Annotated in this window: 57 protein-coding genes (2 of these 57 running past the window's edge); 31 read left to right on the forward strand and 26 right to left on the reverse strand. The window is 46.4% G+C overall.

The genetic code is table 11. The features are described from left to right. The 3 genes from gldG to UNH61_RS31825 form a co-directional block, all read right to left on the reverse strand. On the reverse strand, nt 1-1257 hold the 5' portion of the coding sequence (gldG, locus tag UNH61_RS31815) for a gliding motility-associated ABC transporter substrate-binding protein GldG (protein WP_339071601.1). It extends 465 nt beyond the left edge of the window; only the first 1257 of its 1722 coding nucleotides appear in the window; the start codon lies at nt 1255-1257; its stop codon lies off the left edge, out of view. 5 nt (nt 1258-1262) lie between these two features. Next, entirely contained in the window at nt 1263-2003 is a 741-nt protein-coding gene (gene gldF / locus UNH61_RS31820; RefSeq protein ID WP_326996067.1) for a gliding motility-associated ABC transporter permease subunit GldF, read from the reverse strand. Between the two features lie 73 nt (nt 2004-2076). Next, nucleotides 2077-3273, reverse strand: a complete 1197-nt coding sequence (locus UNH61_RS31825; protein WP_326996068.1) for an IscS subfamily cysteine desulfurase — start codon at nt 3271-3273, stop codon at nt 2077-2079. 124 nt (nt 3274-3397) lie between these two features. Here UNH61_RS31825 and mce point away from each other — a divergent pair, with 124 nt between their 5' ends. Beyond that, nucleotides 3398-3799 (forward strand): methylmalonyl-CoA epimerase, encoded by a 402-nt coding sequence (gene mce, locus UNH61_RS31830; protein ID WP_326996069.1) that lies wholly within the window; start codon nt 3398-3400, stop codon nt 3797-3799. Between the two features lie 621 nt (nt 3800-4420). Here the strand turns inward: mce and UNH61_RS31835 are convergent. Together UNH61_RS31835 and murF are read right to left on the reverse strand one after the other, a co-directional pair. Continuing rightward, a complete protein-coding gene (locus UNH61_RS31835; RefSeq protein WP_326996070.1) occupies nt 4421-7753 on the reverse strand; it encodes a carboxypeptidase regulatory-like domain-containing protein in 3333 nt (1110 codons plus the stop codon). 118 nt (nt 7754-7871) lie between these two features. Further along, a complete protein-coding gene (murF, locus tag UNH61_RS31840) occupies nt 7872-9152 on the reverse strand; it encodes a UDP-N-acetylmuramoyl-tripeptide--D-alanyl-D-alanine ligase (protein ID WP_326996071.1) in 1281 nt (426 codons plus the stop codon). Between the two features lie 124 nt (nt 9153-9276). Between murF and UNH61_RS31845 the strand changes: the two genes are divergently transcribed. From UNH61_RS31845 to apaG, 5 genes are all read left to right on the forward strand, one after another. Next, nucleotides 9277-9648 (forward strand): hypothetical protein, encoded by a 372-nt coding sequence (locus tag UNH61_RS31845; RefSeq protein WP_326996072.1) that lies wholly within the window; start codon nt 9277-9279, stop codon nt 9646-9648. A 17-nt stretch (nt 9649-9665) separates the two neighbouring features. Then, on the forward strand, nt 9666-10208 hold the full coding sequence (locus UNH61_RS31850) for a YceI family protein (RefSeq protein WP_326996073.1): 543 nt from the start codon (nt 9666-9668) through the stop codon (nt 10206-10208). Between the two features lie 8 nt (nt 10209-10216). Beyond that, nucleotides 10217-11155, forward strand: a complete 939-nt coding sequence (locus UNH61_RS31855) for a DUF5777 family beta-barrel protein (protein WP_326996074.1) — start codon at nt 10217-10219, stop codon at nt 11153-11155. Between the two features lie 50 nt (nt 11156-11205). Continuing rightward, on the forward strand, nt 11206-11469 hold the full coding sequence (locus UNH61_RS31860) for a DUF4157 domain-containing protein (RefSeq protein ID WP_326996075.1): 264 nt from the start codon (nt 11206-11208) through the stop codon (nt 11467-11469). An 83-nt stretch (nt 11470-11552) separates the two neighbouring features. Next, on the forward strand, nt 11553-11939 hold the full coding sequence (apaG, locus tag UNH61_RS31865) for a Co2+/Mg2+ efflux protein ApaG (protein WP_079469727.1): 387 nt from the start codon (nt 11553-11555) through the stop codon (nt 11937-11939). Nucleotides 11940-11966: 27 nt separating this feature from the next. On the opposite strand, the gene UNH61_RS31870 is transcribed toward apaG, so the two are convergent. Further along, the gene (locus UNH61_RS31870) at nt 11967-12971 is read right to left on the reverse strand and encodes a hypothetical protein (protein WP_326996076.1); all 1005 of its coding nucleotides are present in this window, start codon (nt 12969-12971) and stop codon (nt 11967-11969) included. 106 nt (nt 12972-13077) lie between these two features. On the opposite strand from UNH61_RS31870, the gene UNH61_RS31875 reads away from it, so the two are divergent. The 6 genes from UNH61_RS31875 (at nt 13078) to UNH61_RS31900 (ending at nt 19424) form a co-directional block, all read left to right on the forward strand. Continuing rightward, nucleotides 13078-13761 (forward strand): porin family protein, encoded by a 684-nt coding sequence (locus tag UNH61_RS31875; RefSeq protein WP_326996077.1) that lies wholly within the window; start codon nt 13078-13080, stop codon nt 13759-13761. A gap of 60 nt (nt 13762-13821) precedes the next feature. Next, entirely contained in the window at nt 13822-15489 is a 1668-nt protein-coding gene (locus UNH61_RS31880; RefSeq protein ID WP_326996078.1) for an NAD+ synthase, read from the forward strand. Nucleotides 15490-15546: 57 nt separating this feature from the next. Continuing rightward, nucleotides 15547-16815 carry a serine--tRNA ligase gene (serS, locus tag UNH61_RS31885; protein WP_326996079.1) on the forward strand — a complete coding sequence of 423 codons (1269 nt, stop codon included), beginning with the start codon at nt 15547-15549 and terminating at the stop codon, nt 16813-16815. 152 nt (nt 16816-16967) lie between these two features. After that, entirely contained in the window at nt 16968-17516 is a 549-nt protein-coding gene (locus tag UNH61_RS31890; RefSeq protein WP_326996080.1) for a GNAT family protein, read from the forward strand. Nucleotides 17517-17592: 76 nt separating this feature from the next. Next, a complete protein-coding gene (locus UNH61_RS31895; protein WP_326996081.1) occupies nt 17593-18678 on the forward strand; it encodes a HesA/MoeB/ThiF family protein in 1086 nt (361 codons plus the stop codon). 2 nt (nt 18679-18680) lie between these two features. Next, nucleotides 18681-19424 carry a sulfite exporter TauE/SafE family protein gene (locus UNH61_RS31900; protein WP_326996082.1) on the forward strand — a complete coding sequence of 248 codons (744 nt, stop codon included), beginning with the start codon at nt 18681-18683 and terminating at the stop codon, nt 19422-19424. 3 nt (nt 19425-19427) lie between these two features. On the opposite strand, the gene moaA is transcribed toward UNH61_RS31900, so the two are convergent. Continuing rightward, nucleotides 19428-20396, reverse strand: a complete 969-nt coding sequence (moaA, locus tag UNH61_RS31905) for a GTP 3',8-cyclase MoaA (protein ID WP_326996083.1) — start codon at nt 20394-20396, stop codon at nt 19428-19430. Nucleotides 20397-20402: 6 nt separating this feature from the next. Continuing rightward, nucleotides 20403-20774, reverse strand: a complete 372-nt coding sequence (locus tag UNH61_RS31910; RefSeq protein WP_326996084.1) for a hypothetical protein — start codon at nt 20772-20774, stop codon at nt 20403-20405. 76 nt (nt 20775-20850) lie between these two features. On the opposite strand from UNH61_RS31910, the gene UNH61_RS31915 reads away from it, so the two are divergent. Both UNH61_RS31915 and UNH61_RS31920 read left to right on the forward strand, forming a co-directional pair. Further along, entirely contained in the window at nt 20851-21084 is a 234-nt protein-coding gene (locus UNH61_RS31915; protein WP_326996085.1) for a MoaD/ThiS family protein, read from the forward strand. A gap of 8 nt (nt 21085-21092) precedes the next feature. Beyond that, nucleotides 21093-21509 (forward strand): molybdenum cofactor biosynthesis protein MoaE, encoded by a 417-nt coding sequence (locus UNH61_RS31920; protein WP_326996086.1) that lies wholly within the window; start codon nt 21093-21095, stop codon nt 21507-21509. Between the two features lie 11 nt (nt 21510-21520). Here the strand turns inward: UNH61_RS31920 and UNH61_RS31925 are convergent, their stop codons facing one another. Together UNH61_RS31925 and moaC are read right to left on the reverse strand one after the other, a co-directional pair. Then, the gene (locus UNH61_RS31925) at nt 21521-22129 is read right to left on the reverse strand and encodes an NTP transferase domain-containing protein (protein WP_326996087.1); all 609 of its coding nucleotides are present in this window, start codon (nt 22127-22129) and stop codon (nt 21521-21523) included. Further along, nucleotides 22113-22598 (reverse strand): cyclic pyranopterin monophosphate synthase MoaC, encoded by a 486-nt coding sequence (gene moaC / locus UNH61_RS31930; protein WP_326996088.1) that lies wholly within the window; start codon nt 22596-22598, stop codon nt 22113-22115. The genes UNH61_RS31925 and moaC overlap by 17 nt, the downstream gene beginning before the upstream one ends. Before the next feature lie 47 nt (nt 22599-22645). Between moaC and UNH61_RS31935 the strand changes: the two genes are divergently transcribed. The 3 genes from UNH61_RS31935 to UNH61_RS31945 all read left to right on the forward strand — a co-directional run bounded on the left by UNH61_RS31935 (nt 22646) and on the right by UNH61_RS31945 (nt 26680). After that, nucleotides 22646-23854: a molybdopterin molybdotransferase MoeA gene (locus UNH61_RS31935; protein WP_326996089.1), complete on the forward strand. Its 1209-nt coding sequence runs from the start codon at nt 22646-22648 to the stop codon at nt 23852-23854. A 117-nt stretch (nt 23855-23971) separates the two neighbouring features. Beyond that, nucleotides 23972-25420 carry a DUF1800 domain-containing protein gene (locus UNH61_RS31940; RefSeq protein WP_326996090.1) on the forward strand — a complete coding sequence of 483 codons (1449 nt, stop codon included), beginning with the start codon at nt 23972-23974 and terminating at the stop codon, nt 25418-25420. Between the two features lie 57 nt (nt 25421-25477). Continuing rightward, entirely contained in the window at nt 25478-26680 is a 1203-nt protein-coding gene (locus tag UNH61_RS31945) for a DUF1501 domain-containing protein (protein WP_326996091.1), read from the forward strand. Nucleotides 26681-26793: 113 nt separating this feature from the next. Here the strand turns inward: UNH61_RS31945 and UNH61_RS31950 are convergent, their stop codons facing one another. The 4 genes from UNH61_RS31950 to UNH61_RS31965 form a co-directional block, all read right to left on the reverse strand. Continuing rightward, nucleotides 26794-28011, reverse strand: coding sequence for an IS4 family transposase (locus UNH61_RS31950; RefSeq protein ID WP_326992991.1), 1218 nt, complete (start codon nt 28009-28011; stop codon nt 26794-26796). Nucleotides 28012-28224: 213 nt separating this feature from the next. Beyond that, a complete protein-coding gene (locus UNH61_RS31955; RefSeq protein ID WP_326996092.1) occupies nt 28225-28728 on the reverse strand; it encodes a hypothetical protein in 504 nt (167 codons plus the stop codon). A gap of 114 nt (nt 28729-28842) precedes the next feature. Beyond that, a complete protein-coding gene (locus UNH61_RS31960; protein ID WP_326996093.1) occupies nt 28843-30891 on the reverse strand; it encodes an OPT/YSL family transporter in 2049 nt (682 codons plus the stop codon). 145 nt (nt 30892-31036) lie between these two features. Continuing rightward, on the reverse strand, nt 31037-32752 hold the full coding sequence (locus UNH61_RS31965; protein WP_326996094.1) for a peptide MFS transporter: 1716 nt from the start codon (nt 32750-32752) through the stop codon (nt 31037-31039). A 172-nt stretch (nt 32753-32924) separates the two neighbouring features. On the opposite strand from UNH61_RS31965, the gene purD reads away from it, so the two are divergent. The 9 genes from purD (at nt 32925) to UNH61_RS32010 (ending at nt 42210) form a co-directional block, all read left to right on the forward strand. Beyond that, nucleotides 32925-34205 carry a phosphoribosylamine--glycine ligase gene (gene purD / locus UNH61_RS31970; RefSeq protein ID WP_326996095.1) on the forward strand — a complete coding sequence of 427 codons (1281 nt, stop codon included), beginning with the start codon at nt 32925-32927 and terminating at the stop codon, nt 34203-34205. A 153-nt stretch (nt 34206-34358) separates the two neighbouring features. After that, nucleotides 34359-35381: a rod shape-determining protein gene (locus tag UNH61_RS31975; RefSeq protein ID WP_106527013.1), complete on the forward strand. Its 1023-nt coding sequence runs from the start codon at nt 34359-34361 to the stop codon at nt 35379-35381. An 81-nt stretch (nt 35382-35462) separates the two neighbouring features. After that, the gene (gene mreC, locus UNH61_RS31980) at nt 35463-36350 is read left to right on the forward strand and encodes a rod shape-determining protein MreC (RefSeq protein ID WP_326996096.1); all 888 of its coding nucleotides are present in this window, start codon (nt 35463-35465) and stop codon (nt 36348-36350) included. Next, nucleotides 36347-36856 carry a rod shape-determining protein MreD gene (gene mreD / locus UNH61_RS31985; protein WP_326996097.1) on the forward strand — a complete coding sequence of 170 codons (510 nt, stop codon included), beginning with the start codon at nt 36347-36349 and terminating at the stop codon, nt 36854-36856. The genes mreC and mreD overlap by 4 nt, the downstream gene beginning before the upstream one ends. 62 nt (nt 36857-36918) lie before the next feature. Then, nucleotides 36919-38856: a penicillin-binding protein 2 gene (gene mrdA / locus UNH61_RS31990; protein ID WP_326996098.1), complete on the forward strand. Its 1938-nt coding sequence runs from the start codon at nt 36919-36921 to the stop codon at nt 38854-38856. A gap of 30 nt (nt 38857-38886) precedes the next feature. Further along, nucleotides 38887-40173 carry a rod shape-determining protein RodA gene (gene rodA, locus UNH61_RS31995; protein WP_326996099.1) on the forward strand — a complete coding sequence of 429 codons (1287 nt, stop codon included), beginning with the start codon at nt 38887-38889 and terminating at the stop codon, nt 40171-40173. A 27-nt stretch (nt 40174-40200) separates the two neighbouring features. Beyond that, nucleotides 40201-40947 carry an MBL fold metallo-hydrolase gene (locus UNH61_RS32000; RefSeq protein ID WP_326996100.1) on the forward strand — a complete coding sequence of 249 codons (747 nt, stop codon included), beginning with the start codon at nt 40201-40203 and terminating at the stop codon, nt 40945-40947. A gap of 20 nt (nt 40948-40967) precedes the next feature. Further along, on the forward strand, nt 40968-41804 hold the full coding sequence (locus tag UNH61_RS32005; protein ID WP_326996101.1) for an AraC family transcriptional regulator: 837 nt from the start codon (nt 40968-40970) through the stop codon (nt 41802-41804). 58 nt (nt 41805-41862) lie between these two features. Continuing rightward, nucleotides 41863-42210 carry a nuclear transport factor 2 family protein gene (locus tag UNH61_RS32010; protein ID WP_326996102.1) on the forward strand — a complete coding sequence of 116 codons (348 nt, stop codon included), beginning with the start codon at nt 41863-41865 and terminating at the stop codon, nt 42208-42210. Between the two features lie 125 nt (nt 42211-42335). On the opposite strand, the gene UNH61_RS32015 is transcribed toward UNH61_RS32010, so the two are convergent. From UNH61_RS32015 to UNH61_RS32050, 8 genes are all read right to left on the reverse strand, one after another. After that, nucleotides 42336-42830, reverse strand: a complete 495-nt coding sequence (locus UNH61_RS32015) for a hypothetical protein (RefSeq protein WP_326996103.1) — start codon at nt 42828-42830, stop codon at nt 42336-42338. After that, nucleotides 42827-43552, reverse strand: coding sequence for a hypothetical protein (locus UNH61_RS32020; protein WP_326996104.1), 726 nt, complete (start codon nt 43550-43552; stop codon nt 42827-42829). Before UNH61_RS32020 ends, UNH61_RS32015 begins: the two co-directional genes overlap by 4 nt. Before the next feature lie 105 nt (nt 43553-43657). Next, complete coding sequence (locus UNH61_RS32025) at nt 43658-44209, reverse strand: sigma-70 family RNA polymerase sigma factor (protein WP_326996105.1); 552 nt, start codon at nt 44207-44209, stop codon at nt 43658-43660. Nucleotides 44210-44397: 188 nt separating this feature from the next. Next, nucleotides 44398-45363 carry a transketolase C-terminal domain-containing protein gene (locus tag UNH61_RS32030; protein ID WP_326996106.1) on the reverse strand — a complete coding sequence of 322 codons (966 nt, stop codon included), beginning with the start codon at nt 45361-45363 and terminating at the stop codon, nt 44398-44400. Between the two features lie 51 nt (nt 45364-45414). Beyond that, nucleotides 45415-46443, reverse strand: a complete 1029-nt coding sequence (galE, locus tag UNH61_RS32035; protein ID WP_326996107.1) for a UDP-glucose 4-epimerase GalE — start codon at nt 46441-46443, stop codon at nt 45415-45417. A gap of 30 nt (nt 46444-46473) precedes the next feature. Beyond that, nucleotides 46474-47355, reverse strand: a complete 882-nt coding sequence (rfbA, locus tag UNH61_RS32040) for a glucose-1-phosphate thymidylyltransferase RfbA (protein ID WP_326996180.1) — start codon at nt 47353-47355, stop codon at nt 46474-46476. Nucleotides 47356-47516: 161 nt separating this feature from the next. Then, on the reverse strand, nt 47517-48521 hold the full coding sequence (locus tag UNH61_RS32045; protein WP_326996108.1) for an inorganic phosphate transporter: 1005 nt from the start codon (nt 48519-48521) through the stop codon (nt 47517-47519). A 43-nt stretch (nt 48522-48564) separates the two neighbouring features. After that, a complete protein-coding gene (locus tag UNH61_RS32050; RefSeq protein WP_326996109.1) occupies nt 48565-49215 on the reverse strand; it encodes a DUF47 family protein in 651 nt (216 codons plus the stop codon). Between the two features lie 179 nt (nt 49216-49394). On the opposite strand from UNH61_RS32050, the gene UNH61_RS32055 reads away from it, so the two are divergent. Together UNH61_RS32055 and UNH61_RS32060 are read left to right on the forward strand one after the other, a co-directional pair. After that, the gene (locus UNH61_RS32055; RefSeq protein WP_326996110.1) at nt 49395-50225 is read left to right on the forward strand and encodes a UDP-2,3-diacylglucosamine diphosphatase; all 831 of its coding nucleotides are present in this window, start codon (nt 49395-49397) and stop codon (nt 50223-50225) included. Between the two features lie 269 nt (nt 50226-50494). Then, the gene (locus UNH61_RS32060; RefSeq protein ID WP_326996111.1) at nt 50495-50896 is read left to right on the forward strand and encodes a hypothetical protein; all 402 of its coding nucleotides are present in this window, start codon (nt 50495-50497) and stop codon (nt 50894-50896) included. Between the two features lie 282 nt (nt 50897-51178). Here the strand turns inward: UNH61_RS32060 and UNH61_RS32065 are convergent, their stop codons facing one another. The 4 genes from UNH61_RS32065 to UNH61_RS32080 all read right to left on the reverse strand — a co-directional run bounded on the left by UNH61_RS32065 (nt 51179) and on the right by UNH61_RS32080 (nt 55181). Beyond that, on the reverse strand, nt 51179-51466 hold the full coding sequence (locus UNH61_RS32065) for a YHS domain-containing protein (RefSeq protein ID WP_326996112.1): 288 nt from the start codon (nt 51464-51466) through the stop codon (nt 51179-51181). Between the two features lie 151 nt (nt 51467-51617). Next, nucleotides 51618-52421: an IS3 family transposase gene (locus UNH61_RS32070; protein ID WP_326990558.1), complete on the reverse strand. Its 804-nt coding sequence runs from the start codon at nt 52419-52421 to the stop codon at nt 51618-51620. 14 nt (nt 52422-52435) lie between these two features. Beyond that, nucleotides 52436-52990: a helix-turn-helix domain-containing protein gene (locus tag UNH61_RS32075; RefSeq protein WP_326990557.1), complete on the reverse strand. Its 555-nt coding sequence runs from the start codon at nt 52988-52990 to the stop codon at nt 52436-52438. Between the two features lie 100 nt (nt 52991-53090). Next, nucleotides 53091-55181 (reverse strand): M13 family metallopeptidase, encoded by a 2091-nt coding sequence (locus UNH61_RS32080; protein WP_326996113.1) that lies wholly within the window; start codon nt 55179-55181, stop codon nt 53091-53093. 344 nt (nt 55182-55525) lie between these two features. Between UNH61_RS32080 and UNH61_RS32085 the strand changes: the two genes are divergently transcribed. The 3 genes in view from UNH61_RS32085 to UNH61_RS32095 are tightly spaced (at most 12 nt apart) and all read left to right on the forward strand, a layout consistent with a single transcriptional unit that may run on beyond the window. After that, complete coding sequence (locus tag UNH61_RS32085) at nt 55526-55837, forward strand: hypothetical protein (protein ID WP_326996114.1); 312 nt, start codon at nt 55526-55528, stop codon at nt 55835-55837. A 9-nt stretch (nt 55838-55846) separates the two neighbouring features. Beyond that, the gene (locus UNH61_RS32090) at nt 55847-56281 is read left to right on the forward strand and encodes a group III truncated hemoglobin (protein ID WP_326996115.1); all 435 of its coding nucleotides are present in this window, start codon (nt 55847-55849) and stop codon (nt 56279-56281) included. Between the two features lie 12 nt (nt 56282-56293). Next, nucleotides 56294-56871 carry the 5' end (the start) of a replication-associated recombination protein A gene (locus UNH61_RS32095; RefSeq protein WP_326996116.1) on the forward strand. Its footprint extends 679 nt past the window's final position, so the window shows 578 of its 1257 coding nt (coding positions 1-578); the start codon lies at nt 56294-56296; the stop codon falls past the right edge of the window.

Below are 56871 nucleotides of genomic sequence, written 5' to 3' on the forward strand. Positions count from 1 at the left end.
CTGGCGGTATTCGCGCGGATTAGGCTGGGTTTTCACCACATCCCATCCGATCTGGGCCGGCAGGCGGGTGGTACGGCTGTTGCGGGAAGATGTAAGGAGTATGGTTTTTCTTACAGATTCACTCTTGATGGTATCTATGGAGCTGACAAAGTGCGACAGTACCATATCCAGATTTTTCACGATGGGGTGTGCTTTGGTAGGCATCAGCAACGGGAAATAAGGAAACGGCATCATCTGTATCTGCGGGCGGTTACCGGTATTGCCCACCACCAGCGGCACACCATCGCATTGCATGTCCATCACCAGATCCTGGTTGATGCGCACGCCATAGCGGAACAGCAGATCTTCCAGGTTAAGTCCGCGGTCCATCGCAAACATTTCCGCGCCATGATGCAGACTGTCCATACTGGCAGTGGATTCATCAATGAACCACAGCACTTTACCTCCATTCATGACGTATTGGTCTATCTTCAGTTTGTCGGCATCACTGAAGGCGGAAGATGGTTTGGCGAAAAGGATCACCTCAAAATCGTGAGGGATATAAGCAGATGCCTGAAGCGTGAGCGTATCCAGTCCATAATTATTCTGCAGGGTAGTGAGTGCATCATATACTTCAGCTCCCAGCGTTTCGCCGTGGCCGAGCATATAACCCACCAGTGGTTTTTCTTTTTCCCGCAACTTACTGATGGCATTGGCGAACTGATATTCCAGCAGCGCCTCTGAGTTGTTCATGGTTTGCATGGGATCCTGGCTTCCCAGGTTTTTCAGCAGGTTCACACCAATGGTTTTACCCTTATAATGTACGAGCGCACCCGGAAATATCAGTTGTCCTTCGTAACCTTCATTGGCTTCTCTTTGTACTTTCAGGTTGAATGGCATGATGCCCTGTTTGGTCAGTTCCTGCATCAGCTGCATACGGGCAGAATCAGATTTACCCTGGGTAGGACTTACAAAGGTGAAATGAAAATTCTGTTTTCCGTATTCCCTGAATTCTTCCAATAGCTCACTGGTGGCCTGTGCCAGCTGGCGAAAGCTGGCAGGATAATCGCCTTTCAGGTATACTTCTACATCTACCGGCCCATCGAGGTGCTGTAGCATCTGGCGGGTATTGGCTGTGAGCGTATATCGCTTTTCCGCTGTCAGATCCCATCTCCCGTGAAAATAAGCGGCAGCAATATTAATACCGGTAAGTACCAGTATCACGGTTATTGCACGTTGTATGTATTTTTTTCGTGTAGCCATGTTGTTTAGATGCATACGGATTACCCGTTTTGCCAGAGTTTTCTTTGGAGGGATAGTTTAGTAAGATAGAGCATCAGGCCTATGACACTGATGAAGTAGATCACATCACGACTGTCGACCACTCCGCGGCTGATGGAAGTATAATGGAATTTTATACCGGCCATTTGCAGGTAGTAATCGGCGCCACCGCTGAATGCGGGGATTTTACTGAGTGCATCAAATCCGTTATAGAAAATAAAGCAGGTGAATAAAGCGATGAGAAACGCAATCATGGCGTTGCTGGTAAGGGAAGACGACCATATGCCGGTGGCTGTGAACACTGCTCCCAGCAATAATAATCCTATGTAAGAACCTATGATGCCACCGGTATCGAGTTGCTGATTATCCAGGCTCAACTGTTTCACTGCGAAGTAATAAATGATGGTAGGTAACAGGGAGATGACTACAATCAGCATACTGCCCCAGAATTTGCCCATCACCACCTGCCATCCGGTAAGCGGTTTGGTACTGAGTAACTCCATGGTACCGGTTTTAAACTCATCTGCAAAACAGCGCATGGTGATGGCGGGTATCAGCAGCAGATAAATAAGCGGAGCCAGGTTGAACAGCGGATCCAGATTGGCGTAGCCGGTATCCAGTAAACTGGTGTCAGGAAAAACGAAAAGCATTAATCCGTTTGCCAGCAGGAACAGGATAATGGCCACATAGCCGGTTACACTGCTGAAAAACTGGTTGATCTCTTTCTTAAAGATGGCTAGCATGAACAGTTCGTAAGGATTAGGATACAAATATAGCTTTTAGCAGTTAGCTTTTATGTGGTAAGAAGACAAAAGATTAAAGGCTGTTGTCTTTATAGAGTTCCCATACAGGGCTGGTTCTTCTCAGGTTATTTACCGCATCGGTAACGGTATCGATGGCAAAGTCGATTTGTTCGGCGGTTGTAAAGCGTCCCAGTCCGAACCGAAGGGAGGCGTGTGCCTGGTCATCGTCGAGTCCCATCGCCTTCAATACGTAGCTGGGTTCCATGGAGGCAGAAGTACATGCTGATCCGGTGGATACGGCTATTTTTTTATTGAAGCTGAGGAGGAGGGCTTCTCCTTCCAGGTATTTGAAGGAGAGGTTACACGTATGTGGCAGGCGATGTATTACGGAGCCGTTAAGATAGGATTGCTCCAGTTCCAGCAGTGCATTTTGCAACCGGTTCCGCAGCGGCAAAATGCGTGCGGTATCTGTTGCCATTTCGTTCATGCAAAGTTCGCAGGCTTTTCCGAGTCCAACGATGCCGGGTACATTGAGGGTGCCTGAGCGCAGGCCTTTTTCGTGGCCCCCGCCGTCGATCTGAGCGCTGAGCTTCACGCGGGGCGAGCGTCTGCGCACATAAAGCGCGCCTGTACCTTTAGGGCCGTACATTTTATGGGCGCTGAGCGTCAGCAGGTCGATGCCGTCCGTTTCCACGTTCACCGGGATCTTGCCTGCTGCCTGCGTGGCATCTGTCATGAAAATTACGCCATGGCTGCGGGCGATATCGCTGATGGTTTTTATCGGATTGATCACGCCTGTTTCGTTATTGGCGTACATCAGGGTGATCAGGATGGTTTGAGGAGTGATGGCGGTTGCTAATTCAGCAGGATCTATCAGTCCTTCATGATTGACCGGCAACCAGGTGATACGGGCGCCCAGCTTCTCCAGGTGTTTGCAGGTATCGATCACTGCTTTGTGTTCAGTAACTGCTGTAATAATATGATTCCCTTTCCCTGCGTATGTTTCGTACACGCCTTTGATCGCCAGGTTAACGGCCTCGGTGGCGCCGGAGGTAAATATCACTTCTTTGGTCTCAGCTCCGATCAGCTTAGCCACCTGTTCCCGCGCAGATTCTACAGCCTCTTCCGCCGCCCAGCCGTATGGGTGGCTGCGACTGGCAGCATTGCCATAGATCTCCGTAAAGTACGGTAACATAGCGGCTACCACCCTCGGGTCGCAGGGGGTGGTGGCGTTATTGTCCAGGTAAACAGGCAGCTGTAACATATCCATCTTTCCGTTTATAAATATCCAACCTCCCAAAATTACGACATATGTTCTATTTTTACCGGGTTGGCGCCCTCTGCAAAAGCCATAAAGGATAAGGAGCGCCGCGGGTTTATCAAAAATTCAGTACATGCGTAAAGTAGAACATATAGGCGTTGCCGTGAAGTCGTTATCAGTTTCCGTTCCTTTGTTCGAGAAGCTCCTGAATACTGTTTGTTACAAGCAGGAAGCGGTGGACAGTGAACAGGTCATGACCGCTTTTTTCCGGACCGGGGAAACCAAGATAGAGCTGCTGGAAGCCACCGGCCCCGAAAGCGCTATCGCGAAATTCCTGGAAAAAAAAGGAGAAGGTATGCATCATATCGCATTCGATGTGGAAGATATTCACGCGGAAATGAAAAGATTACAGAAAGAAGGGTTCGTGTTATTGAACGAAACACCCAAACAAGGGGCAGATAATAAACTGGTCTGTTTCCTGCATCCTAAGTACAGTAACGGGATTTTGGTGGAAATTTGTCAGGATATCAAGTAAGCATTTACTTATATATTTCGAAATTAAATAATAATAAATTTTTTAAACTTTTTTTCCAATTTAGCAATCCAAGAGAAATTTACATCCGTAAGTAATTATGTAACACCCCGGAAAAAGTGCAGGAGGACGTGAAAACCAAAATTTTTTATAAATTTTTGAACAAATAGATTTTCCAGTACGTTATCACTATAAACGCAAATAAAATATTATCAATACTCAAAATATTACAAAACTTAAGCGTTATTAACTATTAACAGTTTAAGTTTTAATGATTACTCTAAAGTTGGCATAGGTTATGAACACCTGCGGGTTTTTTAGCTTGCAGGTCTTTTTTTTAGGTGTTGGCCTCTAGTCTTTAGTTTTCTTTCTGTTTGCGGGTTATTTCCTGAATTAGGATAGTACAAATATTTCCGGAGCAAGGTTTTCCGGCGATATGGTATTATATGCTTTTATCTGATATCTATGCTCTAAAACGCATGATAAATGGAAAAATTGCGCACATTCCCAATAAAATTGAAATAAAAAAAAGCGCCGGAATTCTAATCCGGCGCTTTTTTTATTTCAATTCTACTCACTTCTTATTCGCTTTTCACTCGCTCTCTCATAGCTAAAAGCTAACAACTAGTTGAAGATATACCTGATCCCCAACTGACCCTGCCAGCGGGAAATCGTATTGGTATTATCTCTCCAGGAATTGGTCAGCGGAATCTGGTTGTTTGCATCCAGATAAGGGAATGAGTATGCCGGTGCTGCGGTAGCATTACCGGAAGCATCTCTGAGCTGGCCTTCATACTTCAGGAAAGAAGTTTGGTTAGGCAGTTTGGAAATACCCCAGCGTTTGTTCAGCAGGTTACCGAAGTTGATGATATCAAGACTTACACGCAGCGTGTGTTTGGTCTTCTTGTCTTTACCACTGAATACGAATATATCCTGGGTAATGTTCAGATCCATACGTTTTGCAAAAGGCAGCGTTACTGCGTTGCGTTCTGCATATTCGCCACGGTGACCGCTCAGGTAATTGTCCTGTTTGATGAAATTGTCCAGCTGGTTCCAGATAATATCAGCGCTGCGTTTATCTGCATTGGTTTGCGGGTTGTAGCCTTTATCGCCATAACCTACCGGTACCAGTTTGATATCATTTTTACTTCTTGGAATGTAGATCAGGTCGTTGTTACCGCCGGAGCCATCGTTATTCACATCTCCGCTATAAGTATACGAAGTAGCGCTGTACAGGCCGTTCACGCTTGGTGCTGCTTCGAAGATGGCGCCAATGGAGGTAGCAAAATGCTTAGCCCATGTAAAACGATAGGTAGCTGCTGCCACAATGCGGTGAGGCATGTAATAGTTGGAATAGCCCAGCACAGCAGCGTTAGGGTCGCCTGAAACAGGGCGGTCGCGCCAGTTGCTTTGTGCAATGGTTCCTCCATCGTTCACACTGCGGGATTTGCTATAAGTATAAGCCACGCTCATATACAGGTTCGGCAGGTTCTTCTGCAGCTGGATGGTAGCGAAGTAAGAATATCCTTTATTGGTATTACGCATCAGGATAGCGTCGCTGATGTTCGGATTACTCAGGCTGTTACCTGCATAAATTTTCGGTGAGCTGTAACGCAGGCGGTGATCAGGCGTGCTGTCGAGCTGGAAGCCGGTTGCAGGCAGGTTCACGTTCTGGAAATATACTGCGTTGATATCTTTGGAATAGTTAAACTCCAATGTTCCGATAATACCACCGGGCAGCTGACGATCCACTGCAATGGTAGCTTTCAGCACCTGGGGATATTTGAAATTCCTGTCGGCAACGGCAATGTTATACTGGTAAGGCAGTACTCCTTCCAATCCTTTTTTATAAGTAGTAGGATCGGGATTGAAGGCAAACGGAATGGTAGGCACTGTGGAGCTGGTCTGTGCTACGAATGACCCGAATTGCACACCGTTGTTACCAGCCTGGTTGCTCAGCCATACTGCCGGAGGCGGACCTGCAAACAATCCGGCTCCACCACGGATCTGGGTTTTACCATCGCCGGTTACATCCCAGTTAAATCCGACTCTCGGAGAAAGTAAAGGCGTGGTTTTGGGTGCACGGCCTACGTCGATTTTTGTGCCATCCCTGAAAGTAAGTGCTGCCAGGGAATCGTTTTTGTCGAAGGTGCTTCCTATAACTGGTACGTCTACACGTAATCCGTAAGTCAGTGTGAATTTATTGGTCACGCTCCATTTATCCTGCAGGAAAACTCCCAGTTCCAGCATATTGATTTTTGCAAACGGGAAGGTTTTATCTTTCGTAGCAACATACGACAGGGTATACCGGGAGGCGGTAAGCGCGCCGGTATTGGCACTGGCGTAGAAGTCGGTCAGGCTGTTGAAACGGTAGTTACCGTTATAGTTAGGTGCAAAACCGTTCACAAAGGTCTTATAGTAGTTCTGTGTTCCGATAGTGATCTCATGTTTACCACGATACATGGTATAGATATCAGACAGCTGGTATACGTTGGTATTGAGCTTGTTGTTATACGTGAACGGCTCGTAACCGAACGCAGTATAGCTGGCGCCTTGTCCGTTCAGGATATCTACCAGCGGGAAGTTGCCCTGCGACAGTGATCCGCGGAAATCGCGCATGGCAGAGAAGCCTACCTGCAATTTGTTGGACGCTCTGTTGCTGATACGGGTATTCAGCTCAGCGATGAAGATGTTGAAGTTGTTATTGATAATATAGCCGCTACCGCTGAAAGGAAGACCTGTATTACTGGGCTGGCGGCCGCTTCCGGGAGCACCACTGTTGGAGGCCGGAATATCCTTGAATGATTTGAGGTAGTTGTATTTGAAGGTAAACGTATTGTGATCGTTTACGTTCCAGTCGATTTTAACGGTGATCTTATCGCTCTGGGTGCGGTAAGTATAGTTCTGATAATCGCCGGGGTTATAACCGTATTTGCTCATCAGGAACTGCTTAAGGGCATCCAGGGTATCCGCAACGGCCTGGGATACGTTGCCTCCGGCAACGCCGCCGGGCTTGTTGGCCACCAGGCTGGTAGCAGGCGCCTTGATTCTTTCCTGTTCAGCACTCACGAAGAAGAACAGTTTGTTGGGAACAAAAGCTCCGCCCACATTGAAACCACGCAGGTTATAGTTGAAATCGGGTTTGGGTACGGTTACATTTCCCACCTTGGTACCCTGCAGACCCGGAGTCTGGATATAGGTATATACAGTTCCTTTGAATGTGTTGGTACCGCTCTTCGTAACGCTGTTGATACCGGCGCCGGAAAATCCACCCTGTTTTACATCGTAGGGAGAAACATTCACCTGTATCTGTTCCAGCGCTTCGAGGCTGATCGGCTGAGAGGCGGTCTGCGAGCCAAGTGTAGGCTGCAACCCGAATGAGTTGTTAAAGTTGGCTCCATCCACTGTGATGTTATTCAGCTGATTGCTTCTGCCGCCGATGTTCAATCCATTTGCAGAAGGAGTCAGCCTGGTGAAGTCCTGCATGGAACGGCTGATGGTTGGCAAACGGTCCATCTGCGAACGGGTGATCACTTCCTGGCTACCGGTACGGGCCTTGTTGATCACTTTGTTTTGCACCGCTGAAGTGACTACTATCTCAGTAAGTGTACTGGTGCTGGTTTGGAGGTTGACATCTGCTTTATATTCCTGACCCAGCGACAGGAATATGTTTTCTCTTTTTTCGTCTTTGAAGCCGATATAAGAAACAGACAGGGTATACGGGCCGCCTATACGAAGATTCGGAAGGTTATAGCGGCCATCCTTCCTTGAAACGGTGTTGTAACGGGTACCACTTGGTACGTGAATGGCTACGATACTTGCGCCGGGCACCGGCCCTTCTTTACTGTTAATGGTTCCTGCTATATCAGCAGTTGTTTCCTGGGCAAACAGCGTAAATGGGATTAATAGTACGCAGCAAAGCATACCAATGAGGTTACGCCAGAGTTTTTTGTGCATGCAATTCAGATTTTGGTAAAGTTCAAATGACAGATTGATGTATTAAAAATAATACAATTATGAAATCGTTAACATTTTTTCTGAACTATACTTATCAGGTGCCGCACTATGGCTCAATTCAGGCGAGCACTTTCTCCATACCCGTGCTTCTGGAGCCTTTTATCAGTATATGTGTATCCTGGAAATGCTGTTGCTGCAACCATTTGGCCGATTCGGCTGCATTGTCGAAATAGATATAAGGGTGTGCTACGTGTTTAAAGTCGCCGCCCACTAATACCACCGCATCCCAGGGAGTGCGTTCCAGCAGCTGTACCAGGTGCTGGTGTTCTTTCACGCTATCTGTTCCCAATTCCATCATGGCTCCCAGCATCAACACTTTTTTGGAGGCCTGTAATCCGGCAAAGTTTTCAATGGCTGCTTTCATGCTGGAAGGATTGGCATTATAGGCATCCATGATAATCGTATTGCCATTGTGTTTTATCACCTGAGAGCGGTTGTTGGAGGGGGAATAAGCGGCAATGGCCGGAGCTATACTCTTTTCCGGTACGCCAAAGTGGCTGGCAACGGCTACTGCAGCCATCACATTAGGGAAATTATAAGCGCCCACGAGTTGGGTTTGTATGAAGCCTACGTGGCTGTTGCCTTTCACCTGTACGGCCAGGAATGCTTCTCCTGCGATGGCTTCACCTGTATAGTTGCCCTGGCGGCTGCCATAGGTAACGATGTGCGGAATGCCGGCAGCCATTTCCAGGAGATAGCTGTAATCGTCGCAAACAAACACGGTTCCGTTGTTGGCACGTAAATAATCATATAATTCTCCCTTTGCCTTTTTAACGCCTTCTTCGCTGCCAAAGCCTTCCAGGTGGGCTTTCCCGATATTGGTGATGATGCCGTGTGTAGGCAGGGCTATTTCACAATAGGAAGCTATTTCCTGCTGATGGCTGGCTCCCATTTCTATCACGGCTATTTCCACGCCCGGCAGGATGCTCAGGATCGACAACGGTACGCCAATATGGTTGTTCAGGTTACCCACGGTGGCGAAAGTTTTCTTGCTGGCGGCCAGTGCTGCATTCACCAGCTCTTTCGTAGTAGTTTTTCCGTTAGTACCGGTGATGGCAAGAAACGGAATATTCAGCTGCCGGCGATGATGAAGTGCCAATAATTGTAAGGCTTTCAGGGCATCGTCTGCCAGCATCATCTTTTCCGGTACGGTGAAATAAGCTGCTTCATCCACCACGGCAAAAGATGCTCCCATTTCCAGTGCCCGGGCCGCAAATTCGTTACCATTAAAGTTGTCGCCTTTCAGTGCAAAGAAAATATCACCCGGTTTCAGTTTACGGGTATCGGTTTGCACGGAGCGGTGCTGCGTATAAATGTTGTATAATTGATCGATATTCACGGCCAGAACTTGTTTGGTGCAAAAATAAGTGGTATCATGTAATATAGAAGAATTTTATCCTTTGAAAGCAACCTTATTTCATCACCTCCCGTATAATGCTATCAGCAATCAAATTGAAAGACCTATGACCAGAGCCAAATTATTTCTTCTGGCCTGTATACTCTTAGGTGCCTGTAAAAACGAGCAGGCGCCGGCTCCCGTAAGCGGGGGAGTCAATTGTGGTACAGGTGGTATTAAAACCAGCTACGTATCAGCGGCCATATCGGCTAATTGCACCAGCCGTGGTTGCCATCCGGGAGGGAATTCACCTGCGGTGGCTGATTTTTCCACGCCCGACAGATTAAAGGCCTATATCAATGCGCACCGGGTCGTTTTTGAACTGCGGGTGACAGGGCCACAGGCCGATATGCCGCAATCGCAGTCGTTTCCGCCACTCACGCAGGGTATGAAAGATTCAATTGCCTGCTGGCTTGCGAATGGTATGCCGGATCAGTAACCAAAAAGAAAATGTTCATGAAATACTTACTACTCCTGGTGATGCTGGCTGGTTTCAGTGCTTACGGGCAAGATGCTTATACCTGCAGGAATACCCGCCTCAGCTTTTTTTCTTCCGCTCCCCTGGAAGATATTGAAGCCAGAACAGACCGGGGCGCGTCTATCATCAACATAAAAACAGGTGAAGTGTTTTTCAAAGTACCCATTACTTCTTTCCGGTTCAGGAAAAAGCTGATGGAGGAACATTTCAACGAAAACTACCTGGAAAGCGACAAATATCCTTTTGCTGAATTCAAAGGCCGGATCAACGAAATCCCGGCGCTGGATAAGGACGGCACCTACCCGGTAACGGTAACGGGCACACTGAATATACATGGTGTAGAAAAAAGCTACACGGCAAAAGGCACTATTATCCGGCAGGGGGATACCCTTACCGCAAACTCCACTTTCCAGGTACGTATAGCCGACCACGGTATAAAGGTGCCCACGCTGGTGGTAAAAAACATCGCAGAAGTAGTAGCCGTAACGGTGAATGCTATTTATACACCCTACAGTAAATGACATCATTCATGAAGATCGTATCAATTATACTGCTGTGCTGCACCATTGGTGTGGCAGCCCGGGCGCAGCAAATCGACCAGCTGCTCGACTCTACCGGTCATGTAAAAGTAATAGACACTTATAAATCGACCCGCATTATCCAGGGCCAGTCTACCGAAATGCTGCGCCGGCACGAGCTCGATTTCCGCGTGGCGCATCGCTTCGGGGACGCAGCCGGCGAATTCGGCGGCACCAAAACCTTTTTCGGCACCGATAATTCCACCGACATACGCATTGCGTTCGAATACGGGATCACCGATAATCTGATGGTGGGTGTCAGCAGAAGTAAGGGCAGCGGCGAACTCCGGCAGTTGTATGAAGGTCTCGTCAAATACCGTTTCCTGCAGCAGACTAAAGATGATCATATCCCTGTATCTGTGGCTGTTTTTGGCAACATGGTGATCAGCGGTATGCCTTCTGATGCAGATGTTACCGCTACATCCCATTTTGCGGACGGATCCGACCGGCTCATGTATGTTGCCCAGGCGCTGGTATCCAGGAAATTCGGTGAGCGGTTGTCGCTGACACTGGCTCCTACTTATGTACACCGGAACCGGGTAGGTTATATGGATATGAATAATATGTTTGCCCTGGGAGGTGCCGGCCGGCTAAAGCTGAGCAAGCGATTGGGCCTGCTGGCGGAATATTATTATCCATTCCGCAACCAGGAAAGTAAGGATTACTTCAAATCTTCCAAAAATATCACTTTTTATAACCCATTAGGGGTAGGACTCGAAATCGAAACCGGCGGGCATGTGTTCAGCATTACCTTTACGAACTCCACAGCCATACTGGAGAATCAATTTATCCCGGAAACAACCTCCTCCTGGTTACAAGGCCAATTCCGCTGGGGATTCAATATTTCCCGTAGATTTACGTTATTCGGGAGAAAAGATTGGAAAAAATAAGATGCCGCATACGGGAAAATTCATGGTTAGCCAGAATCGCCGCCCGCTTTATGAGGGTGCATTCAGTGGCCATGGTTCTCGGACGCACGATACATCTGTATGGGGCGTCCCGGGAGCGTTTTTTATCTGATATCTCCTGGATGCGGCACGAGGCTTGCCATGTTAAACAGTACCAGCAACTGGGATATTGGGGTTTTTTATGGAAGTATCTGGCCGAATACCTGCGCAGAGGCTATTACAACAACACGCTGGAGGTGGCAGCCAGGGCTTCCGAAGAAGATCCGGCAATACTGGACGATATAGAAATAGTCTAAAGATTCGTTAAAACAAGGTTAAAGGGAGATTTTTTCCAGTCTCTGGTTTTATTTTTCTTATTTTTACGTTAAAGGTTGATTTTATGGTTAAGAAGGTAACAGAGGGAATCACCATCAGCGTGGAAACATTCTACCAGCCGGATTACTCAAATCCTATTGGGAGCGAATTCATGTTTGCCTACCGTATTACCATTGAGAACAATAACATTTTCCCTATCAAGCTGCTCCGCCGGCACTGGTACATCATTGATTCCAATGGTACCCACCGCGAAGTAGAAGGAGAAGGAGTGGTAGGCGTTCAACCATTGCTGGCTCCCGGCGAAACTTATCAATATGTCTCGGGTTCTAACCTGCGGACGGAGATAGGTAAAATGTATGGTACTTACCAGATGGAAAACCAGTTGGATAAGAAAATACTGGAAGTCAAGATCCCTGAATTTCAGATGGTAGTCCCTTTCAAATTAAATTAGTACCTGTCTTCGTTTTAACCTGTACTCCTATCGGGGCCTGTATTTCGCGGCCTTAAACATTTCTGTCACATCTTTGGTTTCCATCAGCTGCTGCAGGGTTACGTCCTTGTGTTCGCTCATGTATTTCCTGACGATCTGCCAGCCTGTAAAGTTGGCGATCTTTCCGGGAGCTCCTTCAGGCATGCCCTGCGTAGAAGGACCGTCGCCCACAAAATGAGAGATCTGCTGCCAGTCGCTGGTATAAACGAGGTTATTCTGTACAAAGAATTGCCAGATCATCTGCTCGTTTGCCCGGCACCAGTCGAGCTGCGCTTTGGTATAACCCAGTTTGATCGTATCCGGCGTCTGCGGCAATACCTTATCCAGGAAATACTGCTGTTTGCCGGCTTCCATCATCTGTTCCAGCAAATTAGCGCTTTTACGTGCAGGCGGGTACATCTGTTGTTGTAAGACCTGCATACAATTGGTAGCGATATATTCAGGGGCAAACCGGCGGATCATGTAATCCGGATAATCAGGTATTTGTGCATACGGCGGGAAATCAGCGCCCATGTACATATCCAGCCCGATGCCAAGTATACTGTCGACTGTGATGGCGCCATAGTTGGCAATACCGGAAATGAAAGTAACTACTTTAGGAGCCCGGAACGACGGGAAATAATATTTAGTATACCGGAAACATTGCGCCAGCTCGTTTTTCAGCTGTTCACCGTTTCCGTATTTATCAGTCACTGCTTTTTCGAGCTGTCTGAAATCGGCGTTGGTGAGAAACAGGTGCAGTTGTTGCTGTACTGTTTGGTTGCTATCGGAATAAGCGCCCATATTCATAATATCAGTCACATACAAAGGCATGAATACGGGATAGGCTGCATGTAGCTGCTGTAGCCCTTTCTGTACCTGATTGGTATCGATCGTAAACAACGCAGAGTCGAAACGCAACAGGCTAACGGTCATGGGTATATTACTGATATCAGGTGCTTTATTGCTGTTATTACAGGCAAAAATGCACGATAGCGCGAGAAATCCGCTCAAAAACAGGGTGTATTTATTAGTGTAACTTTGCATCGCTCTTAAAACTCATCTAAGGTAAAATTATTATTTACCTTGTATTATAAAAAATCAGGAATTAGCATCATCTATGAAGAAGATCATTTTATTACTGGCAGTATTGGGAGTCGTAAAGACAGGCATGGCACAGGATGGCTATTACAATTTCAGGAGCCGGGTGAAACTGGGATTTACCGTAAATCCGCTTATTTCCACGCTGAAACCGCAGGAATCGGGTGTTACCCGTAACAGCTCGAAAGCAGGACTCGATTTCGGCCTGATGGCTGATTTTTCACTGAATGAGAGGGGGACTTATGCCCTGTCGTCGGGATTCCAGGTATTACTTGCCGGCAGCAAGCTCAAATACGACGCAGGCAAGGGATTGAGTGATTACAGCGCCAATCCTGCTGAATATAACATGAAACTGACTTATATTGAAATCCCTGTAGCGTTGAAGCTGAAAACGGCGCCAGACGGCGGCATTGGCTGGTGGGGCCAGTTTGGTACCTACCTGGATTTTCCGGTCAGTGGCCGCGCTGATGTAGTGTCTATGAACCAGCGGTTCGACCGGGTGAATGTCCTGCCGGAAATGAACCGGATCAATATAGGCATGTTGCTGGGCGCAGGTATCGAATACCCGCTGGGAGGCAACCTGACCGGTATGGCAGGTATCACTTACCAGAATGGTTTCGTAGACGTAACACGCAATGCGAAATGGCACGATGGAAGAGTAAATATGAATAACTTTGCGCTGCGGCTGGGTGTATTTTTTTAGTGGCCGGCGATGAATGATCCCGGGCTTATATTATCTTTTTAGAACAGATCTTTTTGTTATATGAATATTATACTGGCACAGCAGAATTATCATATTGGAAATTTTGAAAAAAATACTGCAAAGATTATCGAAGGCATACAGGCCGCAAAGGCCAAAGGCGCCGACCTGGTAGTGTTTTCTGAATTATGTGTATGCGGATACCCTCCCCGGGATTTCCTGGAGTTTGAAGATTTTATCGCGCAAAGTCATCATGCGATAGACCAGATCAAGGCACATACGAAAGATATTGCCGTACTGGTAGGTGCTCCGGCCCGCAATCCGCAGAAAGAGGGCAAGGATCTGTTCAACGCAGCCTGGTTCCTTTACGAAGGAGAAGTAAAGCAGGTAGTATATAAAACATTGCTGCCCACCTACGATGTATTTGACGAGTACCGTTATTTTGAGCCTTCTTACGAATGGAATATTATTCCGTTTAAAGGAAAGAAGCTGGCGGTTACCATTTGTGAAGATATCTGGAACCTGGGAGATAACCCACTGTACCGCATTTGCCCGATGGATCAGCTGATCGCGCAACAACCGGATGTGATGATCAATATTTCTGCTTCACCGTTTGATTATGATCATGATGAAGACAGGAAAGAGATCATACTGGCCAACGTGTTGAAATACAGGATCCCCATGTATTACTGTAATACAGTGGGATCACAGACGGAGATTGTATTTGATGGTGGTTCTCTCATCTATGATGCCAGGGGAAATGTAGTGAAGGAATTACCGTATTTTGAAGAAGCGATGGATGGTATGGAGCTGGAAAAGCTTACCGGCAGCCAGTTGCCGGAGGTGAAGACCGGCAATTTCACGCCGCTTACCGAACTGATATTTGATCATAATATCGACCGCATTTATGATGCATTGGTGTTGGGCATCCGTGATTACTTTGGTAAGATGGGCTTTACGAAGGCGATCCTGGGCTCTTCCGGCGGTATCGACAGTGCAGTGACCCTGGCCATTGCCTGCGACGCATTGGGCAAGGATAATGTGAGAGCGATACTGATGCCGTCTCCGTATTCCACCAGCCATTCTGTAGATGATGCGGTGGCATTGTCTGAAAATCTTGGCAACCCGTACGATATCATACGTATCAATAATATCTATGAAGCCTTCCTGGCCACGCTGGAGCCTTATTTCAAAGGACTGCCGTTCAATGTGGCAGAGGAAAATACGCAGTCACGTATCCGGGGAAACCTGCTGATGGGTTTATCCAATAAGTTTGGTTATATCCTGTTGAATACTTCCAATAAAAGTGAATTATCAACCGGCTATGGTACCTTGTATGGTGATATGGCCGGAGGATTAAGTGTTTTGGGAGATGTATACAAGATGCAGGTGTATTCCCTTGCCAGGTACATTAACAGGCATCAGGAAATCATTCCGGTGAATATCATTGAAAAGGCGCCATCAGCGGAGCTGAGGCCTGATCAGAAAGACAGCGACAGTTTGCCTGATTATGCCATCCTCGACAAGATCCTTTACCAGTACATAGAACGCCGTCAGGGGCCTAAAGAGATAGTAGCTCAGGGATTTGACTCCGCGTTGGTTTCGCGGACCTTAAAGATGGTAAATACGAACGAATACAAGCGGAATCAATTTTGTCCGATTATCCGCGTATCCTCCAAAGCATTTGGAGTAGGCCGTAGAGTGCCTATAGTAGGGAAGTACCTGAGTTAGCTTTTAGCTAAAGGCTAACAGCTGTTTCTTATATTTGCAAAAATCTGATTTAAAAACATGTTACAAGTACCGTTTATACGTCAAAATAAAGAGTTTGTACTCGAGCGGCTGGCGTTCAAGAACTTCAGGGAACTGGAAGTAGTGGATGAAGTGTTGGCGCTGGACGACAAACGCAGGAAATTAACACAGGAATACGATGACATTCAGGCGCAGGTAAATAGCCTGTCAAAGGAGATCGGGAAACTGATGGGACAGGGAAAGAAAGAGGAAGGAGAAGCGCAGCGCGCTGCGGTGGCTGCGTTGAAAGAGCGTCTGGGACCGGTGAATGAAGAGCTGAATGCAACAGAAAAAGCACTGCATGATGCACTGGTGAAGCTGCCCAACCTGCCTGCAGCGATTGTACCTCCCGGTAAATCTCCGGAAGACAACGTAGAAGTACGCAGAGGCGGTAAAATTCCTGAATTATACGATGCCGCTGTTCCCCATTGGGATCTTGCTAAACAATACGACCTCATAGACTTTGAACTGGGGAATAAGATCACTGGTAGTGGCTTTCCTGTATTCAAAAACAGGGGCGCCAGGTTACAGCGGGCGCTGATCCAGTATTTCCTGGACTATAATACCAGCGCCGGTTATACGGAATATGCACCGCCTTACATGGTGAATGAAGCATCCGCCTATGGCACCGGTCAGTTGCCGGATAAAGAAGGCCAGATGTACCACGCAAGGGATGATAACTATTATCTGATCCCAACGGCGGAAGTACCTGTTACCAATATTTACCGCGATGAGATCCTGAAAGATACAGACCTGCCCATCAAAATGACGGCTTACACGCCTTGTTTCCGCCGTGAGGCCGGTTCTTATGGTAAAGATGTGCGTGGCCTGAACCGTGTTCACCAGTTTGATAAGGTAGAAATTGTGCAGCTGGTACATCCCGACAAATCATTTGAAGCGCTGGATGAAATGGTGGCGCATGTAGAAACACTGCTGAATCAGCTGGAGCTGCCTTATCGCATCCTGCGTTTATGCGGTGGCGATATGGGCTTTACTTCTGCCATCACCTATGACTTCGAAGTATATAGCGGTGCACAGCAGAAATGGCTGGAAGTGAGCTCTGTGAGCAACTTTGAGGCATATCAGACTAACCGTATGAAGATACGCTTCAAGGAAAGCAACGGAAAGCCACAGCTGGTACACTCACTGAATGGCAGTTCCCTGGCCCTGCCACGCATTATTGCATGCCTGCTGGAGAATAACCAGACGGTAGAAGGGATAAGAATTCCTACCGCATTACAGAGCTATTTCGGTAGCCATGTGATTTGATAGAATTACGAATTAAGAATTACGAATTACGGATCAGAGCGAAGATCTTAGCGAATAATGATAATAATGATATTTATCATCCGCTAAGATCTTCGCTCTGATCCGTAATTCGTAATTCTTAATTCGTAATTTACCTCGTGTAACTTTTTCTCATGAAACATTTTCTTCCCAGCGGAGATGAATTAACCATACGTCCGGCAGAACTGAGTGATGCTGCGGGTTTGCTGCAAAATTTCCAGCGTGCGACAGCAGAAACAGACTTCCTGTTGTTCACCCCCGGAGAGTCACTGGAACTGGATCTGCACTCCGAGGAAGATTATATCAGCACTTATCTCGACAATCCCCGGCAAATCCTTTTACTGGCCATTGTAAATGGCCGCATTATAGGTTCACTGAATGTAAACCATACCGGGTTTCGTAAAAAAGCACATACAGCAGAAATGGGCATTTCTGTGGAAAAGGCCTGGAATAATATGGGTATAGGAAGACGGCTGATGACAGCGATGCTGCGTTGGGCCGAAGCCCAGCCATGGTTACTCAGCATTACCCTGCAGGTGTTTTCCAATAACGAAAAGGCAATGCAGCTGTACCGGAACTTCGGATTTATGGAATGCGGGCGGATCCCGCAGGCAATCCTTCAAAAGAACGGCGGGTATACCGACCTGGTGACTATGTATCTCCCTATAAAACCCATCGGGTAATATTACAATCCCGTTAGAATCCCGGTCTATAATTTCTCCGGAATACGATTAATTTTAGTCTCTAAATAAAGACGGCATGGACAGATATGACAGGCAGACCAGGCTGGAAGGGTTTGGAAAAGAAAAACAGGCATTGCTGCAACAGGCGAAAGTGCTGGTGATAGGCGCTGGCGGCCTCGGAGTGCCGGTGTTGCAATACCTGACAGGTATGGGCGTAGGTTGTATCGGCATTGTAGAGCATGATACAGTGGATGTTACCAATCTGCAGCGACAGGTATTGTATACCACTGCCGACCAGGGCAAACCGAAGATACAACAGGCGGTACTGCGGCTGCAACAACTGAACCCTGCAGTGAAACACGTGATTCATGATACCTGGCTGACGGTAGATAACGCTTTGGAGCTTTTCCGGGAGTACGATGTGATTGTAGATGGATCAGATAATTTTGGAACACGTTACCTGGTGAATGATGCCTGTGTAATTACCGGCAAACCATTGGTTTACGGGGCTATTTATAAATACGAAGGACAGCTGAGTGTATTTAACTACCAGGGCGGCGCCACTTACCGCTGCATCTTTCCGGAAGCGCCGGAAAGCGGAGAAATGCTGAACTGTAACGACATTGGTGTATTGGGTGTACTACCGGGCATTATCGGGTGCTATATGGCCAACGAAACGGTGAAAGTGATCACTGGTATCGGCACACCTTTGCGCAATCAGCTGCTGACCATCAATACGCTTCATAATACCCATTTGTTATTTAACATCACCCCGGTGGAAGCCAACCGGCAGATAAAAACGCTGCAGGCCGACTATCAGCAAAGCGTTTGTGAGGTGGCGGGTGTGCAATCATTGTCGGTGCAGCAACTGCACGACTGGATCAATAAGCAAACCCGTTTTATGTTGTTGGATGTGAGGGAAGAAGATGAATGGGAAATATGTCATATCCCGGAATCTGTGCATATCTCTATGGGCCTCGTTTTGCAACGGCTGGATGCTATACCTGCCGATATGCCGGTTGCGGTGTTATGCCATCACGGCATGAGAAGCCGGGCCGTGGCGCAACGTTTGAATGAGCTGGGCTTCAGTCGCATGTATAATGTGGAAGGCGGCATTCATGCATGGGCCAGTGTGATTGATCATCAAATGCAAACCTACTAACCGTGATAACAGAGCTTTGTATCTTTTTCTTTATCATCGCCCTGGTATATTCAGCCGCCGGTTTCGGTGGCGGTTCCAGCTACCTGGCGCTGATGGCCTTATGGGGCGTGGATTTCCAGCTGATGAAATCCACTGCGCTATTATGTAATGTGGCAGTAGTGATCGGCGGTGTTTATCATTTTTATAAAGAGGGGCATCTGCCGATGAAGAAGGCATGGCAGCTTTCATTGATCAGTGTGCCGCTTAGTTTTGTGGGCAGTTACCTGCCACTGAAACAGGCTACGTTTTTCCTGTTGCTGGGAATTGCACTGACACTGGCTGCATTGCTGATGTGCTACCGGTTGTTTTTTGAAAAAGATGAACCTGTTATCCCGGAAAACCGCGGCAATGCTACCGCGTACGGCGCCATAGGCGGCGCTATCGGCCTGTTATCGGGGATGACAGGGATAGGTGGAGGAATTTATCTTTCCCCCGTACTGAGGTTGGGAAAATACGATACCGCCAAAAATATAGCAGGCCTCAGCAGCTTTTTTATACTGGTGAATTCCATCGCCGGTTTGTGCGGACAAGCCGCCAAACATGCTATTGTATTTGATATGAAATTTGCCGGCCCATTGTTGCTGGCTGTAATTGCCGGCGGGCAGATAGGCGCCCGGGTGAGCGCCAAAGTAATGAAACCCCGATGGGTAGCGGGTGCTACGGCATTGCTGATATTGTATGCGGGCGTGAAGATGTTAATAAAATAAACCTCAGCCGCCTATGACAGACATGCTCTCCATCAGCCTGCCGGTATGATGATCCTCTGCTTCAAATCCATTTGCAAACCGTGCATGAATAGCCGATTGTATAGCTGGTAATACCGGCTGGCCGCTTCTTAGCAGGTCTCTGACATTGAGTACATCATTTCCATAAAGACAGGTTTTCACACTACCGGTAGCGGATATACGAAGCCGGTTACAGGTGCCGCAAAAGGTGCGGCTGTAAGCCGGTATTACGCCGATGTTTCCTGCGTGCCCGGGAATGCTGTAATTCAGCGAGGTAGATGCCGGAACGTCCGTGGTTTTTAAAAGCGTGTAGGCGTTGCTGATAGTATCCAGGATTTTTTGATAATTCCAGTTGATGCCAGAAAACGTATGTCCCTGACCGTTAAATGGCATTTCTTCGATGAACCGCACTGATAACGGTGAATGCCGCGTCAGTTCTGTGAAAGCCGTTAGTTCATCTGTATTCACATTTTCCATGACCACCACATTCAGCTTTACTTTCAGCTGCTGTTGCAGCAATGCCTGCAGCGTTTGCATTACTTCCGGGAAATTATCGCGGCGGGTGATTTGCAGAAAACGATCGCGTTGAAGTGTATCGAGGCTGAGATTGATATGCTGTATGCCCAGTTGGGCCAGCTCCGGGATAAAGGGAGCCGTCAGCACGCCATTAGTGGTGATAGCGATATCGGTAATACCCGGGATTTCCTTTATAGCGGCCAGCAGCGCCATCAGGCCGGGGCGCAGGAATGGCTCGCCTCCGGTGATCCTCACTTTGGATACGCCTGCGGCAGCCAATATCTGCAGTAACTGAAGTATTTCCTCATCGGTAAGCAGCTCCCTGCGATGCACGAAATGCATGTTTTCGGGCATACAGTAAGTACAGCGCAGATTGCACCGGTCTGTTACTGATATTCTTACGTAGTCAATGGTTCGGTGATGAGCATCTGTCAACATCTTCTCTCAGCATTTGGTGCCGGCCATCGGGTTATCGAAAGCTTGGCTGTCGTCTTCATCTCTGTTTGTAAGACACTTAAAATCTTTTTCCACCAGTATGGCAAGGGTGGAGCCATCGTCATTGGGCAGGCTAAGCTCGAAACCCACCTGGTCGGGTGCGTACCAGCTTTCGAGGCGGGAAAATGGCAGCAGGAGATGAACGCCGTCGTGTTCCATTTTAATGACAGGATCAGTAATATCTTTTCCCCGTACGCAGAAGTGAAGCGTACCGGCGCCTATATGCGTGATAGACTCTACTTTTCCGGTGCTTTCCAACAGTTCCATATCCGTTTTATCGAGCCGGTATCGTATGCTGTTACCCCTGATCCGTATTTTCATATACAATGATTTGCCGGTATTAAAATTACTACTTTATCGGGGCTATATTGTAGTTTTAAGTAACAATTTAATGAGTATGGGCATATTATTGTTTGGTGCGGCAAAGGATATAGCGGGGGCGCCTGTGGTAGAAAAACCTGAGCATATTTCCGACGTAGCGGCACTGAAAGTGTGGCTGTATGAAACCTACCCGGCCCTGCATCAGCTGAAATCATTGATGATAGCGGTGAACCGGAGTTATGCAGCCGATTCGCAACCCGTAAACAGTACTGATGAAATAGCCGTTATTCCGCCGGTAAGCGGAGGATGAATTTACAGATGGAAGTTTTAATAGATATCAGACCAGTGGTGACGGTACAGGAAGCGCTGGATTTTATACAATCGCCTCAAAGCGGCGGCCAGGTGCTGTTTTCGGGCAATGTACGCAATCATACCCGGCAGCGGGAAGTACTGAAATTAGTGTATGAATGTTACGAACCGATGGCCATTATGGAGATGCAGAAAATAGCCACGGCTGTAGCGGCCAGATGGGAGGTGCACAGGCTGGCTGTTATACACGCCATGGGCGAGAAATATCCCGGTGATATAGCGGTAGTGATTGCTGTAGCGGCAGCGCATCGAGGGGTAGCTTTTGATGCCTGCGAGTATGTGATTGATACCCTGAAAGAAACGGTGCCTATCTGGAAGAAAGAATATTTTGCAGATGGGGAGGTATTGTATGGAGACAGGCCCTGAAAGGCTTTTCTTTACTTTGTTCCCAGCCGCAGCTCGCGCTGGGCGGTTAGTTTTTCTTCCGGCGTATTGGCATTGAATTGTTCAGCAGCGAAGGGATTATGTAACGTTTTAATGCTGGCATTCAGCATGGTTTTACGTGGACAGTTGGTGCCGGCCAGCACGTTACTTTCCAGGGCGCCGAGCCCGGATGGTTCCCAGATGGCGATAAGCGGTTCCGGCAGTTGATTGACGGGGCTGATGAAAGTGGTGGCGTTTTTCCCTGCATCCCTTGAGTTAATCAGCAGTTCCAGGCTTTGCCGGCTTAGCAATGGCAGATCGCAGGCCAATATCAGCCAGGCAGTTTCGGGCTGTAGCGCGTGAGCGCTGAGTAATCCTGCCGAAGGGCCTCCCTGCGTTACAGTATCCGGGATCAGCAGCGAATAGCCTGAAAAATCGGCCAGCTGCTCCCGCCGGCAGGAAATATATACCTCCGGAAGAAATTCCTGCAGCAGTGATACCAGGTACTGCCACTGGGGCATGCCGTGATATACGATGTTACTCTTGTTTTCCTGCATCCGGGTGCTCCATCCACCACAAAGGACAAGGCCTTTGAGCGGAGCCTGCTTATCTTGCATAGTCATGTTTACCACCTGTTTTGCTGATCAGTTTTGTTTCCCTGATGATCATATCCTGTGTAAGTGCTTTGCACATATCATAAATAGTTAATGCAGCTACACTGGCGCCAGTGAGCGCTTCCATTTCCACGCCGGTTTTCCCGTTTGTTTTAACAGTACAGCGGATAACTGCCTCCTCACCTTCCAGCCCTATTTCCACATTACAGCCATCCAGTAACAGGGTGTGGCAAAGTGGTATCAGTTCCGGTGTTTTCTTTGCTGCCATGATACCAGCGATGATAGCCGTCTGGAATACGCCTCCCTTGCGGGTTTGGATGTCGTGTCCCTGAAACTGCTCCCGCACCGCCTGCGGCAGGAAAATACGGCTTTCGGCAACGGCTACACGGTAAGTATCCTGTTTGCCGCTAATATCGACCATAGCAGGTTGTCCGCTGCTGCTCAGATGTGAGAAAGCATTACTTGATTCATTGGACATAAAAGCATAAATTTAGAGGAGTTCACCAGATACAAATGTAATTCAAAATGATGTTGACAGTAGCTGCTGCTTTTAAGGCTGTAATGGAAACCGTACGCGACCTGGGTACGGAAATGGTGCCTTTTAGCGCTGCTACCGGCCGTATTTTGAGGGAACCGGTGCTGGCCGACCGGCCTTTCCCGCCGTTCGACAGGGTCATGATGGATGGCATCGCTATCAACTACGACAGCTATGCCAGGGGGCAGCATATTTTTGGCGTAGAAGATTTACAGGCTGCCGGTACGCCGCAGTTGCAGCTATCCAATACTGCGAACTGTATCGAGGTGATGACCGGAGCCATACTCCCGGATATGACAGACACGGTAGTACCCTACGAACACCTTACGCCCTCTGAGCATGAGGGATTCCGACGGTTTACCATTCACACAGTGACAAAAAAAGGGCAATTTATTCATCGTATAGGATCGGATGTGGAAACAGGGGCTGAGTTGATTTCTCCCGGTACACTTATCGGTCCTGCTGAAGCAGGTGTATTGGCTACTGTAGGAAAAACCAGTGTGCATGTAAGCCGGTTACCGCGTGTGCTGGTGATCGCCACCGGTGATGAGCTGGTACCCGTTGATGCTACTCCGGAGGCGCACCAGGTGCGTATGTCTAATATTTACAGCCTGATGGCTTCGCTGAAACAACTGAATGTGGATGCGCGTGCCATACATGTTACGGATAATGAAGAAGAAATGATAGCGCAGTTGCGCCCATTGATAAATGAAACAGATGTGTGGATCAGCTCCGGTGCAGTAAGTGCCGGCAAATTCGACTACCTGCCTGCAGTATTGCAGCAGCTTGGTATGCAGCAGGTATTTCATAAAGTGCAGCAGCGGCCGGGAAAACCTTTCCTGTTCGGATCTTTCGAAAAAGGCCCTGTGGTATTTGCATTACCTGGTAACCCGGTATCAGGATTTATGTGTTTCTATCGCTATGTGCATCCCTGGATACAAGCCGCTATGCAGGCAGTAGTTACTGCGCCTTTCTATGCGCAACTGTCTGAAAAAGTGATTTTTGATGCAGCGCTTGAATATTATCTTCCGGTAAAATTACAATCACAACCCGATGGCATGATGATGGCGGTACCCCAGCCATATCAGGGGTCGGGAGATCTTGCCAGCCTGCTTCGTGCAGATGCTTTTCTGGCATTGCCTTTAGATAGAACTGTTTTTGAAAAAGGAAGTTGTTATCAAGTCTGGAAATTTCGTTAAAAAAAATTAACAATCGTCCTTATAGCCCGGCCTTATTGAATTTGCAGCGATACCTGTATGATCGGACCTGATTAAACTCCTTGTTTATTTGTGAGTCTTATTTAAAATCATTTACATATGGCCGAAGTTGCCCAAAAAACAGCATTGCAACATCTTGCCTGGCGCGCTGGCTTTGGAGAAACCCGCCCGGTTATTGCCGAGTGGGAGGACAAAAGGCGAAAAGAGATTGTGAATAAAGTGCTTATTGGCCGGGTGAAATCGTCGGCTACCTCAGTAGACGTTATGTCGGCCAGCGATTTGCCGGATCCCAAGAAGCAAAAGACGATGACACCGGATGAGCGGAAGGCTTTTCAGAAGATGAATGATCAGGGAATAAAAGACCTGAATGTGGCCTGGGTGACCGCTATGGTAAAGAGTGAACATCCGCTGCGGGAGAAAATGAGCCTTTTCTGGCATGGGCATTTTGCCTGCCGCACACAGAATATCCTTTTCAATCAGCAACTACTGTCTGTTATCCGCGATAATGCATTGGGCGATTTCGGTGAATTACTCAGTGGGGTGTCTAAAAGCCCGGCTATGCTGCAATTCCTGAATAATCAGCAGAACCGCAAACAACATCCAAACGAAAATTTTGCCCGGGAAGTGATGGAACTCTTCACCATGGGGAGAGGTAATTATACTGAAACGGATGTGAAAGAAGCTGCCAGAGCCTTTACAGGATGGGAATTTGATGAGAATGGTGAATTTGTTTTTCGCGATAAACAACATGATGACGGGATTAAATTTTTCCTCGGTAAGCAGGGAAACTTTAATGGCGATGATATCCTGAAAATACTATTGGAGCAACGACAGACAGCCCGTTTCATCACTGCAAAGATCTACCGGTATTTCGTCAGCGAAACGCCGGATGAAGCCCGTATCAATGATCTGTCAGATAAGTTTTATCATTCTGGCTACAACATCAAATCCCTGATGCGGGAGATATTCATGGCCGACTGGTTCTACGACAGCAGTGTGGTTGGTAATCGTATTAAGTCGCCCGTGGAATTGCTGGTAGGGTTGCGCAGATCCATTCCGATGACATTTGAAAAGGAAGAAGTGATGCTGCTGTTCCAGCGTGTACTCGGACAGCTGCTCTTTTATCCTCCCAATGTGGCTGGCTGGCCCGGCGGCCGCAGCTGGATCGATAGCTCCAGCCTGATGTTCCGGCTTCGTGTACCTCAGGTGATCCTCTACTCACAGGTGTTGAATATAATGCCTAAAGATCTGATGCCGGAAATGGGAGAAGGGGCAGCTTATAAGATGACATTGCAGATCAACGATTTCCTGAAGAACCAGTACGCCAAGAAGGTGAATGCGTGGATCGACTGGGGACCTTATGTGCAGAGTTTTGAAGATGTGCCCCGCGAAAAGCTGGCCAATGAAATTGCTGGTCATCTGCTGGTGAGGCCTGGAAGTATCAATCGCCCGTTGCTGGACAAGTACGCTGATATCAGTACCCGCGATAACTATATCAAAACGGTGACGATTGATGTGATGAGTACACCGGACTACCAGCTATGCTGATACCGTTGAAAACTTTTTAAATAGGTAATAATTCTTGTATCTAAAAGTTAACAGGCTATGTTGTTCACACGCCGACGTTTTTTACAGGCAGGTTCCCTGGTATCAGCTTCCATGCTGATGCCGAAATTCCTGAAAGCATTGGAGAAAGGGCAGATGGTGCCCCCGGGAAATAAAGTGCTGGTGATCATACAGCTTTCAGGCGGTAACGATGGATTGAATACCATCATACCCTACCGGAATGACATTTACTACCGGGTAAGACCGGCTTTAGGTATAAAGCGGGAGGCAGCGTTGTCGCTGAATGACGAGCTGGGGATACATCCTGCTCTGAAGGGGCTGAAAGCACTCTACGACGATGGCGCCCTCGGTATTATCAACAACGTGGGCTATCCGAACCCTGATCGCTCGCACTTCCGTTCCATGGATATATGGCATTCCGCCAGCCAGTCGAACGAATACTGGTCCGATGGCTGGATAGGCCGCTACCTGGATGCCCAGTGCAAAGGCTGCGACAGGCCCACTCAGGCATTGGAAATAGATGATACCCTGAGCCTTGCGCTGAAAGGCGACAACGATAAAGGACTGGCGCTCACCGATCCTGCCCGCCTGTTTGGCACCAGTAGCGACAGATTTTTCAAGGATCTTCAACAACAGTACAATACCGGCGGCGATCATCACAGCAACGCCGACTACCTGTACAAAACGATGGGAGAAACAATATCTTCCGCCGCTTATATCCAGCAGCAATTCAAAACATATAAATCAGCAGAACCATATCCTAACACAGAACTAGGCAGAAACCTGCGTACCATCGCTAATCTGATCATGTCTGATATCAACACCAAAGTGTATTATGTATCCCATGGCAGCTTCGATACGCATGTGAACCAGCAGGATCAGCAGGCCCGTTTGTTCGGCCAGCTAAGCGACGCAGTAACTGTATTTACCGGCGATCTGAAAAAGAACCACCGTTTTGAAGACGTAGTGGTAATGACATTCTCGGAATTCGGAAGAAGGGTAGGACAGAACGCCAGCGGTGGAACAGACCATGGTACTGCCAACAATATGTTCCTGATTGGTGGAGGCCTGAAACAGCAAGGCCTTATCAACGAGGGGCCTGACCTTGTTAATTTGAAAGATGGAGACCTGCAATACAAAGTAGACTTCAAAAGCGTGTATGCTACCCTGTTATCCGGCTGGCTTGGAGCCAATGATAAAGATATACTGAGGAGAGAGTATGCGAAGATGGGGTTTGTATAAAAGAATTACGAATTATGAATTACTGGTGTCCGGTAAAACTTAGGCTTGATCAAAAAGCCTAGGTTTTACGGGCATAAAAGGTTCAAAAAAGGGATATTTAAAGTTCCAGGCCCCTATGTGGCAAATAGCAAAAGCGGAGAATCTTTAGCTTTATACTGATTGAACCTGTCTAAAAGGCTTTTTTCGGCCGCCGTGATAAAGGCTTTAAGGTTCATATAAGTCATCATATGTAGCCTGACCATACTAACCAGATTAGAAAAGGACCATTTGCATTTGTAGTTAGAGCTGATTACTTTAAGAATAAGATCAGCAATCATTACACACCAGATTTGTATTTTAATAGCATTGGGGCTATCTCCCAGAAAGTATCTAAGGGGATAATTTTGCTTTAGCCGCTTAAATAATAATTCAATCTGCCACCTTTTATGATAACAATCAGCTATAGTAGCAGGTTTGAGATGAAAATCATTAGTTATAAATTCAAAGATATGGCCGCTTTTTTTGTCCTTATAAGTAATAAGTCGGGCCTTTACCTTAGCATTTTTTTTATTATGATTATGTCCTAACTCAATTTCCCGGTCAGCTAAAACCCCCTTGTTTACCTGCGACTCACTGATGGGACGATCTTCGATAATTGTATGAATGGAACTATCGATGTTACGGGTTATCCATGTAATGGCTCCTTCATCCAAAGTGTTATAAGCACTATAGTCTCTGTATCCTTTATCAAATACCAGGATTGACCCGGCAGGTAACACCACTTTTTTAAGAAAGGAAACATCAGCTTTGGCAGCAGCGCTGAATCTAACCATACAGGGTACATCCTGATCGCTTCTCATTAAAGTGTGTACTTTAATACCGCCTTTGCGTCTTCCATCCATATCAGATTTACCTGCCCCTTTTAATATCTGCTGAAACAGGCTGATAGTGGTAGAATCAAACAGATAAAGTTTTGATGCCAGTTTTGCCGGCCGGCTGTCCGGTAAAAATTGTCCATACCGCTTTAATAGTTCCAGGTAGATGGCTTCAAAAACTTTTGTACCTCTACGTATACTGGCATCAGAAATAGTACTCCTTCTGGGCGGATGGGTGATGCCCAGATGGGCTAGTCGGTGCTCCCAGGCCAGCATGCCTGTAGTAACCTCCCGCAAGGAGCTACACTGATTAATTATACTGTAAAGTAGCGTCACCAGATGATCATAGGTCTTGAATCGCTTACAGCAACGATCTGCCTGATAGTGAATGGCTAATTTGTTCACCAGCGGTCTGGGAATAAAAGAAAGTAACTGACTAAATATCGGCTGTCCGGTAAAATATATACCTTTACTCATGGTACTTTTTTTAAGTGTGGTAACTTGAAAATACCAAAAAACGGGGACGATTGTCCCCGTTTTTATTCATTGACTTCTTTTTTTCCCCGGACACCAATGATTATGAATTACGAATTACGAAACAGAGCGAAGACTTTAGCGAATTGATTATCTGCTAAAGTCTTCGCTCTGTTTCGTAATTCGTAATTCGTAATTCATAATTCGTAATTCTCTCTATTGGCTTACCTGCTTCACTGTGGCTCTGAACGCTCCGTCCAGGGCTTGCACGGTACTGGCGCCAGCTGAGGCGCTGAGGGAACCGGAAAAATTCCCTTCAACAATATAGCTGTCGATATAAGTGAGGTTTAAAGTGAAATTGGAACCGGAAGTCAACCTGGTACCTGTTTGATCATTAAGATCCATTGTTACACTGGTGCCGGGCCTGCTCATGGAATAATTGCCGGGAACAAAAGGCATAGCAGGTGTTGAGAAATTCAGTGTGATGATATCCCCTGCCTTTGTCTGGCCGGAGATCACCATCTTTGGATAGTTGTTGACTGGATCAGTAATAGGCACATAAATAACACCATTGGGATTTTCTGATAAGTACACTTTATTATCCAGCTTTACTGAAATAAAATTGCGCTTACGACTATCGTTCTTATCCTTGCTGCAGGATATGCTAAACAAAACAATGATGCTGAGCAATGCGGGCATTAGAATTCGCAGAGGTTGCATTATAAATTATTTTTATAAAAACGCGACTAAATTAAACATTTAAAAAGAAAAACGAATGCCGGCAACAGATTGTTACAACCAGCTACCGGCATTCTGTATGAATAGAAATGAATATTACGCTTTACGTGCCGTGCGGTACAGGTACCAGCCCATAAACGTAAAAAAGGCACATCCTATTATATAATATCCTCCTTCACTCAGGATTTTTGTAAGTATAGTTTGTTGATTCACTTTGGCAAGTATGATGGCCGACCAGTCAAAGCCTGCGAGTATAGCGATCACTACACCGGCTACCGCACCACCCGCCACGAGGCCCGTGGCAAAAAGATTACCCCGGCCCAGTTCCTCTTCTTCCGGTAACTTTTTCTTATTTTCTTTCTTTTGTTTATACTCTACAAGTCCACGGATGGCGCCTCCTGCGAAAATGGGCAGCGTGGTAGATAACGGCAGATAAGCGCCCACTGCAAAAGAAAGAGAGTTGACGCCGCAAAGCTCCATGGTGATAGCAAGAAAAACGCCTACCAGCACAAATTGCCAGTCGAGGTTAAAGGAAAGTATCCCTTTGGCCAGCGTTGCCATCAAAGTGCCCTGTGGTGCAGGATAATAGGTGCTTCCAATAGCGTGGTCCTTTATCCCGTGCTGTATCATATCAGCAGTTGGTTTGTCGAGGAACTTTACGGTGAGGCCTATCACCACTGAAGAAACAATCGCCCCGATGAAAAGTGACAGCTGTTGATATATCGGTGTGGCACCTACGATATAGCCGGATTTCAGATCCTGGGAGGTACTGCCTGCGTTGGCGGCAGCGATGCAGATCATTCCGCCCACCACCAGCGCGAGGGGCTCATATAATTTCCCTGTCCAGCCAACGGAGATGAATACCAGGCAGGTGCCCATCAGGGTAGCGATAGTCATACCGGAAATAGGGTTATTGGAAGAGCCGATCAGGCCTACAATGCGACTGGATACGGTTACGAAGAAGGCACCGAAAACCACCACCAGTAAGCCTACCAGCAGTTTTTTGCCGATGGAGTCGCCGGGTAACTGCGGCAAAAATGCCATGAGCAGCACGAGCGCCAGGCTTCCGAACAGCACTACTTTCAGACTCAGATCCCTCTCTGTTCGCGGCACGCTGCCTTTTCCGGCAACTTTTTCGGAGCCGTCTTTGATGGCACCAAGACTGCCTTTAAAAGAAGAAATGATGGTAGGAATTGTTTTCAGCAGGGTAATAAATCCGCCTGCGGCTACCGCTCCTGCTCCTATCTGGCGTACATAGGCGTAATATATCGCAGACGAATAATCGGAGAATGTGTGGGTAGCGGGATCCCAGCTGCCTTGTCCACCGGGTGTTTGCAGATTGGCCAGGTAGCCTATCTTCACCAGTTGTGCGGCTATCGTGTCGGGTGGCAGCAGGGACGCCAGTAGCGGGATCAATCCCAGCCAGGCCAGCACGCCGCCAGCCACCAGTACCCCGGCTATGCGTGGGCCGATGATATATCCGACGCCCATATATTCCGGTGTGATATCGCAACTGATTTTGGCAGATGGAAAAAATTTGCTGGCTTGTTTAGTCATATATTGCGGCGTTTCCGCGATGATATGCAACACCTTTTGAAACACGGCATAAGCGAAGGCAAACCCTAATCCGTAGAAAGCTGTTTTTGCAAAGTCACCGCCTTTTTCGCCGGCAATCAGTACATCCCCGCAGGCAGTACCTTCCGGATAGGGTAAGGTTCCATGCTCCTTTACAATGAGTGATCTTCTTAACGGAATCATCATCAGTGTACCCAGTATACCGCCAAATATTGCCAGCGTAAGAATGGTGAAGTAATTGAAGAACTTTTCTCCGCCACCGTCGCTGAGAAACAGGAAGCCCGGCAGCGTAAATACTACACCGGCAGCAATTGATTCACTTGCAGAACCGGTAGTCTGAATGATATTATTCTCCAGTATGGTTGTTTTGAAAAATTTCCTCCCCAGTGTAATAGCAATAACAGCGATGGGAATGGACGCAGAAACCGTAAGACCCGCTTTAAGTGCCAGGTATACTGTAGCAGCACCGAAAATGACCCCGAAGAAGCAACCCAGCAAAATGGCCTTGAGGGTAAACTCTTTCATTTGCGTTCCGGGAGAGATGAAAGGTTTGAAGTTATTATCCAGCATATTTGATTCAATTAGGAATTAAGGGTTGGGAATTAGGAATTAAAATGCGAAGATCTAAGCGAGTAATATAATTAAAATATAATTACAATATCCGCTTAGATCTTCGCACTTTAATTCTTAATTCCTTGTTCTTAATGCTTGATTTTTATCTAACCCCATGCATCCATTTTTTCAGGAAGCTGGTGGAGAGGAATAACAGTATTGCAGCCGCGCCGGGCAGGATAACGAATACCATAAAGAATTCGTACAGATTGTGGATCGTAAAACCTGCAAAAGTAGGATAGTGCGCAGCCAGTTTTAATTCCTGCATCTTGTCGAGTTGCTGGGCGGTAGCAGTAATAGTACCATCCAGGATGCCTTTCAGATCGATGCCGTTTTCGGTAGCCAGTTTGTATTTATCCATTGTTGGAGGAAGCAGTGCGCCCAAAGTACCAGCCAGGGCATAGCCCGCGGCATTTGCCAGGAACCATACTCCCATGAGCAGAGAGGAGAAGCGGTGTGGCGCCAGCTTGGATACCAGGGAAAGGCCTATTGGCGACAGGCACAACTCACCCAGTGTATGGAAGAGGTACATCAGAATCAGCCAGCTAACTCCCAGTTTTTCGTTAGGTCCGAGCGACTTCATCTGGATGGCAATGATAAAAAAGCCCAAAGCCAGCAAAGCCAGGCCAATCGACTGTTTCATGGGAGAAATAGGCTCGAGGTTGCGCTTCTGCAATTTCAGCCATAACCAGCTGAAAGGCAGTGCAAATACGATGATAAAGATGGAGTTGGCATTTTGCACGAAGCTCGGTGGCATATCCCAGCCTAACAGGCGGCGATCTGTCTGATAATCAGCTATGAAGGTCAGGGAAGATCCTGCCTGCTCAAAACAGGCCCAGAAGAAGATCACAAAGAAGGCCACAAAATAGATAACGAGGATCCTTTGTCTTTCTACTTTAGTGATAGATTTATCGGTGAGAATCAGTACAGCCAGACTGATACCGGAAGCATATATAAATGGATATAACCAGGATTTGATAGGGTTCTTGTCGAGCGACAGATAGTGAATCCCAAAGAACAATACCACGAGGAGGCCAAGTACGCCAACAATGGCGGCGGGAGTGAATTTAGCTTTATCAGCTTCATCATTCTGAGTAGCAGCGGAAGGCTTGCTGAAGTCTGGTTTAGCGCCGATGGCTTTACCATCGGGGGTAACCACGTATTTGTCTTTCAGGAAGAAGAACAGTATGGTACCGAGGAACATCGCGATACTGGCGGCGAGGAATCCCCATTTGAATGCACTTACCATTCTTACGCCATTCAGATCAACTTTGTCGCCAAGAACAGGGCAAATGAGCATACCAAGGAAGGCGCCCATATTGATACCCATGTAGAAGATGGTGAAGGCAGAATCGAGGCGGCCGTCGTTTTTCGGATAGAGCTGGCCAACCATGGAGGAAATGTTGGGTTTGAAGAACCCGTTTCCGAAGATGATCACCAGCAGTGCCAGCCAAACCACGGTAGTAGCAGTAGGTACGCTGGTAGCATACAGGGTGGCGCTCAGTACCATCAGCAGCTGGCCTACGCCCATTACAAAACCGCCAATAAGAATACAGTTCCTGTTACCGAGGTAGCGGTCTGAAATATAACCGCCCAGCATAGGTGTAAGGTAACAGAGGCCAAGAAAGCCACCATAGATATAGGAAGAATCTGCTTCTGAGAAAGCCAGTGCATTTACCAGGAAGAGCGTCAGCAACGCCCGCATACCATAGAAGTTAAACCGTTCCCACATTTCCGTGGCAAATAATACTGCAAGCCCCTTGGGATGGCCCTTTTGCGAGGCAACAGGAGACTCTTGTGCAACAGCAGTTTGCATCATAAGTTGGTTAGTTTTAGCAATAGTTTGTTTTAGATTTTGTAAACCTCTAAATGTGGCAAGTTAAAGAAAATCGGTTATCTCCGTAAAAAAATGGTATGATTGCTCATTTTTTGAGCTTTTTTCATCTTTCTTTGCACTTTCTTTCGCATTCTGCATTTATTAGGCAATTAGTATGAATATCTTATTACTTGGAAGTGGAGGCCGTGAACATGCACTGGCCCTGAAAATGTCGCAAAGCACCCTCTGTGGTCAATTGTTTATAGCTCCCGGCAATGCGGGAACCGCGCAATGCGGCAAAAATGTGAACATGGCCGTCAATGAATTTGAAAAGATAAAATCCTTTTGCCTGGAGAATGCTATCGATCTTGTAGTGCCGGGCTCTGAAGAAGCGCTGGTGCTGGGGATCTATGATTTTTTCAGGAACGACCCTGTATTGCAGCATATTCCTGTACTCGGGCCTTCTGAAGAAGGTGCCCGGCTGGAGGGTAGCAAGGCATACGCCAAGTTGTTCATGGAGCGCCACCAGATACCGACTGCGGCTTACCGTGAATTCAGCGCCGAAAACTATGAAGAAGGCGTTGCTTATCTGAAGCAGCACTCCTTACCAATCGTGCTCAAGGCCGATGGCCTGGCGGCGGGTAAAGGTGTGGTGATAGCTGCATCGCATGAGGAGGCCATCACCGAGTTCGAACAGATGATCAAAGCCGCCAAATTCGGAGATGCCAGCAAAACCGTGGTGGTGGAGCAGTTCCTGACAGGCATCGAGCTGTCGGTTTTTGCCATCACCGACGGGCATTCCTATAAGATACTACCGGAAGCAAAAGACTACAAGCGTATAGGTGAAGGTGATAAAGGCCTGAATACCGGCGGCATGGGAGCGGTATCGCCTGTACCATTTGCTGATGCGGCTTTTATGAAGAAAGTGGAAGACGAGATCGTTCGTCCTACTATCGAAGGGTTATCAAAAGAAGGAATAGTTTATTACGGATTTGTATTTTTTGGCCTGATTAATGTGGAAGGATCGCCTTTCGTAATTGAGTATAACTGTCGTATGGGGGATCCTGAAACGGAAGTAGTAATGCCCCGTTTGAAGAATGACCTGCTGGAGTTATTCAATGCCGTAATATCCGGCCAACTGAGAGAACAAACTATTTATGCCGACGAGCGCGCAGCTGCTACTGTTATGCTGGTATCAAAAGGGTACCCCGAAGCTTATGAGAAAAACAAGGTGATAACAGGTATTCCTGCCCCTACCCGCGACCAGGTAGTATTTCATGCAGGTACCCGACAGAATGGCGACGAGGTGCTGACCAACGGTGGCCGTGTTTTGGCAGTAACATCGCTCGCAGAAAGTTTGTCGATGGCATTAGCACATTCAGTTCAGACAGCAGAGCAGATCAGCTTTGAAGGTAAGGTATACCGGCGCGATATAGGATATGAGTTTAACAACTAGCTATCAGCGTTCAGCTTTTAGTTGAGACCACAATAGCGGCATCTGAAATCTAAAATCTGACGGCTAAAACCTTTTTTGAAAATATCCGTTTTTTGCATCGTATATTCGTTGGAATTATTCATTTTTGCATTCTAATTTTTGACCGTATCAACAATGGGATTTTTTAATTTTTTAACGCAGGAAATCGCGATAGATCTTGGTACAGCAAATACGCTGATTATCCATAATGACCAGGTAGTAGTGGACGAGCCTTCCATTGTAGCGATAGAGCGGGCTAGCGGCAAAATTGTGGCAGTTGGAAAAAAGGCCATGATGATGCACGAAAAAACACACGAATATCTTAGGACTATACGTCCCCTGAAAGATGGCGTGATAGCGGACTTTAACGCCGCTGAAGGCATGATCAGGGAACTCATAAAAATGATTTACCCCAAGAAGCCACTGTTTGCACCGAGCTGGCGCATGGTCATCTGTATACCATCCAGCATTACTGAGGTGGAAAAGAGGGCTGTTCGCGACTCCGCAGAGCAGGCCGGCGCGAAAGAGGTATATCTGATACACGAACCGATGGCTGCTGCACTGGGTATCGGTATCGACGTGGAAGAACCGGTAGGTAACATGATCATTGATATAGGCGGTGGTACCACCGGTATTTCTGTGATTGCCCTGGCTGGTATCGTTTGCGACCAGAGTATCCGTATCGCAGGTGATGAATTCACTGCAGATATCATGGAAGCACTCCGCCGTTACCATAGCCTGCTGATCGGTGAAAGAACAGCAGAACAAATCAAGATCCACATCGGATCTGCCCTGAAAGAACTGGATAACCCACCAGATGATATTCCGGTTAACGGACGTGACCTGGTAACAGGGATACCCAAACAGATCATGGTTTCCTACCAGGAAATCGCGGAAGCCCTTGATAAATCTATCTTTAAAATCGAAGAAGCCATCCTGAAGGCGCTGGAAACAACGCCGCCGGAGCTGGCATCAGATATTTACCGCAGAGGCTTATACCTGACAGGTGGCGGTGCGCTGCTGCGTGGACTGGATAAGCGTCTTACCCAGAAGATCAAACTGCCTGTGCATGTAGCAGACGATCCGTTACGCGCCGTGGTTAGAGGCACTGGTATTGCATTGAAGCATGTTGGTAAGTATCCGTTCCTGATGCAATAACTCATTTTGTAATCTGCCGGCTGTTTGATTCCCGCGAAACAGGCTGCCGGCAGATTCCTGAATCTAAAACCTGTCGCGCTTGTGCGAAATCTAATCATTTTCTTTAGGCGATACTTTAACTTCTTCTTATTTCTGCTGCTGGAAGTGATTTGTCTGGTATTGGTATTCCAACGCAACAATTTCCAGCGGGCAGCCTACCTCAGTTCCGCCAATGATATCAGCGGCAAGTTATACGACAAGTATAGTAACGTACAGTATTATTTTCATCTGAAGTCGACCAACGACAGCCTGGTAAATGAAAACATGCGCCTGCGTAATGCACTCCGCAGCAGTTACGACAGCATGGTCACTACCAACGGAGTTAAGATCGATACCGTACGGCAATATAGCGATGATACCCTGCGCCGGGTGATCGGAACCCAGATCCGCCGGTACGAGTACTTCGCTGCAAAAGTTATCAATAATTCCATCAACAAACCTGTTAACTATATCACCATCCACCGTGGCGCCCTTCAGGGAATCCGGCCTAATATGGGCGTTATCAGTACCAGTGGCGTAGTAGGAGTAGTGAGAAGTGTCAGCGATAACTATGCAGTAATATTATCAATGCTCTCAAAATCCAATTCCGTGTCTATCAGTGCCCGCCTGGGTAATGGAAAGGAAATGGGTTCGGTACACTGGGATGGTGAAGATGCCGGCTATGCCCTGCTGAAAGACATTCCGAAAAGTGCCCGTATACATAAGGGAGATACAGTAGTGACCAGCGGCTTCTCTGCCCTGTTCCCTGAAAATATTCCTATCGGCTATGTAGAAAGCGTTGCCGTAGGTGATAAAGCAAGTACCGCGTATACTATCCGCCTGAAATTGGCTACCAATTTCTTTAACCTGCAGTATGTATACGTGATAGAAAATCTGTTGAAAGACGAACAACAGCGATTGGAAGACTCAACTTACAAGTTGATCAAATGAGTATACTGTTAAAAAATATAATCCGATTTGTATTCCTGTTACTGATACAGGTGTTTGTGCTCAATGAAATATTGCTGCACCAGTTGGTCAGTCCCTATTTGTACATGCTTTTTATTCTGGCATTACCCTTTAACCTGCCCCGCCCGGCATTGATGCTCATGGGGCTCCTGATGGGGCTTGCCCTGGATATGTTCATGAATACCCCCGGTATGCACGCTGCTGCCTGTGTATTCATTGCTTATCTGCGTCCATTCATTATCAATATCCTATCGCCACAGGGAGGATTCGAAACAACACAGAAAACTCCATCTATGACCAGTATGGGAGTTTCACAGTTCCTCATTTATGCCGCTATCCTGGTTTTCCTGCATCATACCGTATTTTTCATTCTGGAAGTATTTGGTATGGGAAACCCACTGTACCTCGCGATGAAGATAGTATTTTCAACACTGGCCAGTCTGTTCCTGATTGTATTGTATGAACTGCTTTTCTTCTCGAAGAAGTAGTGCGTTAAAGCTTTAGCTTTTTTAACGTAGGTTTGCAAATAAAATATATCCGTCCTTAAAGCATGTCAGTATTCAATCAGCCCAGGAAGAGAGTAATACAGATGATTATACTCGGGATGATAGCACTGATCATCACCCGGTTATTCTTTCTGCAGATCGTGGAGAAGAAGTACGCCAAGCTGGCGGATGCCAACGCGGTATTGCGTAAGGTAGTGTACCCGAGCCGTGGTATCATCTACGATCGCAAAGGCCGCAGTATTCTTGGTAATGATGTGCTCTACGACCTTGTTGTTACCCCGGCCAGTGCAAAAAATATTGATACCGCCTATCTCTGTAATATTTTAAAAATAGATAAGGAAGAATTCAGAAAACGCATCATCAACGCTATTGTTAAGAATGGCCGCGTAAGGCAGTCTGTTTTCGCCCCACTGCTGGCCCCCGATGTGTTCGGACAACTTCAGGAAAGTATGTATCTTTTCCAGCCCGGATTTGAATTAGTGCCGAGGCAGATACGCTCTTATCCTTATTCAGCTGCAGCCAACATACTTGGTTATATCGCTGAAATCTCCCCGGCTATGCTGAAAGATACCGCCAACTACGGGTCGTATAACTCGGGGGATTATCTTGGTTTCACAGGTCTTGAAAAAACATACGAATCCGTATTAATGGGGCAGCGAGGTATTCAATACCTGGTGAAAGATAACCTGAACCGGCCACAGGGCTCTTATGAAAACGGAGAATTCGACAGCGCCGCGGTAGCCGGTAAAAACCTGCGCCTGTCGCTCGATATCGATCTGCAAACGCTCGGGGAAAAGTTGCTGAAAGGAAAATCCGGCAGCATCGTAGCTATTGATCCGCAAACCGGCGGTATCCTGGCTATGGTAAGCGGTCCCAGCTTCGATCCCAACCTGCTTACAGGCTCCAACAGAAGCGCCAATTTCAGCAAACTCTATACAGATACTACCAAGCCGCTCTTTAACCGCGCTATCCAGGCTACTTACCCGCCAGGGTCTACTTTTAAGCCTATGATTGCGCTGGTAGGACTGGATGAAGGAGTGATCACCCCCAGCTTCGGATATCCCTGCGGTGGTGCTTATTATGGCTGTTCCAGGCCTATCAAATGTGAACACCACGATCCGGGCCACGCCGCCAACCTGCGTCTAGCCCTCTCGCATTCCTGTAACTCTTACTTTTCGCACGTTTACCGCCTCAGCGTAGATGCCGGTAAATTTGGCGGTATCAGGGTAGGCGGTATGCAGAAATGGGCCGATTATATGAACAACTTCGGTTTCGGCCATAAGATCGGTGTGGATGTACCAAGTGAAGGCCGCGGACTGGTACCGGATAAAAAATATTATGATGCCCGCTATAAAGGCAGCTGGAACTCCTGTACTTCGGTTTTTCTCGGTATAGGACAGGGAGAATTGCTGTTAACACCTTTGCAGATGGCTAACGCCATGTGTATAGTAGCAAACCGGGGTTCTTATTATATCCCGCATTTTGTGGGCAGCATCGATAGCGATAATACCCATCTCCTCGATAAATACAAAGTGAAACACGATGTAGCACATATCTCTGATACTGCCTACAGCGCTGTAATTCATGGTATGACGGATGTAGTGGAAAGCGGTACCGGCCGCGTGGCCCAGATCGAAGGGATCACCATCGGTGGTAAAACAGGTACGGCAGAAAACTACGGTATCGTCAACGGGGTGAGAACCAAACTGAAGAACCATGCGTTGTTTGTGGCTTTTGCACCTGCAGAAAAAGCCCGCATCGCCATTGCAGTGATCGTGGAAAACTCCGGTTTTGGTGCTAAATATGCGGCACCTATCGCGAGTTTGATGATAGAGCAGTATCTGAAAGACAGTATCTCCGTAAAACGGCAGCCACTGTTGAAAACCGTAATGGAAACAGTTACGATAGACCAGGCCATGTTAGCCAAATCACACCTGGATTCATTGAATAACAATGCTGTGATCAAAAAGAAAAAGCCTTAACAGATCAACGACTAAACTGATTAATTAATAATGAACCGTGCACAAGCCAAACTGACACAAGGGATAGACTGGCCAATAGTTGGCCTGTACCTGGCATTGGTGATAATAGGTATCAGTTCTATCTTCGCTGCGGAATACCGGGGCGACGACAACGTATGGCAGGATATCCTTCACCCGGGTAAAAACTATTCGCGACAGTTGATCTGGTTTGGAGTGTCGCTGGTGCTGGCATCAGTCATCTGGTTAACAGACAGTAAGTTCTTTACTGCCACTGCCAACCTGCTCTATGTAGGTGGCCTGCTGCTATTACTGCTTGTACTGGGGATAGGAAAAGATGTAAAAGGGTCGCACTCCTGGCTGGTAGTGGGCGGCTTTCAGTTTCAGCCTGCTGAGCTGACCAAGCTATGTACTAATCTGGCCCTGGCGAAATACCTGTCGTCGCAGGAAACCGATTTTACCAAGCTGCGATCGAGACTGATCGCTGCTGCCCTGGCGTTGATCCCTGCCGGTATTATCATCCTGCAGGACGAAACAGGGCTGGCACTGGTGTACTTTTCCTTCTTCCTGGTTATGTACCGCGAAGGTCTGCCGGGTGTTTTGCTGGTAATCGCCTTTTCCGGTATCGTGCTGGTGCTCTCGGCCCTGTTAGTGGACCGAACGGTATTGTTTTCCATCTTCACGGTAATCACCGCCCTCGTCATATATTTCATGCGGAGAGAGATAAAACGAAAGCGATCGAAATTAGCCCTGATCCTGGGTATATATGCTTTCTGCGGCCTCTTTGTGATGTTTGTAGTGCCTTTTGCGTTTACTAAAGTGCTGAAAGACTACCAGGTGCGCCGTATCGAGGTAATGCTGGGCAAAGAGAATGATCCCAAAGCAACCTATAACACGCGCCAGAGTATGATCGCTATCGGCTCCGGAGGATTCTGGGGGAAAGGCTATCTGAAAGGTACCCAAACCCGTTATGATTTTGTACCGGAACAGAGTACCGACTTCATTTTCTGTACAATCGGGGAAGATTTCGGCTTTTTCGGCAGTGTTCTTTTCCTGGGTCTCTATGTGGCTTTGCTCTTCCGGGTGATATTTGTGGCAGAGCGACAGCGATCGACCTTTACCCGTGTCTACGCCTATGGAGTAGCGAGTATTATATTCTTCCACCTTGCCATCAATATTTCGATGACCATCGGTCTTGCTCCGGTGATTGGTATTCCATTGCCGCTGGTGAGTTACGGGGGCTCCTCTCTGATGACATTTACCATGCTGATCTTTATCCTGCTCCGGCTGGATGCAGACAGGCAGATGGTGTTGAGATAGCCGCTGCTAAAGTTGTATCTTTGCGGCATGGCGCGTATTATTCCATTATCAGAAGGGTCATTCACTGTAGACGGGACCAAAAAATTCATTCCATTCAAGCCAGGGACAGATCGCATGGAGGATCGCCCGCATGGATCACTACTGGTTGAAATACAACCATTCCTGGTCATTACCGACCGCGATTACATTTTATTTGATACCGGACTGGGTTTCCGTAACCCGGATGGTGTATTGCAGATCCATCAACACCTGATAGATCATGGGGTTAATCCGATGGAGATCACTAAGGTATTGATGAGTCATTTGCATAAAGATCACTCCGGAGGCGTGTCTGCAGCAGATCCTATAACCGGTGAGCGTACGCTGACATTTCCGGGAGCTACCTATTATGTGAATAATGAAGAGATGTTGTATGCCCTGGAACATTCGGGTAAATCATACTTATCAGAAGATATTATTTTGCTGCAACAGCGTGATAATGTAGTGTTTACAACGGGTAATGGTACTATCGACGGTTATATTCATTATGAGGTAACAGGTGGGCACTGTCCGTACCATCAGGTTTTTCTGGTAGATGATGGAGAAGATAAGGTGTTTTTTGGCGGTGATGTGGCTCCGCAGATCTCCCAGATGAAAAGCCGTTTTGCAGCCAAATACGACTATGACGGGAAGCGCAGTATGGAATTGCGCCAGGAGTTCCTGGAGCGTGGCAGGCAGGAAAACTGGACCTTCCTGTTCTATCATGATACCAAAGAACCTTTTGCCCGGTTTTAACCGTGAACAGTTGGATTTAAATGTTTTCTTCTTTCGACAAATTTGCCCTCAGCGGGCAGCATCAGATCAAAACATGGCAACAGCAAAGTTGTAGCTGGGCTTCCTATAGCCTTTATTGTAACCAGGCCTCTCATGAGCTGTACATACCACAAACAATACTGAATCTGGTTATCACAGGGCAGAAAAGAATGTATGATGGCCGGGAGGTGTTGGAAGTACAAACAGGTGATGCCCTGGTGATCCCCGCTGGTACCCTTGTTTGTTCTGAGATATTAAGGCCCTCCGGGCAATACTGCAGTATTAATCTTGTGATCCCGGACCAGCTGATCCTGGACATGCTGAAAAAGCCCGTCCGGCCTGCAGCTCCCTCCAAGTCTATTATGAAACTTCCTGCCAGCAGCGACCGGCAGCGTTTTTCATCCTTTCTGTTACGGCATTTTACCGACGAGGCCTTATCAGTCCCTGATTATTACAGCACCATTAATCGTGCATTGCAGCTATTGGACAGTTATGAAGATGTAAGCAATATGCTGACCCGGTCGGCCCGGCTCCCTTTACCTGAAGTAATGGAGAAGCTGAGTAAGACGTTGACGGAGGTACAATTCCTTGAAGAGATGGCAGCAATGGGGCATATGAGCACGGCAACCCTGAAGCGCCGTTTCCGGGATCTCTATCATAGTAGTCCAATGCAATGGATCATGGATAAAAGGCTGCAGCTAGCGGGCTACCTTTTACGTACCACCTCAAAGCCTATCCAGGAAATAGCTTACGAAACAGGTTTTGAAGATATCCCCCATTTTTACAGGCAGTTTCGCCGGTGCTTCGGTGCTACCCCTTTACAGTGGCGCAAGCTGTAAAGTGATCTTTTTAGCAAATGAATCCGGCTGCCCAAGTCTTAACTTGCAGAAAAAAACGATGAATCATCTTCAACAATTCGCGGAAGCCTGGCATCGTGCGTGGAATGCGCACGACCTGGAGGAGATCCTGTCTCACTACGACGATAATGTAGTCTTTTATTCACCCGTAATAATCCGCATCAACAACGATCCCAGCGGATGCATAAAAGGCAGGGAAAACCTTCGTGCATATTTCGCCAAAGCTCTCCAGGCTTACCCCGACCTGCATTTTGAACTGTATCACATTCTTGAAGGAATTAACTCTGTTGTGTTGTATTACAAAAGTATTAACGAGAAACTGGCTGCAGAAACGATGGTGCTGAACGAACAAGGCCATGTGATTGAAGTAAGAGCACACTATAAGTAATTATGAATTAAAAATTACGAAATAGAGCGAAGACCTTAGCGAATAATAGCATATCACTATACTTATTCGCTAAGGTCTTCGCTCTAATTCGTAATTCGTAATTTTTAATTCATAATTCTTTCTCCTCAAGGTCTCCTTCTAACGCCTCCACCCTGCCCCATTCTGTACATTCTCTGGGTGTTCAGGTGGTTGATCATGATGTTACGGAACTCTCTTTCACTTTTAAAGACCATACCTGCTTTTCTACCGGGCAGCACTTTCTGGAATTCTGAGTTGTAGTGCGACCGGATGTCAAGCATTCTTTTTTCGTAGTTCAGTTCCTTGTCCATGCTTCTCCTGGCGGCGTCGTCCGCATTGTCGGTTGATAGCTGGTCCTGGTTTTTCTTTTGATGACGTTCCGCGATCAGTTGTTCTACTTCACGCGTGTAATTATTATATACAGGCCAGAATTTCTGGGCTTCCTCAGGAGTAAGCGCCAGCTTATTAGTCAGGTATTGTATCTGAATGGCTTTAATCTTTTCTGCGGCATCGTCGGATGGAGGTTGCTGCGCGCTGCTAACCCGGTTAATGGTAAGCAACACCAACGTAACAATCCATATAAAGCTAATACGTTTCATCATTTCTTATCGGGTATCACATTCTTGGGATCGGTTTGTTGCAGGTATTCCTCGATAGCCTCCAGCGGTACTGATTCATTGAGCTGATTCTGTACCGGAGATATTTCTGAACTGGTAGAAGATGCAATGAAAGCATCATTATCAAACGGGCCGGTATGTGTCTGAAGATAACTAACGATATCTTCATCATCCAGGCTTTCCAGTTGTTTTTCGATATTATTATGTCTGTTGTTGCTGCTGGTGACAAACAACAAAGCGGTACTGCCGATAAAAACAGTCAGGCAGGCGGCCACTGTCCACTTAAGCCAGGAACTTACCTTGTTCCGGCTTACCACATACATGGGAGGTACGGAAGGTACATCCTGTTGTGTCCGTAAGGTTTCAAAATAACTATCGGGAACAGTAAGGGGATTGGTTTTCGGTATATTGGCAAGGAACGGAGCAAGCTCCATTAATTCAGCCTGAACAGGGTTCAGTTCGTTAGTATTGACTTGCTGAAGCACCATAGCAGGTAATTCATCAAAATAGCCCTCAGGAACATCGGACTGATGATGAGTAATTGCAACCATAGCAGGCCGGATTGCGTCCAGCTGAATATGCATCATAATAACACCGGGTAATTGTTCGAAGTAACCTTCAGGAACCGAAAACGGTACCTGCACCGGCCATTCTGTACCAGGAGCTATCTGCCTCAATTCATCTGCTATGTTGGTTTGCCTGTTCATAACTGCTTTTTAGACAGTGTAGTTGTTTAATAGTTTAATGTGATTTTAATCTTTTGACAACTTTCTTTAAAAATTACTTAAAATAAGTATTTAAAAAATTCATTATCACCCCTTCCTGATAAATTCCTCAATCTTTTTTACGGCATGATGATAAGAAGCTTTTAAGGCCCCTTCGGAGGTTTCCAATACCTTACTCATTTCTTCGTAAGGCATCTCATCATAATACCTCAGGTTAAAGACGAGCCGCTGTTTATCGGGTAAACTGAGGATGGCCCTTTGAAGTTTCCATTCCAGTTTATTGGGATCAAACTGAGGATCGGCTTTTAATTTATTACTTAAACCTGTTTCAACTTCAGACAGCGAAACGGATGTTTTACGTTTTTGCTGTTCCAGGAAAGTCAGACTTTCGTTGGTGGCAATTTTATACAACCAGGTATATAACTGTGCGTCTTCCCTGAAGTGCTCCAGGTTTTTCCACACCTTTATGAATACGTTTTGTAGTACATCATTGGCATCATCATGGTCCACTACCATGCGGCGTACATGCCAGTAAAGCCTCTCCTGATACTTTCGTATAATGAGGGTAAATCCTTTCTCCCTGGTATCAGGGATACGGTATAATGCCAATAATGTTTTATCGTCCTGTGAAACGGCCATAGGTTAAATGGTTCTAGCCAGGGTTTTTATAAATGAATATAACTAAAAACCTATTTCTGAGACATTGGGATGTCCTGAAAGTTTAAAAACCGACAGATAAAAGAGAGGGGAAACAGTTACCTCTTAACTGGCATCTGTTTCCCCTTTTTATAAAATTTGCGCTGGTGTCCTGTTTTACAGGGCGCCGACTATGCTTTTTTCTTTCTCTGTATGGCTTTTTCAGCAGCTGCAACGATATGATCAGCATCCAGACCGTATTTTGTAAGCAGTTCTACTGGTTTACCGCTTTCTCCGAAAGTGTCGTTAGTGCCTACATATTCGATCGGTACTGTAACATTACGGGCAGCTACCTGCGCGATGCTGTCGCCCAGCCCTCCGAGTACGTTATGTTCCTCTGCAGTAACGGCGCAACCGGTTTTGGTGAGCGATTTGATCACCGCTGCCTCGTCCAGTGGCTTGATGGTGTGGATGTTGATAATTTCAACACTGTAGCCTCTTTCTTCCAATATCTTACCAGCTTCGATAGCGATCCATACCAGGTGGCCACAGGCGAACAGGGTAATATCTGTTCCTTCATGCAGGATCTGGGCTTTACCCACTTCGAATTTTTGGTCTTCAGCGGTAAAATTAGGCCATTTCGGACGGCCGAAACGGAGATATACCGGGCCCTCATACTCTGCGATAGCGATGGTGGCTGCTTTGGTCTGGTTAAAGTCGCAGGGAACAATAACAGTCATTCCAGGCAGCATTTTCATCATCCCGATATCTTCCAGTATCTGGTGGGTAGCGCCATCTTCACCCAGGGTAAGGCCTGCGTGGGAAGCACATATTTTTACGTTTTTATTGGAATAGGCGATAGACTGACGGATCTGGTCGTATACCCTTCCTGTAGAGAAGTTGGCAAAAGTGGTAGTGTAGGGAATTTTTCCGCCAATGGTAAGACCGGCGGCGATGCCCATCATATTGGCTTCAGCAATACCTACCTGAACAAAACGATCAGGGAATTCTTTGATGAAGGCGTTGAGCTTCATGGAGCCGAGCAGGTCAGCTGTTAAAGCCATCACATTCGGGTTCCGGCGACCGGCTTCAAGGATGCCCTCACCAAACCCACCGCGGGTTTCTTTCTCATTGAGTGGTTGAATATCTTTTACCATCGTGGTTTTTTTAAAATTGAAGCATAAAAATAAACATTAAAAGTGATGATCCTAGTTGCTCAGCACTTTATTGCGCAGGCTCACTTCCCATTGCCATGCAGTGCGCATACTGTCTTCAATGCCAATTTTGGGCTCCCAGTGCAGCTTTTCCTTGGCTTTTGAATTATTGGCATAGATAGAGATCACATCGCCTTCCCTGCGTGGGCCTACGGTGTAATTCAGTTTGATACCAGAAATCTTTTCAAAGGCTTTGATGGCTTCCAGTACGGTCACCCCGTTGCCGGTACCGAGGTTGAATACCTCACAGTTGCTGGTATTACGATGTTCAATAAGATACTGCAACGCTTTGGTATGTGCGTTGGCGATATCCATCACATGAATATAGTCGCGTACGCAGGAACCATCGCGGGTATCATAGTCATCACCAAAAACAGTCATTTTAGAGATCTTTCCGATAGCTGTTTGCGTAATAACCGGCACCAGGTTATCGGGTTTGCCCAGCGGCAGCTCTCCGATCAGTGCAGAAGGGTGAGCACCAACGGGGTTGAAGTAGCGAAGCAGGATAGACTGGGTATCATTCACCCGGCTGTAGTCTTCAATGATCTGCTCACCTATTTGTTTGGTACGGGCGTAGGGCGACTGTGCTTCTGCCAGCGGGGTTTCTTCCACTACCGGTAAGGCTTTGGTATTGCCGTATACAGAGCAGGAGGAAGAAAATACCATGTTTGGCACGTTATAGTCTTTTACGCATTTCAGTACGTTAATAAGAGAAGTCAGGTTGTTCTGGAAGTACATCAGTGGTTCATTCACGGATTCACCTACAGCTTTGAGCGCTGCGAAGTGGATAACGCCCACGATGTCTCTGTTTTCATGAAATACAGCATTGGTATCTTCCAGGTTGCAAAGATCTACTTTGTAATTGCGTACCTTTTTTCCGGTAATTTTCTCTATACCGTCCAATAATTGAGTGGTGCTTCTGATATTACTGTCTACAGAAACTACGTCAAACCCATTATTAATCAGATCTACTATAGTATGTGCGCCTATATAGCCACAACCTCCCGTAACAAGAACCTTCATGATATTTCAGATTTACGTTTATTAGTTATTTCAGTGTATTTTTTGGCTCAACACAGTCTCAAGATAGGTACCATAACCGCTTTTCAGCAGCGGTGTAGCCAGTTCTTTCAACTGTTCGGCTGTAATGAACCCTTTGCGGTAAGCAATTTCTTCTATACAGGCTATTTTTATACCCTGTCGTTGTTCAATTACCTGTACAAACTGGGAGGCCTGCATGAGTGAATCGAAGGTACCTGTATCTAACCAGGCTGTTCCGCGAGGTAAGATAGAAACTTTTAATTTGCCACGGCGTAAATATTCTTTATTCACATCGGTGATCTCATATTCGCCACGTGCGCTTGGTTTTAGATTTTTAGCGATTTCCACTACCTGATTGTCGTAGAAATAGAGGCCGGGCACTGCAAAGTTAGACTTAGGCTTAGCCGGTTTTTCTTCGATGGAGAGTACTCTCATATCGTCGCCAAACTCTACAACGCCATACCTTTCCGGATCAGACACCTGGTAAGCATATACGATGCCACCATCGGGCTCTGTATTGCGGGCCAGCTGGCTACCGAGGCCGGAGCCATGGAAAATATTATCTCCCAGTACCAATGCTACATTATCCTTACCAATGAACTCTTCTCCGATGACGAAAGCCTGGGCAAGACCGTTTGGGGTTGGTTGCTCAGCATAGCTAAGGTTCAGGCCGAGTTGCTGACCAGTACCAAACAGGCGCTGAAATGCGGGCAGATCATGGGGAGTTGAAATAATAAGGATATCCTTAATGCCTGCCAGCATCAGGGTGGAAAGAGGATAATAGATCATTGGTTTGTCATACACCGGCATTATTTGTTTGCTGATAGCATACGTAATGGGGTGTAACCGGGTGCCAGAGCCCCCGGCGAGGATAATTCCTTTCATTTGTAAGATCAATTTTTGATGGTCACAGACTTAGTTCTTCCAAAAAAAGAAAAACCGCACAAAAATAGCAGCTCTCTTTTAAATGACATCTTTAAATGACATCTTTTTTTTACAAAAAAAGCTCTCCGTTATAAACGGAGAGCTTTAATATATTTCAGAAAGATAGCTATTTAAATGAATAAACTGACAATAAAATAAGTCAGGGCAGCCAGTAATCCACTGATGGGAATGGTTAGTACCCAGGCCCACAGAAGAGAAACGGTAACGCCCCAACGCACAGCCGACAGCCTTTTGGTGGCACCAACGCCCATGATAGCGCCGGTAATAACGTGTGTAGTACTGGCCGGTATACCCAGGTGCTCAGTCAGGAAGAGGGTAATGGCACCGGAAGTTTCAGCGGCCACACCTTCCAGCGGAGTTACCTTGGTGATGCGGGTTCCCATTGTTTTTACAATTTTCCAGCCACCGCTCATGGTTCCGAGGGCAATGCAGGTAAAGCAGGCCAGCGGGATCCAGTCGGGCATAGCCTTGATATTGTCGATATAACCGGCAGAAACCATTGCCGCAGCGATGATACCCATTACTTTCTGTGCATCATTACTACCGTGGCCAAGGCTCAGGGCAGCGGATGATGCCAGCTGAAGGCGTTTGAACCAGCTTTCTGCCCGGTATGGATTGGCTCTGCGGCAGACATTGACGATAATCAGCGTGATGATGAACGCTACGACCATACCGATCAGCGGTGCCAGCACAATGAAATATACGGTAGGCAATACTTTATGAAAGTTGATCACTGCCATGTTACCACCGGAAGCAGTTACAGCAGCACCAATGAAACCGCCGATGAGTGTATGAGAAGAACTGGAAGGTATACCCAGCCACCAGGTGAACAGGTTCCAGGTAATAGCTGCCACCAGGCCGCAGACGATCACTTTTAAGGTGATATACTGTTCAAATACGGAGCTGGCAACAGAGTTGGCTACCTTAAACTCACCAATTACATATTTGGCGATAAAAAAAGCCGCAAAGTTAAAAACCGCGGCCCAAAGTACTGCCTGAAAAGGGGTTAGTACCTTGGTCGATACGATGGTGGCAATAGAATTGGCTGCATCATGGAAACCATTAATGTAGTCAAAAATGAATGCCAGTATAACAATGATTACGAGTAAAGTCATGACATCAGGAGAATTATGCGTTCAGAACTGTATTCCCCCTTTATCAGGAGTACTTGATAATAATGGTTTCTATTACATTAGCGCAGTCTTCGCATTTATCGGTAGCGATTTCCAGCGCCTGGTAGATTTCACGCATTTTGATCAGTTCTGCTGCATTTTGCTCAGTATCGAACAGGTCGGCGATAGCCATGTCATAGATATCGTCAGCATGGTTTTCAAGGCTGTTGATTTTTACACAGGCGTCTGTAATAACGCGCATGTTCTGCATATTGCGCAGTTCAGGGATTGCTTTAGCGAGTTCCAGTACTCCCAGATGGATCAGTTCAGCGAGTTTGCGAATACTTTCGTTGGCTTTGTATACTTTGTAGAGATCCATTCTTTTGGCAGAGCCGTGTATATAATCAGCTACATCATCGAGTGTGGCCGCCAGGTAGTGGATGTCTTCACGGTCGAACGGGGTGATAAAATTCTGTCCGAGCTCTACAAATATGCGGTGGGTATAATCGTCGTTTTTGTGTTCCAGGCGTTCTATGAGGTGTACTTTATCTTTTCTTATAGCCAGATCTGTGGTTGCAACGAGGTCGTTCAGTACAGTTGCCATTTCAACCAGATTGGAAGCCACATCTTCAAACAGAGAATAAAATACCCGGTCTTTCGGCATAAATAGTTTAACAAAAGAATTGAAGCCTCCCATACGTTTGAGTTTAAATTTGCCGCAAAAATAGCTTTCAGAATCTATCCCGGCCACGGAAAAAAGGGAATTAATAATTCCTTAACACTGGATTAATATAAAAGTAATATAGCGATTTTTCCTTTGTATTGAAAATAATACTCATAAAACAGGCTGCCTACAACCTGTACATACAAGCTGGAATGTCAGATAAACGCCCATTAGATATAGCCGTTATCTCAGATGTACATCTGGGTATATACGGTTGTCATGCTAAAGAACTGGTCCAATACCTAGATAGTATCAATCCCCGTATCCTTATACTGAATGGAGATATTATTGATATCTGGCAGTTCAGTAAACGTTATTTTCCAAAAGCGCATACTAAGGTAATCCGGAAGATCCTGAAGATGATCGGTAAGGGTACAGAAGTATATTATCTCACGGGTAATCACGATGAGGCACTCCGCAAATACGCCGGTTTTGAGCTTAGCAATTTTACGATCGATAATAAGCTGATCCTCGATGTTAACGGGAAGAAGCACTGGTTTTTTCACGGTGATGTTTACGATGTTACCATGAAAAATTCCAAATGGCTGGCTAAACTCGGTGGAAAAGGATACGATCTGCTGATTATCCTGAACCGGCTGGTGAATCATCTGCTGGAAAGTTTAGGCCGGGAAAAGATGTCGTTTTCCAAGAAAGTGAAGCAGGGTGTTAAATCAGCAGTTAAGTTCATTTCCGATTTTGAACAAACAGTTGCTGAAATAGCCATAGATAAAGGGTTTGATGTAGTATGCTGTGGGCATATTCATCAGCCGCTGATCAAGGAAATGCAGGTAGGGGATAAATCTGTGACCTATCTGAATTCGGGCGACTGGGTAGAAAGCCTGACCGCTTTAGAGTATAATAACCAACAATGGTCCCTATATCAACATCCCATTACGAAATCCCGTGTAGTATTGGCTGATGATGAGGATGATGCTGCTGCCGACTGGGATGCTACACGAATTATCACCTTCCCTGGCGCTTAAGCTGCTTAAACTGTAGTTGTCCGGTGGCTGGATATCCAGCCGCAGGATCAGGATTTAATTTTAGCTATGATGATATTACGCGGATATATCTCCCGTTAATGTCTTAAAAATATATTTAATATAATTTAAATATAATTATATTTAAATGTGATTTTCACAAAATCATAACAAGTGCTTAATATTAAATTAAAAGTAGACTTATAAGTTTGCCAGAGAAATAATTAAGTGTGACGGTAAAATCACATTTAGAACAGCAGAAAAACAGTTCGATGAAAGTATTGAAGTTGCATCCTTTAATGACTATCTCCCTATTGCAAATGCAGATCCAGCGTTTGCTCTTTTGTAATGTGGCAGTATATGTCCGCAATTCATTAGCCAATACTTTTGATACTTTGAAAGAGGCAGGTTTTGAGGAAGATGTGCTGATAGAATTCCCGATCGACGAGACGCTGAGTTTACGGGAGTTTGAAGAGGAGGTAGAAGAGCGGTTTAATTTTTCGCTGGAATTGTGCAATAAGGATAACAAGCCTTTTATGAACAAGAGCCAGCATCTGTTCCAGATAGCGCGGGTGGCTTCCGACAGGAAAGACGACCGGAATTATCAGCTGGATATATCCCTTGATATGCTGACGAACAATCACCGTCAGCAGCCACCGCAGAATATGTGGTAATCTCCAATACCTTTCTCCATTTTTTCTACTGTGATCCGCCTGTGTTATTTTAATATGCTGGTAATATTTACTTAATAATCTGGTAATATACAGCGGATAAATTTGCTTCGTTAACATCCACCCATTCTGTATCGTGCATCCCTGATACCTGTTTGAAAACAGTATTCATTCCACTGCTCTGAAAAAGTGTAGTGGACAACTTTAGTATTTACAATCCAGATATCATAAACTGTATTAACATCGCCCGGGTTTTTACCCGGGCGTTCTCAGTTATTGGTGGCCTTATTTACCAAGTTTGGCCATATATTTTTCAGGTGCTTTTTCAAATACACCTTTACAGGTCGTAGAACAGAAATGCACGGTATCGCCTTTATACACTGCCCATTCTTTATAGGTGGTATCATAAGGCATTTCACAAACGGGATCCGGTAATTTACCATTTATTGCTGTCAGCTGATTTTTTGCCGGAGCTGGTGTCTGCATTGCAGTGCTGTCTGTAGCTGCAGGCTTTTGTTGTTGGGCACAGGCAAAAAGAAATATAGCGCTACAGGCGATGAATATATGTTTCATGACAAAGTTTTTTGCGAAGATAGGGAAGGAAGAATTAAGAATATAGAAAGAAGAATTAAGAAACAGAGCGAAGACTTTAGCGGATAATATTGTATTGAGATTTGGAGTGAACCCAAAAGGTTAGACGTTTTTTAAAATTAAAGAGATTAAGTTAAATGGCCTGAGTTCGGTAATTTACAGGGCTCAGGCCATTTAATTTTAGTTTGATTCTATCGTTATTGTAGTAGCCAATATATTCTTCAATCTGCTGTTTTAAGACTGTAATAGAGTCAAATTTTTCAAGATAGAACAACTCTGTTTTTAGGACACTAAAGAAACTCTCCATAGCAGCATTGTCCAAACAATTACCTTTTCCAGACATGCTCTGCTCGATATTGCAGTCAATCAGCATCTTTTGATATTGTTTCATCTGGTATTGCCATCCCTGATCAGAGTGTAATATCAGTTTGCTATCGGTAGGCAGCCTGGGGAAGGCATTTTGAAGCATATCAATGATTGGCTGAAAGGTGGAGCGTTCCGATAGACTATAACTTACTATTTCCCCATTGTACAGATCCATTATAGGAGAAAGATAGAGCTTTTGATCTCCTACCATAAACATGGTTACATCTGTAACCCATTTTTGGCAGGGCTTCTCTGCTTTAAAATCCCTCTTTAGCAGATTGGGCGCGATTCTGCCCTGCTGCCCTTTATAAGATCTGTATTTTTTTACCCTGACCAGGCTTTTCAAATTACAGGCCCTCATCATTTTCAGTACTGTCTTGTGATTAATTTCCCTGCCTGATCGCCTCAATGCTGCTGTTATGCGTCTGTAGCCATATCTACCTTTATGCTGATGGTAAAGCGCTGTTATTGCTCCTTTTAATATGGCATGTTTATCAGGTACTGACACTTGTTTGAGATAGTAATAATAAGTACTTCGAGCCATCCCTGCCACCTTCAGCAGTAACTCCAATGAATAATGCGGCCTTAATTCTCTGATGGCTCTTGCCGCTTGTTTTGATCCTGAGCGGCTTTTTCTTCCTGAATTAAGGCATCCAACTTTTTTAGGTAGGCATTCTCCGCCCGCAAATACAACAGCTCTGCCTCTAAAGCCGCTAGTTTGGCCTGTGTTGGATCTGTTACTGGTTTTTTACTCTTTTTCGATTTTTTTGTCATCGTCGAACTTTTTCGGCCTCTTGTCTCTTTTAACAACCCGGCAGCTCCCTCTCGTTCATACTTTTTAAGCCATCGACCAACTATATTATCCTGGGTAATACCAAAAATCATGGCTGTTTGCATTAAAGATAACCCCTTTTCAAACATATACTGGAGCACCTGGAATTTAAATGTTCCTGTATAATTACCTGGGCGCTGCTGTAATCCTGCTTGTCCATGAAGCTTATAAAGATTGACCCAACGGTGAATTGTGGTATCGGTGCCTCCGATCTTGCGGGCAGCTGAGCTAAATGTGTCATGACCTGACAGTACGGACTTAACTGCTATTTGCTTTTGTGCTAAACTGTATTTGATTCGCTTATCCATAAAAATGCCCCCATAAAGTGTCTAACTTTTTGGGGGCACTTCAATTATTATCCGCTAAAGTCTTCGCTCTGTTTCTTAATTCTTCTTTCTATATTCTTAATTACCAGATCACTACTCTCTTCGCTTCAGGCAGCGCCATTTTGCTTCCTGGAGCGCAGCCCCAGGCAGCCTGGAATTCAGCCAGGTGAGGCAGAGGGCCGAGGATGCGGAAGCGGGCCGGAGAGTGTTCGTTGGTTTGAATCTGGTTGCGGAGGGCAGCATCAGTAATGTTTTCGTGCCAAACCTGTGCCCATCCGAGGAAGAACCGTTGTTGCCAGGTATATCCGTCGATTGGTTTGGGTTCAGGTTTGCCCTGCAGGGATTTAGCCAGCGCGTGGTAGGCCAGGGTAAGGCCTCCCAGATCTGCTACGTTTTCACCGACAGTCAGTTTACCGTTGATGAAAAAGCCCGTTAATGGTTCCAGATGATTGAAGTAATCGATATAACGTTTGGTAAGCTGATCAAATTTTTCGCGGTCGGACTTAGTCCACCAGTTTTTCAGATTACCATCGGCGTCGAATTGAGAGCCCTGATCGTCGAAGCCATGGGTGAACTCATGACCGATTACGGCAATGATACCGCCATAGTTGATGGCATCATCAGCATCCTGGTTGTAGAATGGAGGCTGCAGGATACCGGCAGGGAATACTACTTCGTTGTTTAACGGGTTGTAGTAAGCATTTACGGTTTGTGGTGTCATACCCCACTCTGTCTTATCCACAGGTTTACCGATTTTGTCGATGTTTTCCTTGTGGGCATATAAAGCGGCAGAAATGAGGTTTTCGATAAGGGTACCTTTATCGATATTGATGGTAGAATAATCTTTCCATTTATCCGGATAGCCGATCTTATAAGTGAAAGATGCCAGTTTTTTATGGGCCATCTGTTTGGTGGAATCGCCCATCCAGGTGAGCTTGTCGACTCTTTCTCCATAAACAGTCCGCACATTTTCGATCATTTCAGAAACTTTCTTCTTGCTGCTTTCCGGGAAGTATTTTTTAGCGAACAATTTACCCAGCGGCATGCCCAGGGTACCATCAGCAGAGCGGATGGCCCTTTCTGTACGTGCTTTCTGAGCTTTTCTGCCAGACATTACGGTGCCATAGAAATGAAAGTTTTCATCGTCTATTGCTTTTGGCAGGTAGCTGGCGAAGTGACTCAGCAGCTGCAGGCGGGTATATGTTTTCAGTATTTCAAGGGGAGTGGCTTTCAGCAGCGCATTGGCGCTGGTGAGGTACGCCTTGTTCTGAATAATGAGGGTATCGGTTTTGATATCCTGTTTAGCAGAGAAGCCTTCCCAGTCAAAGTCAGGCGCCAGCTTTTTCAACTCAGAGAACGCAGACCGGTTGTAGGTTTTCACCGGGTCGCGGAGTGCATCTTTAGGAAGTTGCACCTTTGCCAGTTTCGTTTCAAATTCCAGGATGGTTTTACCAGGATGTTCGTCTTTCAAGCCAGCCAGCTGGAACATTTTATCTACGTGTGTTACGAACTCATCGCGAACATTCTTAGTAGCCGGATCCTGTCTTTCGTAGTAGGTTTTATCGCCCATACTCAGCCCGTCCTGGCCCTGATACAGCACATTTACTTTGCTGTTCCTGGCATCTGCCTCTGCATAGAAACCAGTGAAGGTGGAGATGCCCAGTTTCTGTAATTCGCCGCAGACACTGGACCAGTCGTTCAGATTGGCAGCTGCATTGATCTTATCCAGATAGGGTTGCAGTGGGGTAATACCGCGTTTTTCGATAGTAGCGCTGTCCAGGAAAGACCTGTAATAATCAGCAATTTGTTGTTCTTCAGTACCTTTTTTCAGATCAGTTTTTGCCGTGATTTCTGCAATAATGCTTTTCAGACGTACTTCCTTGTTTTCTTTATCAAGGACATTGAATGCGCCCCAGCGGCTTTCGGTTGATGGGATTGGGTGTTGTTTTTTCCAGTTGCCGTTGGCAAAGTTGTCGAAGTCGTCGCAGGCTTTGAAAGTGGTGTCCAGATCGGCCATGTTAAAGGCGGGAACCTTTATGGCGTTTTCTGCAGTCTGGCTGGCATTGCCGGTACTGTCTGCGTCGCCCTTTTTGGAGGAACTACCGGAGTTGCAGGCTGCCAATGTAACCATAGCCGCCAGCAACGGTAGTTTTACCGAATTGGTTTTGCTCATATATAAAACAGGTTTAGTATTTAAAGGTATGGAAAACGGGGCATCCTGCAGAAGGTGATTTTTATAAACGGTAATCTTTCCCCTACCGGTTAACGATCATTTCTTATAAATCTCTGAATAATTAGGTAGGTTTGTGTTAGCAAATTGAGATATTGATGACATTTGGGTTTAAATTGTACAGGATCACTACAGCCTTGTCGCTGGTTATTTCCGGGCTATTTACTTTTTCGCTTTTATCAAGCATACCTATGGTAGGGTTTAACTTTTTTTCGTTGTTATTTCTGGTGACTATCGGGGCATGTTTTGTCCATAGTATTCTATCGATATATTTTCAACGACACCTGATGATGCCGGAAATTCCGATGAAGAATAATTTCCCGAAGCGATTGAAGAGGGCCGGTATAGTTGGGCTGGTAGGTGTATTTCTGCTGGTTTTTGCCGGAATACTAATGTTATTGGTATCCAGGGAGCAAATGACCGAGATCGTTGCCATGCAGCCACCAGAGCAACGGGAACGCGTAAGTTATGATATGGTGAAAACATTAGGTACTGTACTGTTCCTGACAGGAGTTTTATTTACAATCAACATAGACCTGTCGTTCCGTTTTCTGAAAGAGTGGCGGCAGCAGAACGGCGATGGGCATAACGTGGATTAAATGCAGGTTATGGAAAAGCATGACATTACAAGCAGGGAAGATATAGAAACGCTGGTGAATAGTTTTTATGACCAGGTAAAAGTGGATGATGTGATCGGGTTTATCTTCAACGATATAGCGAAGGTAGACTGGAGCAAGCATCTGCCGGTGATGTATAATTTCTGGGAAGGTCTGTTGCTGGACACCGGTAGTTACAATGGGCATGTAATGGCGCCACATTTCAGGGTCAATAAACTTATCCCTTTGGAAGCTGCGCATTTCAACCGTTGGTTGCAGCTATTTGAGGCCACCGTGAACAGTTTGTTCAGCGGAGAAAAAGCAACACTGGCAATTACCCGGGCGCGGTCGATCAGGCAGATAATGGCATTTAAAATGGACCAGGTCAACCGTCGGGATGATGGGGAGAAAAAGATTCCGCTCGTTAACCCGGGCAATAACCATTAAACACAGCTGAGTATGCAACCATTAGCGGAGCGGTTAAGGCCGGTGAACCTGGACGAACTTGTTGGCCAGGAGCATCTTACCGGTAAGGAAAGTATTCTGAGAAAGGCAATAGAAACAGGAAAGATTCCCTCTATGATCCTGTGGGGCCCGCCAGGCGTAGGTAAAACCACCATTGCTAATATTATTGCACATACATTACAGGTTCCTTTCTATACGCTCAGTGCAATTTCTGCAGGAGTAAAGGAGGTCAGGGAAGTGATAGAAATGGCTAAAAGACAGCGGCATGCTGTATTGTTCATTGATGAGATCCACCGGTTCAACAAATCCCAGCAGGATGCGTTGCTCGGCGCTGTAGAGAAGGGGATTATTACCCTTATTGGTGCCACTACGGAGAATCCTTCTTTTGAGGTGAATGCAGCGGTGCTTTCCAGAAGCCAGGTATATGTACTGAAGCCGCTGGGCAACGAGCAGCTGATGCAGTTATTGCAGCAGGCAATGGAACGCGACGAATGGCTGCGGAGTAAAAACATCGTCCTGCAGGAAACCGAAGCCATGTTTAATATTTCAGGCGGTGATGCGCGTAAGTTGCT

Origin of the sequence: Chitinophaga sp. 180180018-3, assembly GCF_037893185.1 — a bacterium.
GTDB lineage: Bacteria > Bacteroidota > Bacteroidia > Chitinophagales > Chitinophagaceae > Chitinophaga.

What these genes read in the sequence shown, in the direction of transcription:
- UNH61_RS31965 (WP_326996094.1), bottom strand. Translation starts at nt 32,752, where the DNA reads ATGATGCAAACTGCTGTTGCACAAGAGTCTCCTGTTGCCTCGCAAAAG.
- UNH61_RS31925 (WP_326996087.1), bottom strand. Translation starts at nt 22,129, where the DNA reads ATGACTATGCAAGATAAGCAGGCTCCGCTCAAAGGCCTTGTCCTTTGT.
- UNH61_RS31825 (WP_326996068.1), bottom strand. Translation starts at nt 3,273, where the DNA reads ATGGATATGTTACAGCTGCCTGTTTACCTGGACAATAACGCCACCACC.
- UNH61_RS31955 (WP_326996092.1), bottom strand. Translation starts at nt 28,728, where the DNA reads ATGCAACCTCTGCGAATTCTAATGCCCGCATTGCTCAGCATCATTGTT.
- UNH61_RS31920 (WP_326996086.1), top strand. Translation starts at nt 21,093, where the DNA reads ATGGAAGTTTTAATAGATATCAGACCAGTGGTGACGGTACAGGAAGCG.
- UNH61_RS32005 (WP_326996101.1), top strand. Translation starts at nt 40,968, where the DNA reads ATGTTTTCTTCTTTCGACAAATTTGCCCTCAGCGGGCAGCATCAGATC.
- UNH61_RS32075 (WP_326990557.1), bottom strand. Translation starts at nt 52,990, where the DNA reads ATGGATAAGCGAATCAAATACAGTTTAGCACAAAAGCAAATAGCAGTT.
- UNH61_RS32060 (WP_326996111.1), top strand. Translation starts at nt 50,495, where the DNA reads ATGAAAGTATTGAAGTTGCATCCTTTAATGACTATCTCCCTATTGCAA.
- gldF (WP_326996067.1), bottom strand. Translation starts at nt 2,003, where the DNA reads ATGCTAGCCATCTTTAAGAAAGAGATCAACCAGTTTTTCAGCAGTGTA.
- UNH61_RS32000 (WP_326996100.1), top strand. Translation starts at nt 40,201, where the DNA reads ATGGCGCGTATTATTCCATTATCAGAAGGGTCATTCACTGTAGACGGG.
- mrdA (WP_326996098.1), top strand. Translation starts at nt 36,919, where the DNA reads ATGTCAGTATTCAATCAGCCCAGGAAGAGAGTAATACAGATGATTATA.
- UNH61_RS31875 (WP_326996077.1), top strand. Translation starts at nt 13,078, where the DNA reads ATGAAGAAGATCATTTTATTACTGGCAGTATTGGGAGTCGTAAAGACA.
- UNH61_RS32020 (WP_326996104.1), bottom strand. Translation starts at nt 43,552, where the DNA reads ATGAACAGGCAAACCAACATAGCAGATGAATTGAGGCAGATAGCTCCT.
- UNH61_RS32080 (WP_326996113.1), bottom strand. Translation starts at nt 55,181, where the DNA reads ATGAGCAAAACCAATTCGGTAAAACTACCGTTGCTGGCGGCTATGGTT.
- UNH61_RS32045 (WP_326996108.1), bottom strand. Translation starts at nt 48,521, where the DNA reads ATGACTTTACTCGTAATCATTGTTATACTGGCATTCATTTTTGACTAC.
- UNH61_RS32065 (WP_326996112.1), bottom strand. Translation starts at nt 51,466, where the DNA reads ATGAAACATATATTCATCGCCTGTAGCGCTATATTTCTTTTTGCCTGT.
- rodA (WP_326996099.1), top strand. Translation starts at nt 38,887, where the DNA reads ATGAACCGTGCACAAGCCAAACTGACACAAGGGATAGACTGGCCAATA.
- UNH61_RS31880 (WP_326996078.1), top strand. Translation starts at nt 13,822, where the DNA reads ATGAATATTATACTGGCACAGCAGAATTATCATATTGGAAATTTTGAA.
- UNH61_RS31940 (WP_326996090.1), top strand. Translation starts at nt 23,972, where the DNA reads ATGGCCGAAGTTGCCCAAAAAACAGCATTGCAACATCTTGCCTGGCGC.
- UNH61_RS31855 (WP_326996074.1), top strand. Translation starts at nt 10,217, where the DNA reads ATGAAGATCGTATCAATTATACTGCTGTGCTGCACCATTGGTGTGGCA.
- UNH61_RS32050 (WP_326996109.1), bottom strand. Translation starts at nt 49,215, where the DNA reads ATGGGAGGCTTCAATTCTTTTGTTAAACTATTTATGCCGAAAGACCGG.
- UNH61_RS31975 (WP_106527013.1), top strand. Translation starts at nt 34,359, where the DNA reads ATGGGATTTTTTAATTTTTTAACGCAGGAAATCGCGATAGATCTTGGT.
- UNH61_RS31845 (WP_326996072.1), top strand. Translation starts at nt 9,277, where the DNA reads ATGACCAGAGCCAAATTATTTCTTCTGGCCTGTATACTCTTAGGTGCC.
- mce (WP_326996069.1), top strand. Translation starts at nt 3,398, where the DNA reads ATGCGTAAAGTAGAACATATAGGCGTTGCCGTGAAGTCGTTATCAGTT.
- UNH61_RS31950 (WP_326992991.1), bottom strand. Translation starts at nt 28,011, where the DNA reads ATGAGTAAAGGTATATATTTTACCGGACAGCCGATATTTAGTCAGTTA.
- UNH61_RS31935 (WP_326996089.1), top strand. Translation starts at nt 22,646, where the DNA reads ATGATGTTGACAGTAGCTGCTGCTTTTAAGGCTGTAATGGAAACCGTA.
- purD (WP_326996095.1), top strand. Translation starts at nt 32,925, where the DNA reads ATGAATATCTTATTACTTGGAAGTGGAGGCCGTGAACATGCACTGGCC.
- mreD (WP_326996097.1), top strand. Translation starts at nt 36,347, where the DNA reads ATGAGTATACTGTTAAAAAATATAATCCGATTTGTATTCCTGTTACTG.
- apaG (WP_079469727.1), top strand. Translation starts at nt 11,553, where the DNA reads ATGGTTAAGAAGGTAACAGAGGGAATCACCATCAGCGTGGAAACATTC.
- UNH61_RS31860 (WP_326996075.1), top strand. Translation starts at nt 11,206, where the DNA reads ATGAGGGTGCATTCAGTGGCCATGGTTCTCGGACGCACGATACATCTG.
- UNH61_RS32085 (WP_326996114.1), top strand. Translation starts at nt 55,526, where the DNA reads ATGATGCCGGAAATTCCGATGAAGAATAATTTCCCGAAGCGATTGAAG.
- UNH61_RS32025 (WP_326996105.1), bottom strand. Translation starts at nt 44,209, where the DNA reads ATGGCCGTTTCACAGGACGATAAAACATTATTGGCATTATACCGTATC.
- UNH61_RS31835 (WP_326996070.1), bottom strand. Translation starts at nt 7,753, where the DNA reads ATGCACAAAAAACTCTGGCGTAACCTCATTGGTATGCTTTGCTGCGTA.
- UNH61_RS31945 (WP_326996091.1), top strand. Translation starts at nt 25,478, where the DNA reads ATGTTGTTCACACGCCGACGTTTTTTACAGGCAGGTTCCCTGGTATCA.
- UNH61_RS31890 (WP_326996080.1), top strand. Translation starts at nt 16,968, where the DNA reads ATGAAACATTTTCTTCCCAGCGGAGATGAATTAACCATACGTCCGGCA.
- moaA (WP_326996083.1), bottom strand. Translation starts at nt 20,396, where the DNA reads ATGTTGACAGATGCTCATCACCGAACCATTGACTACGTAAGAATATCA.
- serS (WP_326996079.1), top strand. Translation starts at nt 15,547, where the DNA reads ATGTTACAAGTACCGTTTATACGTCAAAATAAAGAGTTTGTACTCGAG.
- UNH61_RS31960 (WP_326996093.1), bottom strand. Translation starts at nt 30,891, where the DNA reads ATGCTGGATAATAACTTCAAACCTTTCATCTCTCCCGGAACGCAAATG.
- UNH61_RS32010 (WP_326996102.1), top strand. Translation starts at nt 41,863, where the DNA reads ATGAATCATCTTCAACAATTCGCGGAAGCCTGGCATCGTGCGTGGAAT.
- UNH61_RS31850 (WP_326996073.1), top strand. Translation starts at nt 9,666, where the DNA reads ATGAAATACTTACTACTCCTGGTGATGCTGGCTGGTTTCAGTGCTTAC.
- UNH61_RS31895 (WP_326996081.1), top strand. Translation starts at nt 17,593, where the DNA reads ATGGACAGATATGACAGGCAGACCAGGCTGGAAGGGTTTGGAAAAGAA.
- UNH61_RS32030 (WP_326996106.1), bottom strand. Translation starts at nt 45,363, where the DNA reads ATGGTAAAAGATATTCAACCACTCAATGAGAAAGAAACCCGCGGTGGG.
- UNH61_RS32015 (WP_326996103.1), bottom strand. Translation starts at nt 42,830, where the DNA reads ATGATGAAACGTATTAGCTTTATATGGATTGTTACGTTGGTGTTGCTT.
- UNH61_RS32090 (WP_326996115.1), top strand. Translation starts at nt 55,847, where the DNA reads ATGGAAAAGCATGACATTACAAGCAGGGAAGATATAGAAACGCTGGTG.
- moaC (WP_326996088.1), bottom strand. Translation starts at nt 22,598, where the DNA reads ATGTCCAATGAATCAAGTAATGCTTTCTCACATCTGAGCAGCAGCGGA.
- galE (WP_326996107.1), bottom strand. Translation starts at nt 46,443, where the DNA reads ATGAAGGTTCTTGTTACGGGAGGTTGTGGCTATATAGGCGCACATACT.
- UNH61_RS32055 (WP_326996110.1), top strand. Translation starts at nt 49,395, where the DNA reads ATGTCAGATAAACGCCCATTAGATATAGCCGTTATCTCAGATGTACAT.
- UNH61_RS31910 (WP_326996084.1), bottom strand. Translation starts at nt 20,774, where the DNA reads ATGAAAATACGGATCAGGGGTAACAGCATACGATACCGGCTCGATAAA.
- UNH61_RS31915 (WP_326996085.1), top strand. Translation starts at nt 20,851, where the DNA reads ATGGGCATATTATTGTTTGGTGCGGCAAAGGATATAGCGGGGGCGCCT.